This window comes from Desulfonatronum thiosulfatophilum, from assembly GCF_900104215.1.
Taxonomy (GTDB): Bacteria; Desulfobacterota; Desulfovibrionia; order Desulfovibrionales; family Desulfonatronaceae; genus Desulfonatronum; species Desulfonatronum thiosulfatophilum.
In genome coordinates this window covers 115344-173014 of sequence record NZ_FMXO01000001.1, presented here as the reverse complement: position 1 = coordinate 173014, position 57671 = coordinate 115344, and the positions used below count along the sequence as shown (strand labels likewise).

Genomic DNA, 57671 nt, shown 5'->3' with positions numbered 1-57671 from the left:
TGCAATGCTCTGGAATGCCTGCTGGTGCACGAGGCCGAGGCCGAGGCCTTTTTGCCCCGGGTCGCGCAACGGCTGGCCGAGTCAGGCGTGCGATTCAAGTGCTGTTCCCGTAGCCTGCCCTTGATGGGTGTGCATGCCGAAGCCGCTGAAGAAGAGGACTGGGGCCGCGAATTTCTGGCCCTGGTGCTGGCGGTTCGAGTGGTCCGGGACATGGATCAGGCCCTGGAACACATCGCGGCGTACGGATCCAACCATACCGAAGCCATTCTGACCCGGGATCATGACCGGGCAATGCGCTTTTTGCGCGAAGCCGACGCATCCCTGGTTCTGGTGAATGCCTCCACCCGGTTCAACGACGGCGGACAGATCGGTCTGGGCGCGGAAATCGGCATCAGTACCTCCAAGCTGCACGCCTACGGCCCCATGGGCGTGCGGGAATTGACCGGGCTCAAGTTCATCGGTCTCGGACAGGGACAGGTCAGGGAATGAACGGCTGGCTTTCACGGAATAATCCTGTCTTCCGAAACTGATAATTTTGTTGACCGTGACGGACATGTCCACCCGACAGAAGCGAATCGGCGTCCTGGGGGGGTCGTTCAATCCCATCCACAACGGGCACCTGCGTCTGGCCATCGAGGCGTTGGAAATACTGGGGCTGGACAGGGTGGAGCTGATTCCTTCGGCGGTTCCGCCGCACAAGGAACCGGGGGGGCTATTGCCGTTCGGTCTGCGCTGTCGATGGGTCCGCGAAGCCATCAACGGTCATCCCGGACTGCATTGCAATGTGATGGAGGGCAGGAGAAAAGGTCCATCTTATACATTGGACACGCTTGAAGAGCTGGTACGTTCCTTGTCGGGCGGCCGGCTCTTTTTTTTGCTCGGCGTGCCGGATCTGTTGACTTTGCCGACCTGGAAAGGCGGGCTGGAACTGTTTCACAAGGCGGATGTCGTGGCTGTGGCCCGCCAGGATATGGCATTGGAGAGCACCCGGAATTTCATTCAGGAACACTGGCTCCACGCTGCAAAACCGGAGCGGCGCGAATCGCCTTATGGTGTGGTGTGGCAATGGAATCTTGAACAAAACAGTGCTCGAATGCTGCTCATCCATCCCCCGTTCCTGGACATCAGTTCGACAATGATCCGGAACTATTGGCGCATGGGTCGGAATATGAAATATCTCGTTCCTGATCCGGTACTTGAGGAGATGAAACGCCAGGACTCATTGCTGGGACGATTCTGGAAATGATGGAACAGAGCTTTGTGATTCATGAACAAATGCCGCCCTGCTCAGGATAGAGTCAATGTTGCTTTGACGTCGCTTGCCAGGCATCAAAATTTCAATGTCACTTCAAACTTGGTTTTTTTGTAAATTCGGCGTACTGCAAATGTGAAAGCAAGCCGTATTCGGTTAGGATGGGCCTGCAGCTCTCATGCAAAGGAGTGGTAGATGGCAATGAATAATCAGAACATGTTTCGTGCCCTACTTGCAGGCTTGGGGCTTCTTGCGTTGGGATTGTTCGCCGCGGCGCAGTGGACGGATTTCTGGTGGCTGTTCTTTCCGGGAGCCATGGCTTTGGCGCTGATGGTGTTATGGACTGCAAACAGCTGCGCAGGACCTTCCGTTTCGGCTCTGCAGGCCGCTGATGATGTTTTGGCGGGCAAAGCCGTTGATTTTCAGGTTCTTGAAATCGTGGACGTCAACGATCAAAAAATTGTCGAACTGGCCCGTCTGGCACAGCACGGGCAGCAGGAAGTCGCGTTTTTCCGCCAGGGGATGAGCGAATTGAAGACGCCGTTGCTGAAGTGCAATCCCCAGGGTGAGGTTCAATTTTCAAATACCGGTTTCCATGGGGCCTTGCGCAAATCCCGGGACAAGATCGACGGCAAATCAGTTTCCGAGGTCCTTTTCGGACGTCCGGCTGGATCTGCCCTGGAAAAAGCCATGGCTGAGGGGCGGGCGCTGGATGAGGAGATTGCCCTGACGCTTTGGGACGGCAGAGTCTGGAATGTGCGGTGCCTGCTGGCTCCGGTACGGGGGGAGAAAGGACATCTCGACGGTTTCCTTCTGATCTTTTTCGACTTGCAGGGCGTCAAGGAGAGTCAGGAACGTCTGGAAGAACAGGATAGAGTCCGGATGCAGCTGGGGGAGGAGATCAACGAGCTGTCCCAGCGGGTGGCGTCGGCATCGGAAGAGCTTTCCGCCTCAGCCGATGAGCAGGCCCGGGGCGCGAGACAGCAAAAAGAGCAAACCGACTCCGTTGCCACGGCCATGGAACAGATGACCGCCACGGTGTTGGAAGTGGCTAAAAGTTCCTCCACGGCGTCCGAGGCTGCCCACGAAGCCAGGCAAGCCGCCCAGGAAGGTGTGGGCATGGTCGAACAGGCCGTCTCCGGTATCCAGGGCGTGGCCGGGTCGGCTCGCCAACTGGGCCAGGTGCTGACGCAGCTGAATCAACAGGCCGGAGCCATCGGGCAAATCATCAACGTGATCAACGACATCGCGGATCAGACGAACCTGCTGGCCCTGAACGCGGCCATCGAGGCGGCCAGGGCCGGGGATGCGGGCCGCGGCTTTGCCGTGGTGGCTGATGAAGTCCGCAAGCTGGCGGAAAAGACCATGACCGCCACCAAGGAGGTGGAAAGCGCCATCCTGACCATCCAGGGCCGTTCCAAGGATGCCGTGGTTTCCATGGGGCAAACCGAACGTCAGGTCAAGGAAAGCACCGAGCACTCCAACCAGGCCGGCGAGGCGCTGAGGCTGATCATGCAACGGGTGGAGGACGTGGTCTCTCAGGTCACCCAGATCGCCACGGCAGCCGAGGAACAGTCCTCCGCCACCGAGGAGATCAACCGCAGCGTCGAGGATATTGCCCATATTGCCCGGGAAGCGGATGAAGGCGCGGACCAGGCCGCCGCGGCAACCCGGGACCTGGCGCAACTGGCCCAGGAACTGCTTTCAGCGGCCCAGGCGTTCAGCGGAAGCACGGACATGAGCAGATTAAAATCTTCCAAAGGGGAGATGAAAGGGATTCTGCCGAAGTTGATGCAGGAGTATGTCAAGGAAAATTTCGGCCGTGAGGTGTTCGACAAGCTGCAACGAGAACTTGGGAATCCGGTCTTTCTGCCAACAGCAAGCTACCCTGACCAGGTAATCCGGCAAATGGCGGACATTATCGCGGGAATCACAAAAAAGAGCAGTCGGGAAGTGCTGCTGGGCCTGGGCATGTACACGGTGCCCCAGTTCCACAAGATGTACCGCCGGCACTTCAATGCCCGGGATCTCAAGCAATTTTATCTGAAGATGAACGATGTCCACGCCAGGTTGACCAATGAGCACCCGGGCATCAAACCTCCCACCTTCACCTATGAGGATAAAGGAGACGTCCTGTTCATGAATTATCGATCTCAACGGGGCTTGTTCGACTACTTTGAGGGCATCCTCAAGGGCGCGGCTCGGTTTATGAAGGAAAGGGCGGACATAGCGGTCAAGCCTCTTGATGATACCACGGCCAGAGCGGAAATTCGTTTTTTCAAGAGTTGATCATGGTTGAAAGCATGACTCATACTACCGTTGATCCGGATCGGTTTTTGATCTCGATCCGGCAATGGGGAAGCGTTCTGGAGCGGCTTGACCAGGAACTGTCCCAGGTCATTCCCGCCAGGGAGGAGGATTTTCTTGCTCTGGGCGCGAACATCCAGGCGTATACTTCCAAGTCCAGGAAAATGGCCAGGGAGGCCGCCGACCTGACCACCCTGACCGGCGGGGAAGAGATTTCCCAGATCGTAGAGACACTGGGTTACGAGCTCAATCAGATCAATGAGGTATGCGGCTTTACGAGCCGGGAGACGGATCTGCGTCGGCTGGAAAAGGTCGTGCGGTTGATCAGCTCCCTGGAAACGCGGACGGGCAGTTTCCGCAAGATCGTACGCACCTTGCAGATGCTCGGCGTGACGACCCGGATCGAAAGCGCCCGACTGGGGGAGAAGGGCAGGGGGTTCATGAATCTGGCCGGCCAGGTGGACAGTCTTGGCCAGAACATCATCGATCACTGGAACAAGATCGTTAACGATACCAAAATCTTGCACGAACACGTCACATCCGCGCTCCACCGGACCGGAGCCCTGGTCCGGGAACAGCGCTCCGTCACCGAGGAAGCCCTGAGCAGCGGACACAAAAATCTGGAAACCCTGGTCCGGTTGACGGATCAGTCCGGCGCTGCATCGCAAACTCTCTCCAGCCGTACGAGCGAGATCAGCAGTCATGTGGGATCCATCGTCTCCTCACTGCAGTTCCACGACATTGCACGGCAGCAGGTGGAACATGTTTGCGAGGCCGTTGAGGACATGACCCAGATGCTGCTTGTGGGCGTGGACGGAGAAGGCGAGGACGCCGAGACAAAAATGCAGGACCTGGCCTGCTGGATCGCCGATGTCTGCTCCCTGCAGGTCTCCCAGTTGCGACAATGCGGCGTCGCCTTTGAGCAAGCCATTGAGACCCTGACCGGTAACTTGTCCAGCATAACGGACACGGTGGCGGCCATGGACAGGGATCTGCGGGCCATACTCGGGGCCGAGGACAATTCCAGCCATAACGCCCTGGACCAGATCGAGGCCAACGTGCATCTGCTGATCGACTTCATGCAGGGGTATTCCGCCAAAAGCGAGGAGCTGGCGGACATCATGCGCACGGTGGGCGACATGGTATCCCAAATGGCCGCCTATGTTGCCAATATCGAGGAGGTCGGCGCGGAGATCGAACTCATCGCCCTCAATGCCAGCGTCCAGGCGGCCCATACCGGCGAGGAAGGTCTGGCCCTGGGAGTGCTGGCCGGAGCCATCCAGCGTCTGTCCATGGATGCCCGGACCCTGACGGACGTGGTCGCGGATGAGTTGCGCGATATATCGGAGCATGCCCATGAATTGCTGAAGCTGGCCGATATTTCCGTGAATACGCAGAAGCTGGGGCAACAGGTGGGACGGCTGGAGGAAATGATCAGCAGTCTGCGGACCTTGAATCAACAAACTGTCCAGACGTTCAGCGAAGTGCGCGCCATGGGCGCGGAATTGAAGCGGGACCTTCTTGACCAGATCGAGGCGATCACCTTTCACCATCCGATGCTCGCGGAACTGCGGCAGGCCGGAGACGCGTTCATGGAGCTTGCCAACCAGGCCCTGGAACATTCCTCCCGCGACTGCGACCCGGCTGATCGTCCGGAACGATTGAAGGTGCTGCTTTCCCGGTACACCATGGAAGCTGAGCGCATGGTTCACCTCGGACTCGATCAGGATGAGGCGGATGCCGCACAGGATGACAGTGGAGTCGATCTCTTTGGCGATGACGACGGGGTTGAACTCTTTGGAGACGATTCGAACGTGGAACTGTTCGATGATGATTCGCGGACTTCGAAAAAGCCCGAGCAACGTGAGGAAGATCTCGGGGACAATGTGGAGTTGTTCTGAGGGGAACCAGTGCGGAACAGGGGAAGATGACATGGCCCAGTGGGAAATTTTGAATAATGACGCCACCACCCGAGTGTTCAAGCTTTCCGGGAGATGGGGAGTCGAGAGCGCGGAGGAACTCCACCAGGCGTTCCTGCAGGCAGTGGACGGCTCCGTTTTGTTGCAGGTGGACATGGAGGCGGTGGAGGATGTTGATCTGTCCTTTTTTCAGATCATTTGCGGCGCATTCAAGACAATGGAGGAAGGGAGGATGCAGTTTGTGAAAATCCCGGAGCACATTATCAGCAAGGCGGACAGGATGGGTTTTCTCCCAAGACATTCTTCGGGAATTTTCGGTAAAGGAGTTCAGGAATGAGCAAGCGCATCATGACTGTTGACGATTCCAGCAGCGTCCGTCAGATGGTCGGGTTCACGCTCAAGGATGCGGGATACGAGGTGATCGAGGCTGTTGACGGCAAGGATGCCCTGGGCAAGCTGTCCGGAACGGTGGACATGATCATCACGGATTTGAACATGCCGAACATGGACGGCATCGAGTTGATCCGCCAGGTTCGAGCTTTGCCCGCGTACAAGTTCGTGCCTATCGTCATGCTGACCACGGAATCCCAGGCAGAAAAGAAGCAGGTGGGCAAGGACGCCGGGGCTACGGGTTGGATCGTCAAGCCCTTCAAGCCGGAGCAACTGCTGGCCGTTGTGAAGAAGGTCGTTCGCTAGCCACGGGTATTTCCCGGTGAACAGGGAGTTATGTCATGAGCGGTGATCATCTGATGCAGGCCAGGAATGCCTACCTGGAAGAGGCTCAAGAGCTGTTGAGCGATCTGGAAGAATCCTTGCTTGAGCTGGAAGCCAGCCCTGAAGACCAGGAATTGATCAATCGCGTTTTCCGTTCCATGCACACCATCAAGGGGTCAGGGGCAATGTTCGGGTTCGACGACATCGCCATGTTCACCCATGAGCTGGAAACGGTTTTCGATCAGGTGCGCAATGCGGAATTGCCCGTCACCTCGGAACTTCTCGACCTGACGCTGCAATCCAGGGACCTGATTCTCGAAATGCTTCTTCAGGACGGGGGCGACAGTACGATAAGCCGAACCAAGTCTGAACAGATCGTCACCGAGTTGCGAAAAATTGGCAGCGGCGGTGCTCCCGCCCCTGTCCCGGATGGTGCTCAATCCGCATCAGCAGTTCAGGTTACCCCACACGACGACGTGACCACCGTCTTTCGGATATGCTTCAAACCCAATGCGCGGATCTTCTTGTCCGGTACCAATCCTTTTTCGCTTCTGGAGGAGCTTTCCGACCTGGGCAACTGCAGGATCGTGGCTCGGACCGATGCCGTTCCCGGCCTGGAAGAACTGGACCCCCTGGTCTGTTACACGTGGTGGGACATGATTCTGGCCACTGTCCGCGGCGAGGAGGCCATTCGGGATGTTTTCATCTTTGTGGAGGATGACTGCGAGCTGATTATCCAGAAGATTGAGACCATTACTCAGGAGGATGCCGTCGTCGTCGGTCGGAAGCTCGGAGAGATTCTTGTGGAGCGCGGCGACGTGAGCGCTCAGGATCTGCAGGGGGTTCTCAAGCAGCAACGGCCGCTGGGTGAATTGCTGACGACCGCAGGGCTGGTCAGCCCTCAGGGGTTGGAGTCGGCCTTGACCGAGCAGGACCTCGTACGGGAGGTACGCAGCTCTCGGGTTGAGCCGAAGGAAGCGGTGACCAGCATTCGGGTGGAAGCCTCCAAGCTGGACAAGCTCGGTGATCTTGTGGGGGAGCTGGTGATTGTCCAGGCAAGGTTGAGTCAGCTCGTCAGTTCGCATCATGATCCGGAATTGATAAGCTTGGCCGAAGAACTGGAGCGACTCAGCGACGAACTTCGCGACAATACCCTGGGTATTCGAATGCTGCCCATCGGCAGCACCTTCAACAAATTCTTGCGGCTGGTCCGGGATTTATCACGCGATTTGGGAAAAGAGATCGATCTGGTCACCCAGGGCGGGGAAACCGAGCTGGACAAGAACGTGATCGAGAAGCTCAATGATCCGCTGGTGCATTTAATGCGCAATTGTATCGACCACGGAATCGAGCTTCCGGATGTGCGACAGGCCAATGGAAAACCGCGCTTAGGCCGAATCGTATTGTCCGCGGAACACTCCGGGGGCGAAGTTTTGATCCGGATATTCGACGACGGGGCGGGAATCGATCCAGCCAGGGTTCAGGCCAAGGCGGTGGCGAAAGGGTTGATCACTCCGGATGCAGTGCTTTCCCAGGAGGAGATACTGCAACTTGTCTTTCTGCCGGGTTTTTCCACCGCGGAGCAGGTGAGCAGCGTATCCGGACGGGGCGTGGGCATGGATGTGGTCAAGCGCGGGATCGACTCTTTGCGCGGTGTGATTAAACTGGAAAGCACGCCGGACAAGGGCACCACGGTGTTGATCAAACTGCCCCTGACCCTGGCGATCATCGATGGTTTGCAGGTGGAGGTGGAACGGCAGCAGTACGTCATCCCCTTGTCGGCCGTGGAGGAATGCGTCGAGCTGGACCGGTTCCGCACGAATTTCGGAGAGAACGGAGAAATGATCAACCTGCGCGGCGAGGCTGTTCCGTTTATTCGCTTGCGCAACTGGTTCACCCTGAACGGGACGTTGCCGACCATCGAGCAGATCGTGATCGTCAACGTCCTGGAGCAGCGGATCGGGCTGGTCGTGGACAAGGTCATCGGACAGCATCAGACCGTGATCAAGAGTTTGGGACGGGTTTACCGAGAGCTGGAGGGCATATCAGGAGCGACAATCAACGGCGACGGCAGCATGGCCTTGATCCTCGACGTGCAGGCCATGGTTCGGGCGGTAATGCGTCATGCCCTGAAATCGGAAATGTATGCGGCGAATTGAGGCCGTGATTCTCATATCACCTATACAACCATGACGATTGCCGACAGTGCGTCATGTTCAGGTGCAGGCTTATGAACACCGAAAATCTCTGGGCCAAAATGGCAAAGTTGGAGCAGGAGCTGGAACAGGCCCGCCAGGAGGCGTTGGAGAAATCAAAACACCGGGATGTCTTCGTGAGCCGGATCAGCCATGAACTGCGCACCCCGCTCAATGCGATCATGGGACTGACGGAACTGCTGCAGGGCACCGGCCTGAATCCCACCCAGGCCAACTACCTGTCCATGATCAATCAATCCACGTCCCAACTGCTTAGACTGGTCTATGAGATCCTGGACTTTTCCCAGATGCCCATGGGGCCGCTCCAACAGCAGGAAAGCATGGATTTTACGCTGCTTGAAGACATTGTTCCCCGTTTGCGGCTTTTGGAAACGCAGGCCCGGGAAAAGGGGCTCAATTTTTTCATCCACATCGATCCTGTTGCTTCGGGAACGATGCACGGCGTTCCGGCTTCTATCGCCCAGATCTCGCTTGCCCTGGCCGACAATGCCGTCAAGTTCACGGATTACGGAGAAATTCTCATCCAATTCTCCATGACCAGAAATGAAGCAGGGGAGACCGCCCTGTGCATCGGAGTCACGGATACGGGCATTGGAGTGCCCAAGGAAAGCCAGGAGGCTATTTTCAACAAGTTCGTCACCGGTCCGCACTCGGAGCGGTTCGGCGGAATCGGCATGGGCTTGACCCTGGCGAAAAAGCTTGTCGATAAAATGCAAGGCAGGATCTGGGTGGACAGCGAACTGTATCTGGGCAGCTCCTTTTATGTCTCCCTGCCGATGTCCAAGAGTACGGCAGTTGCCCCTTCAGAGAGCGAGTTGCAGGGGCCGTTCACGGTTCTGCTGGTCGAAGACGAACCGGTCAATCAATTCATGACCTTGCAGTTGTTGTCCAAGCATGGGCACCAGGTTACCGCCGTGAGCAACGGACAGCAGGCTTTGGATGCCCTGGCGGAAGGGAAGTACGACTTGATTTTGATGGATATCACCATGCCGGTGATGGACGGCCTGGTGGCGACCAGGATCATTCGTTCCAGCGGCGTTGCCGGAGTTGATTCCAATATTCCCATTGTCGCCCTGACAGCCATGGTCATGCCCACGGATCGCCAGCGATGCCTGGCCGCGGGGATGAACGCCTTTGTGACCAAACCCGTGGAAACCGCAAAGCTCGAAGAAGTCATGCGGGCCGTTCTGTCCGAGAAACAGCAGAGGCAGTCTTAAAAGATCTGTAACTACTCAGTTGAGGTCCGGCTTGCCTTGATTTTTCAGCCTCGCATCGAAAGGAATCACCTTCTTCCTTCGTCTTGCGACTTACCGCTCAGACTTGCCGAAATTCCGATCCGAATTTCTTCCAATGCTGTAAATGCCATCCCGCGCCAGCTTCCATGCATCTTTGACATGCATGGAAGCCGGCGCGGGATGATGAATCCTGGCTCAGCCGGACAAACCATGCCGCGAAATCAATCAAGCCGGATCAGTTCCTGTCTTAGAACTTGCTGAACAGACCCATGCGCTTCTGGAAAGATTATTTTTGGGAGTCGGGAAAGGGCTGGGCAAGTCCTTATCCCGTCAGTGTGCTGCTGGTGGTCTTGCTGGTGGGAATGCTGTTCACCTGGTCTTCCATCCAGCAAGCCGACAGGCTGATGCGTGAAGAGTTGCTGCGCAAAACCCGGTTGGTGGCCCAGACGATGAACCCGGAACGGATACGTGTGCTCAGCGGAACGGAAGCAGACCTGGCCACGCCGGAATATGACCGACTCAAGCAGCAGATGTATCTGGCCAAGCAGGTCGATGTACGGTGGGAATGGCTCTATCTCATCGGCCGGACAGATGAGAGGGACGTTTTTTTCTTTCTGGATTCCGAGCCGGACGATGACGATTTGCCGTCACCCCCCGGTCAGATCTATGAAGAAGCAACGCCGTTGATGCACCAGGTTTTCGACGCGCGACAAGCCGTCGTGGAAGGCCCGGACGTGGATCGCTGGGGCGTCTGGGTCAGTGCGCTGGTTCCGCTGCTGGATCCTGAAACGGATAGATTGCTCGGGGTCGTGGGCATTGATGTCGAAGCCGGAGACTGGTCCCGGGAAACATGGCGGGCCGGACTGATCCCTTCGCTCTTCACGCTGGTCCTGCTTGCCGTTTTGATTGTCGGTCGGGTCCTGGTGGTCAAGAACCGGATTGCGCGCCGAAACGGGAACCGTGCGCCGTCCCGTTTCTTCGAAGCGGTCTTGATCATGATCGTTGGTGTAATCCTGTCGCTGGCCGTGGCCTGGACGCTGCATTCGGTCGAGACGCGCAACAGATTCAAGACATTTGCCATTCTGGCCAATGCCAAGACAATGCACATCTTGGAAAAACTGCGCGATATTTCGGATGCCGAACTCGCGGGACTTGTCGCCTACCTCCAGGGCAATCCTACCCCAACGCAAGCAGACTATCTGAATCACACGCGGTATCTGACCAGGAATCTTGCCGTGCAGGCCTGGCAGTGGATACCCGGTGTTCCTTCCGAAGGCCGGACGGATTTCGAGCGACACATCAGCCAGGTCGGAGATCCCGATTTTTCAATCTGGGAATATGACGACGCGGGACAGCGGATACCCGCCATGATGCGGGACATGCATTTTCCCATGGTTTTTTCGGCTCCAGTGAGGGCAAACCAGGATTTGTCGGGTTTTGATCTCGGCTCGAGACCTGAACTGGAATCAGCCATCCAAGAAGCCTTGGGCAGTGGGCTGATCACGGCCGGTGACTCCCTGGCCTTGGCTCTGAGCCCTGATGACGAAGATTCCAAAGCCGTTGTTGTTTTTCAGCCGCTGCCGGGCTTGCGGCTCGGTGATCCACTCGTCGATCCCGCACTGGATCATGGAGTGGCCGCAGCGGTCCTGCTGCCGGAGGTGTTGATCCGCAATATTCTGGATGCGGATTTCGGTGTCGGGGAGGCTGCCTTGACCATGATCCATCTGTACCAGCTCCATGCCGAAACGCCACCGGAACTGCTGGCGTCCTCCGCCGCCGACGTGACAGACGATTTCCATAAAAATTCGGGACTGATGATCACCAGCCCCCTCTTTGCCTTCGGCCGAGCCTATGCCCTGGTGATCCGACCGACTCCGGCTTTTGCCGCCCTCAACCCCGTTGTCGCCGGCTGGATGGCCTTTTTCTCCGGCCTGGTCGTCACCGCGGCCGTGGCTCTGGTGGTCGGGGTTCTGGCCAGCCGTCGGGAGCAACTGGAGCACCTGGTGGATCAACGCACCGCCGCCTTGCTCGAACACAAGGAACTGCTCAAGGCCACGTTACACTCCATTGGCGACGGAGTGATCTGTACGGATGCGCAAGGACGGATCACGGACATGAATCCCGTGGCGGCGGATCTGACCGGGTGGTCTCTGGCGGAGGCTTCGGGCCGCCCACTGTCCGAGATCTTCCGGATTGTTCACGCCGTCAGCCGGCAGCCGTCGCAAAACCCAGTGGATCTTGTGCTGTCTCGGGGGATGAAGGCCGAACTGGCCGGCGATACTTCGTTGATCGACCGCAACGAAAACGAATGTCAGATTGCGGACAGCGCCGCGCCTATTTTCGCACCGGATGGAAGCATCATCGGCGTTGTTCTGGTTTTCCGGGATGTCACCGAGGAATATCGCATCCGCGCTCAACAGCGTCGCCAGCTTGCCTTTCAGCAGCTCGTGGCGCAGATCTCGGCCGACTTTGTGGGAGCCGGCGAGGATTGCTTCGATGACGTACTGGAGAGTTCCCTGCATCGTTTAGGGGAATTTTTCGCGGTGGATCGCAGTTATCTGTTCAGTTGTTCCAGCGATCTGGCCCTGTTGCATAATACCCATGAATGGTGCGCGCAGGGAGTTGTTTCGGTCAAGGATCAACTGCGGAACATTCAATTGGCGGAGTTTGCCTGGTGGCGGAAGCAACTGGAGCAGCGCAAGCCTCTGCACATTCCGGACATATCCCATATGCCGCCGGAAGCCGATCTGGAAATGCGCCTGTTGTCGGAGCAGGGCGTTCAATCCCTGATCTGCCTGCCCATGCTGGACGAACAGCGGGCCGTGATTGGATTCATGGGGTTTGATGCTGTTCGGCGGACGTTTGCCTGGCCGGACGAGCAGATCACCATGCTCCAGGTGGTGGCGGAGATTATTGCCGGCGCCTTGAGCAAGCGTCGGGCCAACCTGGCTCTGGAAGAAAGCAGGAATCAGTTCCAGTCGCTTGTGACGAACATTCCCGGGGCCACATATCGTTGCGGTGTCGGACCCCGCAGGCGCATGCATTATCTGAGCGACCATATCGAGTCCATCACCGGCTATGCCGCGGCAAATTTTCTCGGCAGCGACCCCGTGCACGCCTTGGGAGACTTGATCCATGAAAAGGATGCGGAGCATGTTGCCCGGCACATTGCCGCGGCCATTGCCGAGGGCGTGCCCTGGGAAGTGGAATACCGGATCGTGCACCGCAACGGGGCGATTCGGTGGGTTTATGAGAAGGGGAGCAGGGTCCGTAATCCAGATGGCGAGAATGCTTTTCTGGACGGGTTTATCCTGAACATCACGGACCGCAAGCAGGCCGAGGAGAAATTGCTGGACTCCGCCCGGCTCCTGGCGCAGAAGAATCGCGACCTGGACGCTGCTCTGTTCCAGGCCGAAACGGCGACTCGGGCCAAGAGCGAATTTCTGGCCAATATGAGCCATGAAATCCGCACCCCGTTGAATGCGATCATCGGCATGACCGAGCTGGGATTGGAAGGCGAATTTCAGGCCAATCACGGGGAGGCTTTTGCAATTATCTCCCGGGAGGCGGGTTCATTGCTGGCCATCGTCAATGACGTCCTGGACTTTTCCAAGATCGAGGCCGGTCTGTTCGTGTTGGACGAGGTGGAATTCGACGTGCGGATGATTTTCAGCCAATTGGCGGAAGGAATGGCCTTTCAGGCGCAGCGGAAGGGGTTGCGGTATGCCTCGCGCATTTCTCCGAACCTGCCGTCCCGTCTGCTTGGCGATCCGGTGAGACTACGCCAGGTGCTGCTGAATCTTGTCGGCAATGCCCTCAAGTTTACCCATGCCGGCGAGATCACCGTTGCGGCGGATCTTGCTGAGGAGTCGGCGGATTCGGTGAACATCCGTTTTTCCGTGCGCGATACGGGCATCGGAATCCCGGAGCATATGCAGGGTGCGGTTTTCGAGAGCTTCACCCAGGTTGACGGATCGACCACCCGGGACTACGGCGGAACGGGGCTGGGACTGGCCATCAGCAAAAAATTCGTGGAACTGATGGGAAGCGACATTGCTGTGGAGAGCCAATTGGGCCGGGGCAGCACCTTCCATTTCAGTCTGGTGTTGCGCAAGCTGTCGGCGGCTGAAAACTCCAGTGACATTTCGGGCCAGATTCGCGAAATCAGCCGAGTTGAAGCGGATGGCATTCAGGAGAAGGACCTGCCTGGGCGCATCCTGCTGGTGGAGGATTACCCGACCAACCGGCAGCTGGCCATGCGCTATTTGCGAAAAGCAGGATACGAGGTCGACGAGGCGGTGAACGGGGCCCAGGCCGTGGAGGCGTTTCAACGTCAGGCCTATGACCTGATCCTGATGGACGTGCAAATGCCGGTGATGGACGGATACGAGGCAACACAAAGGATCAGGAAGCTGGAATCGGAGCACTCACGACTCCCGGACAGCGACGAGCACTGGCCGGCGGCGATCGGGGAAACAACTCACCCCGGCTTTTCGACTAAGAGCCATGACGACTTGAAAAAGGGGCCTGTGCCCATCATTGCGATGACGGCTCATGCCATCAGTGGATATCGGGAAAAATGCCTCGCCGCGGGAATGGACGATTACATGACCAAGCCCATGCGCCGAGCCGACCTGCTGGCCATGGTGGCCAGATGGATGCGGCACTACGATGTGAGCGGTGAGATTGAGCTTGATGTGGAAAAACGAGTTTCCGAACCTTTGCTGAATGATGAAGGTCACTCGTTCAATCCGCCCATAAACTATGGTCAAGCCCTCTCGGAATTCGAGAACGACGCGCAATTCCTCCACGACGTCCTGCATGGGTTTTTGACGAATGTGCAGCGCCAAATCCAGGTCATGGCCGAGGCCTTGGGCCGTGAGGACGCTCCCGCCATTGTCGATCAGGCCCATTCCATCAAGGGCGGCGCGGCGAATCTGGTTGCCGTCGAACTGGCTCGGGCAGCAGGAGAATTGGAGGATGTCGCGCGGAAGAAACAGCTCAGCGAAGGACATGCTCTCCTGAAGCGCTTGCGCGACGCACATCAGCAGCTTTGGGATTATGTTCAGAAGGAAGGCATATGAGAAGTCTTGTCGTGGACGACGAACTGGTCAGCAGAAGCAAGCTGCAAAAGATCATGGAATCTTTCGGACATTGCGATGTAGTGGACAATGGCGACAAGGCCGTGCTGGCGGTGATCAGGGCTCTGAATCTGGATCAGCCCTATGACTTGATTCTGATGGACATCATGATGCCGGTCATGGATGGGCACGAAGCCTTGCAGCGCATCCGCAAAGTGGAAAAGGAACGCGGCGTCGCTCCGGGAGATGAGGCGCGGGTACTCGTCATATCCAGTCTGGAAGACCAGAAAAATGTCTGCCGGGCCTTTTTTCGAGGTCTGGCCAGCGGTTATCTGACCAAACCTGTCAACAGGGAATCAATCCTCAAGGCAATGCAGGAAATCAGCTTTTAGCGGCACAACGTGTGTAACGTCTTATAATATTGCAGAAATGCAAATGAGGGGTGTGGACATGGAAAACGTGTCGTCGCTGCATGACAAGAGCGCAATGAGCCGACAACTTCTCGGGATCGTGGCGATTTGCTGGATCGGACTGCTGTTGCTTGCGGGTTGCGGAGAGCAAGGGGACCATCGGGTTGTGGCGCAAACAGTTGAGGTGGAAAAGCCCCGATTGGTGCTTTACAATTGGGAAGAGTACATGGGCGAGGAAACGCTGTGGAAATTCGAGCAGGCTACGGGGATCGAGGTTGAAGAGCGGACATATGAAGACGAAGAAGAGGTGCTGGGCGCGTTGCAGTCCGGCTCGCTGAATGCAGATCTGATCATCCTCAGCAGCAGCACTGCAAGGGAAATGGCCGGGGCGCGGCTGTTGAGCCCCTTGGACATGGACCTTCTGCCCAATCTTCGTCATCTCGACCCGCAGGCCCTGGTTCAGGATAAGCCCATGAACCAAAGATACCATGTTCCGTACCTCATGGGCTATACCGGAGTGGCGGTGGATACCCGTCATTATCATGAACCGCCTGATTCATGGCGGGTGCTCTGGGATTCCCGGCTCAAGGGGAAGATGGCCATGCTGAACAATCCTTTCGAGGTCATCGGCGCGGCGAGCATGATGCTCGGCTATCCGCTCAATCCCGAGATGGAGCACATGGAGGCGATTCGGGAGGCCCTGCTGGAACAAAAGCCTCTGCTGGTCGATTATCTGCATGATACGGCCATCATGCACCAACTGGGTTCGGGAGATCTTTGGGCCGCGCAAAGTTACAGCAGCGACGCGTTGCGGGCCATGGAGGAGAATCCTTATCTGCAATTCGGTTTCCCCGAGGAGGGCTGTACGGCCTGGGTCGACGTCTTCGTTCTCCCGCTCATGAGTCGAAATCCCGAGGCGGCTCATGCTTTTATCGATTTTGTTCATACCCCTGAAATCATGGCCGAGATCGCCAGTGAACTCTGGTCGGCCACGCCGAATCTTGCGGCGCGGGAATTCATGGATCCGGAAGTACTCAATTCGCCCGTTGTTCACCCTCCGGCGAATATTATGGATAAATGCTACTATTTCGGAAATTTGGGAGATCCGGAGACAGTAGGGCTGCGGATGAAACTCTGGGCGGAACTCCTGGCGGGGATGTGATATCGGCATGAGTCTGCGCATTAAGTTCCTGCTTCTCTTCTTGTTCGTCGGCCTGATGCCACTCGGCCTGGTGGGCGGCTATTCATTGGTTCGTGTAGGCGATGCGGTGCGTTCCTCGACGCACCAAAACCTTGAATCCCTGGGCATGGAAGTGGGGCGGGAAATTCAGCGGGTTGTAAATGAAGCCTACAACGCCATTCACCTGCTGGCCCAGAATCAGGTGCTGCTTTCTGATGCCGGGATGGCCGAACTCTCGGCGGAATTGGCCAGGACTGATCGCTTCTATCCGATTATCAAGGACTTGACCCTTCTTGATCTGTCCGGAGAAGTCCGGGCATCGGTGCACCATTTCTTTCGCGGAAATTGGACGTCCACATCCTGGTATCGCCAGGCACGCAGCGGAGAAAGCCTGCTTTCCAATGTCCATGCCCTGCTGCATCCCTATCAGGTGGTGATGACAGTTGCCGTTCCCGTGCGCGGAGCGGATAACGGCGCGGTTCGCAATGTACTTATTGGTCAGATCGCCATGGAACGGGTCTGGGACATCATTCATGAAGTTTCTCTCGGCCCCGGCGGACAAGCGCGAATCGTGGATAATCGCGGACTGGTGGTGGCTTCCAGCGCTTCGGATGAAGAAATCCTGCGGCCACTGGCTTTTCCGCAACTCGCCGAATCGATCATCTCCGAAGGCGCCGGTGTAACACAGATCACGGTGGGAACGAAGCGGGTGGCGGCGTATTTGCCGGTGGACCAATCGCAGGACTTGATCCGGACAAATTGGCACATCGTTCTGACGCAACCTGTCGCCGAAGCCTATTCCGTCATGGATCGCCTGCGCGAGGGGCTGCTTTGGAACGCCCTGCTGTCCTTGTTGACCGTGTTACTGTTGGCCGCGTTGATCAGCCAGCACATCAGCCGCAGGATTTTTGCGCTTGTCCAGGGGACCCAGCGCCTCGGCGATGGGGACTTCGACACGCACCTGGACGATCTGGGCAAAGATGAAATCGGCGATTTGGGACGGGCGTTGAATCGGACTGCGGACGCCCTGACGGCTTATGACCGGGAAATCAGACATTATCAGCAGAATCTGCAGGAACTGGTGGATAGCCGGACCGCTGATCTGCAGGCCATGAATCTCTTGCTGAAGCAGGAAGTCGAGGAGCGACGACGGGTCGAAAATGAACGGGGCCTGCTGGGGGAACAGTTGCGTCAGTCTCAGAAAATGGAGGCCGTGGGGACTCTTGCCGGTGGCATTGCTCATGACTTCAACAATATGCTTCAGGCCATCGCCAGCCATGTTCAACTGCTCCAGAAACATCATCGTACAAGCGGCTCGGAGTCGGTCATCTTGGATCCATTGGTCAAGATAGATACAACCGTGTCCAAGGCCAAGGAACTGGTTGATCGCCTGCTCACCTTCAGCCGGCGGGGCGACTCGCGGCAGATGCGGATCAATTTGAACAAGGAGGTCCGGGATGTTGTGGCCCTGCTGCAGCATACCCTGCCGCGGGTGGTCCAGATCGAGGTTCGTCTGGAGCCGGAATTGGCGGATGTGCAAGCTGATCCCGTTCAGATGGAGCAGGTGCTGGTCAATCTGGCCAATAATGCCAGAGATGCCATGCCTAAAGGCGGGACCTTGCTTCTGCAAACCGAAAATGTCGTCTTGAACGCGGAAGATGCCCGTTACCTGGGGCTGGCCCCGGGGCGGCACGTCCGGTTGACCGTCGCGGATACGGGAAACGGCATGGATGAAGAAACCAGACAACATATATTCGAGCCGTTTTTCACCACCAAGGATATCGGCAAGGGAACCGGTCTCGGACTGTCCATGGTCTACGGCATAGTGCAGGACCACAAGGGAGCCGTAACCTGTTCCAGCAAACCTGGAGAAGGAGCCACGTTCATGATTTTGCTGGCAGCGCTTGCGGCTGACACTCCCGCAGATTTCGATTCAGGCGCTTCGGCCTCGAAATGCAACGGGAAACCGGTTGATCTGAGCGGGACGGAAGTCATCCTGGTGGTGGACGACGAAGAGATGATCCGGGAAGCGACCAGCGAGCTGTTGACCGGGTATGGCTATACCGTCATCCAATCCGGCGACGGGCGCCAGGCCCTGGAGCGGTATACCCGGGATCAGGAGCGCATAGCCCTGGTCATCACGGATGTGGGCATGCCCGGCATGGGCGGAGAGGCGCTCCTGGCGGAACTGCGAAAGTTGAACCCGCGGGCCAAGGTGATCATCTCCAGCGGATATGCCGGCATCCGCGACAATCAGGCGTTCCAGGCAGCTTCCGGGATGATCTCCAAACCCTTTGCCCTGAATGATCTATTGCGCCTTGTCCGCCAGGTTCTGGACCACCCCAATCCCGACACGTAATAAAATGAATACCTGTCAAAATCCTTATCGCAATCGCAATCGCAAACGAATTCAATCCTAACCAGATCTCCCCGCAACATAATTCTCATAATTCAGGGAGCTTGACCGATGAAGATTCTTGTCGTGGACGACGAACTGGTCAGCAGAAAGAAAATGCAGGTGATCATGGAAAATTTCGGCGAATGCATGGCCGTGGAAAGCGGACCGATGGGGCTGGATGCCTTCGCCGATGCGATCAGCAAGGGCAAACCTTATGATCTGGTAACCCTGGACGTGGCCATGCCGGATATGGACGGAACGGAAGTGCTGTTTTTCATTCGGGAGCTGGAAAAGGAACACGGCATTCGCAGGAAGAAGGGAGTCAAGGCGATCATGGTCACGGCACTTGCGGATAAAAACACCGTAATCACCAGCATTCAGGCCGGATGCGACGCCTATGTCGTCAAACCCTTCGACAAGTACACGATCCTGGAAAAAATGAAACAGCTGCAACTGTTGAATGCCTGATTGATGTCCTGCTCATGGGCTCACTTGATTATACGATACGGAAGGTCCTGCCGGTGCTGCATTGGAGGCGAAGGAGGTGAATCTTGCGGACATTCAGCGGATTGGGGATGAAACCAATGTTGCCGTGCTTTGGGATAATCGTTCCGGAACATGGCGGGTGTTCCGCAAGCCAGTCCATGTCGTGTCCGCCTCCAAAGATTCTGAGGTCGGCTCCTGTCTGGCCCGGATCGAAGGCCGGGTTGGACGTCATGGCCTGCATGCCGCCGGGTTTTTGAGCTATGAGGCATCCGCGGCATTTGACCCGGCTTTTCGGGTCCGGCCTGATGGTGATGGTTTCCCGCTGCTCTGGTTCGGGTTGTATGCCCGGGTTGAAACGGTTTCGAGTTGGCCCTGCCGGTCAATGCCGTCCCTTCCGGACTGGAAACCATCCATCACCGAACAGCAGTATCACGGTTCCCTGGGGGCAATCCGAGAGCATCTGCGGGTCGGCAACACGTATCAGGTGAATTTCACCTTTCGACTGCTCACCAATTTTCCGCATCATCCTTGGGATTTTTTTTTGTCGGTCTGTCAGGCTCGTCCCGCGGCGTATGCCGCATATGTCTGTCTGGAGGACTGGGCAATTTGCTGTTTTTCTCCGGAGCAGTTTTTTGTCCTGGATGGAGAGAAGATCGTCTCTTCGCCGATGAAGGGCACCCGGGGCCGCGGCCTGACTTCGCGGCAGGACCAGGATCTGGCCGAGGAACTGCGCTCTTCGGCCAAGGACCGCGCGGAAAACGTCATGATCACGGACATGGTCCGCAACGATTTGGGGCGGATCGCGGTTCCGGGCAGCGTTGTGGTCAAGGACCTGTTTGCCGTGGAAAAGCACGCCACGGTCTGGCAGATGGTCTCCCGGGTCCATGCCCAAACCCACGAACCTTTGTCGCGGATCTTCAGCGCGTTGTTTCCTCCGGCGTCCATCACCGGCGCACCAAAGGCCGCAAGCATGGAGATCATCACGGAACTCGAGGACAGCCCAAGGCGCATCTATACCGGGTGCATCGGACACATCAGTCATTCCCCCGAGGCGGGCCTTCAGGCGGCGTTCAACGTGGCCATCAGAACTGTGCTCGTGGACAGACGCCGGAAACAGGCTGAATACGGCGTGGGTGGGGGTATTGTCTGGGATTCGGACGAAGAGGGCGAATATGCGGAATGCCGCATCAAGGCCGAAGTGCTGCATCAACGCATGCCGGAGTTCGAGCTGCTGGAAACCATGCTCTGGATGCCGGACCAGGGGTATGTGCTTCTGGAGCGCCACCTGTCCAGGCTAGAGGCCTCCGCCGAGTACTTCGAGTTTTCTCTGGACCTTTCGGCTGTGCGGGAAGCCTTGCATGGTTTGGCCGAAAAATTTGTCCGGGAGCCGCGGATGGTTCGGCTGCTGGTGGACAGGTCTGGGCGGCTGAAGCTCGAGGATTTGCCGCCTCCGCCGATGCCTGGGAAAACACCGCGGCTGACTTTGGCCAAAATCCCCGTGAATTCCAAGGATCTTTTTCTCTATCACAAAACCACGCACCGTGCGGTGTACGAGCAGGCTCTGGGCGCGAGTCCGGAGGTCGACGACGTGCTCCTGTTCAATGAACATGGGCAAGTGACTGAATCCACCCGGGCCAACGTGCTGGCAAAGCTGGAAGGTGTGCTGTACACCCCGCCCATATCCTGCGGTCTTTTGGCCGGAACCCTGCGGGGGCACCTGCTGGATCAGGGCCAAATCGTCGAGCGGATCCTGATGCCGGCCGATCTGGGCCGGGCGGAACAGCTATACCTGATCAACTCCGTTCGCGGGATGTACAGGATCGATTTGATGCAGGCAGTGCTTACGTCGTGACAGGGGCTTGAATATTTGCTTGAACGTGTCGCTTTTTTTCTGATGAGCCGGTAAATACTCGTGGCAAGCATGACCTGATTCCCGCCTTCGCGGGAATGACTTTTTTTCAAATGCCGTCTCCTGGTCAGTCATACCCGCGAAGGCGGGTATCCAGACCGCTTTTACTCGGATAAGCTGAGTAGTTACGGCATCTTCCAAGCATTCGTAACCTGGAGTCCTCATGCACCGATTTTTCTTGTGGAAGTCTCTTGTTTCACTCCTGTTTTTTGTTGTCTTTCTGATCACGGGGTGTGCGTCCAAAGTCTTGACTCCCGGCCAGGTGCACGATCTGCGTGTCTTGCCCCAGGAACCGGGGTATTTTATTTCCGCCGATCTTGATGGCCAGTTGCTGATTCCCGCGGAACGGCAGCAGCGTCTGGCCGAAGAGTTTCTGGGACGGCATTTTGCTCCCTGGAACCCTGGTTTTTCTGATCTGACGGACGACAGTGATCCTTTTTGGGGATTGAAGCGGTACCAGGGCAGGGAGGCGTACGGCGAGAATCTGTTGCCTTTGCCAGCGACCTGGCTGGAGACAATGGAGCGGCAGAGCGTACCGGATTTGTATCCGTCCCTGGTTCAGCCCGCGGTGACCGTTGTCTCCACATCGCTGCGCGTGCTGCCCACCCACAGGCCGGTCTTTTCCAATCCCTCCAATCCCGGAGAAGGGTTCCCCTTCGATTATCTCCAGAATTCCCTGGCTCCCGCCGGCACGCCCGTTCTCGTGGTCCATGCTTCCCTGAACGGGGACTGGTACCTGGTAAAGACGCCCCATGTTTCGGGCTGGGTACGGCCCTGGGAAGTGGCCTGGGTGGATCAGGACTTCATGGATGCATTTCGATCTTCGGACATGATCGCCGTCCTCAGCGACAACGCCGTCGTACGTACGGAGCAGGGCATGTTCGCGCTGCCTGGACGGGCCGGCATGCTCCTGCCGCGTTCTCCCGAACCGTCTCCGCCGGGAGCGGTGGGCGTCCTTGCTCCGCAACGCGGGGCTGACGGATGGGCTGAACTGAAAAGCGCTCTGGTTCAGGAATCCGTTGCCGCGCCTTGGCCTCTGGCCCCAACGAGCAGGAACTATCTTCAGGTGCTGGACGGACTGATGGGCCAGGCCTACGGGTGGGGCGGGATGTTCGAAAACCGGGACTGTTCGGCCCTGATCCAGGATGTCCAAGCCCTGTTCGGTATTGCCATGCCAAGAAATTCTCGTGCCCAGGCCAGGGCCGGGCGGGTGGTCGATCTGGAGGGGCTGAGCGGCGCGGAGAAGGAAAGGCTGATTCTGGAGCAGGGGGTTCCGCTGCTGTCCATCGTGAACATGCCGGGCCATGTGATGCTGTATCTCGGCCCGGATCCGGCAACGGGACGGCCGGTGGTGCTTCATTCCATGTGGGGAGTGCGGACAAAGCCGCCGGGATTTCTGGACAGACATACCCATCTGCCGGGGCGCTGGGTTCTGGGGCGGACCGTGATCACCACGCTGACTCCGGGGGCCGAACTGTCCAATCTGATCAAACCCACGGGCCTGCTGGTGGAACGGGTCTCCAGCCTCACGGTGCTGGGAGAGTGAACCCCGCGGAGCAGTTGCGGCGGGTTGAAGATCTGGCAACTGCTCATGCAGCTGTTGCGTGAATTCTCATCGTGAGCCCGGAAATCGTGAGGCTGCGATGAGAATTCGCGTTAAACCGGACTATCGCTGATTCGTTACGCTCTGATTCATTCCGCAATGGTATGTACGTTGTATGACGTCATGGCCATGAAGATATCTCGGATGGCCCGGTCCACCTCCCGGCCGATCAGATCCAGCCGGGCCACTTCCATGACTCGCGGCATGACCTGCGGCAGTTCATGCTCCTCAAAGAGCGTGTCGATCATGCCGCAGGCGTGTACCAGGCCGATCAAAACGGCCTCGCGGGCATCCGGTATTTCTTTGTTGAAGATCAGCTCCCGCAGCCGGGCTCGGACTTCCTTGACCTCCCGGTCATCAATAAGGGGATATCGGCGCTGGGCAAAGACCCAGAGAATCTTGCGGTCCTCCACCTTCAGCACGCCCCTGTCCACCAGGCGCTGCAGCACCCGTGGGCGCAGATTTTCGGTTTGCCAGGCAATCTCGTTCAGCCAGTAGGCCGCATTTTGCCTGTCCTGAACGGCCCGCAGGCGGCCAAGGGTTTCGTCCAGCAGGGGATCGCCAACGGGGTCGGTGTTGATCACAAAGAGGTGTTGCAAGTCCGTATCAATGCGATCGGCCATCGCCAGGTCCATAAGCAGCGCCCCGGCCAGGGCCGTACGCATGGCTTGTTCGTGCAGAGGCCGGAAGTCGCCTTTCTTGTCGTCCAGCGTCAACAGCAGAATTTCCTCGGCAAAGGTCAGCATCGTCATCTCCTCGCATTGGGTAATCATATCTCTTCTTCATCAAATCGAAATCGCAATCGCAATCGCAATCGAAATCGCAATCGAAATCGCAATCCAAATCGTACCCCATCCTCAAACCCCCTACCCACGCATCACAATTCCCCCTCCGATCCGTACAGCCTCTTGAGCTTCTTGCGCAAGCCTTCCCGGCTGATTCCCAGCAGCCGAGCCGCCTGACTTTTGTTGCCCCGAGCCGCCTTCAGGGCGTTTTCGATGAGTTTTTTTTCGGAGTCGGCCAAAGTCACGGCTGGAATTACCTTGCGAAGCTTTTCCCGGTCAGCACTGGCTTCTACCGTGTCCGGCTCCGCAGCCGGCCCGGAATCCGGGCTTTGCTCGCCCATGGCCGATGCAGGAATCTCCATGATCTTTCCACTTGAAATGCGGCTTGAAAGGTCTTCAAGACGGATGTTCTTGTCATAGGATAGGGCCACCAGTCGTTCGACTTCGTTTTCCAGTTCTCGGACATTGCCCGGCCACTCGAAGTTCATCAGAGCGTTCAAGGCATTCTTGTCAATTCGGAGCATGGGGCGATTCATCTTGCCGCAGTGAATCTCCAAAAAACGCTGCAGGAGCAGCGGTATGTCTTCAGGTCGGTTGCGCAGCGGCGGCAATGCGAGGGAAACGACATTCAGGCGGAAGTACAGATCCTGTCGGAAACGATCGGCATGCATTTCGTTTTGCAGATCCTTGTTGGTCGCGGCAACAATTCGCACATCCAGGGGGATGGGCCTGACGCCGCCGACCCGGGTCAGTTCCCGTTCTTCCAGAACGCGCAAGATCTTTGCCTGGGAGGTCAGCGGCATATCGCCGATCTCGTCCAGAAGCAGGGTTCCCCCCTGTGCCAGCTCCATCAGCCCCTGCCGCATCTGCACGCCCGTGGCCACGCCTTTTTCAATGCCGAACAGTTCGCTCTCAAACAAACTTTCCGGAACAGCCGAACAGTTCACTGCAATGAACGGCTTGCTTTTGCGCAAGGAGTTGTAATGCAGAGCCTTGGCAATGAGTTCCTTTCCGGTTCCGGTTTCTCCGCTGATCAACACGTTGACCGATGTGTCCGCGATCCGCGCCACCTGTTGCAGGACGGCCTGCATGCACGGGCTTTGACCAATGATGCGCCTGGAGGAAAAACGATCCATCAGGCCGTTTTTCAGGTTCTCGTTTTCCTTAAGCAACTGCCGCCGGGCCAGTTCCAACTCATCGCTGCTCCGCCGCAGATCGGCGAGCATCCCCTCCATCCGGTACTCGCGGGCTTCAACCTTGATCAACATCATACCGAAGGATTCGGCTAGATTGGCAATACGCCTCGGGAAGTCGGGATTGCCGGTCAGATCGAAAAGTTCCTCGACCCGGTCATACCGGCCCCAGGCCAGTTCGTGGCAGACACGTTCCATGGTTTCCAGGAGGCGGTCGATTTCCGGGTGATCAATTTTTTCCATGTATTGCCTCAAGAATTTTGTTCAGCTGATGTTCCGGCTTACCTTAGAGGTTGCGGAAGACATGTGGGCACACGCACGTGTACTTCCAGGAATTTGCGATGTCTACAGACTCTGCGTAAGAAAGCGGTTTGGAAAGGTGGAGGATGAAAACCAGAGATCAAACGCCAGATATCATAAAGCAGAAGTTGGAAGCAGGTTGGGAAATCCTCCGTCGAAACCTCGATCGCTGCCAGAAGGAAAAACATATGCGCTACGTTATTTATGGGAAAATCTTCGTTGCAGTATGCATGCTTCAGCTTTTTTCGGCGCCACTTGCCGCGGATTCCGGGGGTATTCAGATTCGCGAACTGGTGAGGACTGAACGAAGCTGGGACGGCAATCTTCTTCCGGCGTATCCGGAAGGACAGCCGGAAATTCGCGTTTTGAGCATCGTCATTGCTCCAGGAGAAAAACTGCCGATACATCGGCATCCCGTGATCAATGCCGGGTATCTCCTGAGCGGACATCTGCGGGTGCACACCCTGGACGGCAGGGTTCTGGACCTTCAAGCCGGGGAAACCGTCGTGGAGGTTGTGGATGTTTGGCACTGGGGCGAAAGTCTCGGAGAAGATCCCGCGCATATCATTGTTTTCTATGCCGGAAGGGCGGATGTGCCGATAACGACGCTTCGGGAGTGAATGCCGGGTGGGCTATTATAATGGACTTCAGGTGGTTGCCCACCCCCTAGGACCGCCGCACCCTGGTGCGGCAAGTATTTGCGCTAAAAAGAAGGCGCCGTCTGGGGTCACCGGTCCCAGGGTAAGAGGGCCGCACTGGAGTGCGGCGATCCCAGGGTATGAGAGGGTGAACTCGTGGGAGCGCAAAATCAAAGGGACGTAATGCGGTTATAATGCTGAAAGATTCCAAGTTCTACGACGTCATTGTTCTTGGAGCCGGTGCTTCGGGATTGGTGTGCGCGGCTGAGTGCGCTCGTCGCGGGCGGCGAGTGGTGGTCGTGGATCATGCCGCTGAACCGGGTCGCAAGGTGCGGATTTCCGGAGGGGGACGGTGCAATGTCACCAATCGCCGGGTCCAGGCCGTGGATTATGTCTGCGCAAATCCCCATTTCGTGAAATCAGCCTTGTCCCAGTACCCGCCGGAGCGGTTCCTGGCCTTCATGGCCGGAAACCGACTTGACGTCCAGGAGGCCGATCACGGCCGTCTGTTCTGTATGCAAGGCGCGGCAGCCGTTGTGGATGCTCTGCGAGAGACGGCCGCCCAGTCCGGAGTGCACTGGTCCCTGGGAGAAGAGATCGGCGAGGTGATCAGAACCGGAGATCGGTTTCATGTCCACTGCCGAAGCAGTATGTTTTCCTCCAGTTCCCTTGTGGTGGCTACCGGCGGTCCGGCCTGGCCGCAAATCGGAGCAACGGATCTCGGCCATCGGTTGGCCCGAGTTTTCGGAATGAAGGTCACGGACTTGCGGCCCGGCTTGGTTCCCCTGCGCGCGTCCGGGGAGCAACTGACCTTTTGTCGCGAGCTCTCCGGAATTTCTTTGCCGGTACGGATTCGCGTGCAGCATGCCGTTCTCCCCGGAGACATCGATGACGCCCTGCTCTTTACCCATCGGGGCATGTCAGGGCCGGCGATTCTTGATGCGTCTCTGTTCGGGCAGCCAGGGCGATTGCCCGTTCTGGAAATTGATTTTCTGCCCGAAGTGGATCTGGACAACATTTTGCAATCCGCCTCCCGCAGGGAGATTCGTAACGCGCTGGCCACGGTCCTTCCCGCGCGACTGGCGGAGATGCTTTGCGTCATGCACGGCTGGAACGGACAGGCGGGGAATCTTTTCCAGAAGACCCGGATGGCCATGTCTCATCAGATTCACAGCTTTCCATTCATCCCGGCGGGAACCGAAGGCTTCGCCAAAGCTGAAGCCACCCTGGGCGGTGTCGACACGGAATTTATTTCATCCAAGACAATGGAATCAAAAGTCATCCCCGGACTCTACTTCACCGGAGAGGTCCTGGACGTCACCGGCCGTCTCGGCGGATACAACCTGCAATGGGCCTGGTCCTCCGGCTTTGTCGCTGGACAGTGGGCCTGATGTGCACCCGGAAACAAACCAGAATCATCACACTCACCTTATCGCAATCGCAATCGCAATCGAAATCGAAATCGAGACTATGACGTGCATGACTCATGACTCATGATGGGTGCGGCAGTGCGTCGAACTGGCGGTTTGCTTTGGAATGTTGGAGCGGCAGGTATTGATGACGTTTCTATTCGATTTCGATTACGATTTCGATTTCGATTAAAATTTTCATTATTTCTCGGGTGGGGGAAGTGGCAAGGGTTGGGGAAGTCGATGCTGCTGTTGTTCGTGATTTGGATGGCTGAGTTTAAAAAGTTATATTAATTTGAAAAAGGTATACAGTGCTCCGGCTTTTTCAATTAGGGGTTGACTGAAAGATGGTCGTCCGGCATAGGTTCATTTAAGATTTGGCTGAGGTTTTAGCGTTCCTGTTTGTCGTATGGACAGGAAATTCATTAACCTTTTTTAACGTATTGGAGAAGGTATGCCTAGTACCCTCCTGTTTATCCTTGTCGTGATTCCGTTTATCGCGGCATTGGGAGTTTACGCGCTAAGGGTCGATTCCTTGCGCACGGCTATGGTTTTGGCCACCGCGGTTCTCCTGACAGGAGCGTCGCTGGCCTTGTTCTCCTACGATACGGTTGCCTTTTCAACAACGTTGTTGGGCGCCAATCCAGGCCCGTTGATCGTACTCCTGGACTTCGTAGTGCTGTTCATCATTCTTGCCGTAGGTCTCAGCGCGAAACATCGGCTGATCATCTACCTTGCCGGGGCGCAGATCGTGCTGCTGGCCGTGTTCAAACTGATGTCGCCCGTCGAGGGCACCGGCCAGGCTCTGTTCATGGTCGATCCACTTTCAAAACTGATGATTGCCGTGGTCAGCATCGTCGGTTCGATTATCGTGATTCATGGTCTGCCGTACATGAAAAAGCACGAGGCTCACCTGCATCTGACCACATCGCGACAGCCTCAGTTCTTCGCGGTCATGCTGTTGTTTCTTGGGGCAATGAACGGGTTGGTATTGACCAACGATCTCTCGAATTTTTATTTCTTTTTCGAGCTGACCACCCTGTGTTCATTCCTGCTCATTCGTCACGACTTGACGGACGAATCCAAACGCAACGCATTGCGAGCGCTGTGGATCAACAGTCTTGGCGGTCTTGCCCTGTTGATCGGACTGTTTTGGATTGCCCTGGACCTCGGTACGGTGAACATTCAGCAGATTCTGGTTCTGTCCCCTGAAGCAGTATTCCTGCTGGTGCCCATTGGACTGTTGTGTCTGGGCGGGCTGACGAAAGCCGCTCAGCTGCCGTTCCAAAGCTGGCTGCTCGGCGCCATGGTCGCCCCGACGCCGGTTTCCGCCTTGCTGCACTCCGCAACCATGGTCAAGGCCGGCATCTATGTGTTCATGCGGTTTTCGCCCGCCTACTCCGGGACGTTCTTCTCCGTCACTGTGGCCCTGGTCGGCGCGTTCACCTTTCTTGCCGCCGCGCTTCTGGCCATCAGTCAGTCCAACGGGAAAAAGATCCTGGCCTACTCCACCGTCAGCAATCTTGGACTGATCATTGCCTGCGCCGGCGTGGGAACCCCGGCTGCCATCGCAGCGGGCATGTTTCTGATCCTGTTTCACGCGGTGAGCAAGGCTCTTCTGTTCCTGTGCGTGGGCACCATCGAGCAGCGGATCGCCAGCCGCGACATCGAGGACATGCGCGGACTGTACGCGATCATGCCCGTCACCGCGATCATTGCAGTATTGGCTGCGCTGACCATGATCCTGCCGCCCTTCGGCATGCTCATGGGCAAATGGATGGCCATTGAATCCTCGGCACACAATGTGCTTCTTGTGATCATCCTGGCTCTGGGAAGCGCGGTAACCGTGCTCTACTGGGCACGCTGGGCCGGTCTGTTCATGACCTACCCAATCAAGGACAGGATCCGCGCGGAAGAGCAGCCCATGCTGACCCGCCTGCCTCTGGTCGGACTCATCTGCGGAGCCGTGCTGCTGTCTTTCTACGCACCCTGGATCTACAGCTCTCTGATCTATCCGGCCGTTTCCATGCTGCATCTGGGAGTGCCGGACACAGTTCCCGCAACAACCTGGGGCATCCTGGTTACCGATCGCGGTTCCTTCCCCGTGATTCCGCTCTTCTTTGTAGCGGCAATCGGTCTGGCCGCCGGGTACTACTTCTTCAAGGTCGCCGGACGCGTCAAGACTTCCGGTCCCTACCTGTCCGGTGCCCAGTCCATGAAGGACCCCACCGCATACGCCGGTCCTTTGCGCCAATTTATCGTACCCACAACATCCAACTACTACCTGGAGAAGATTTTCGGTGAGAGCCTGATCAGTCCTTGGCTTAATACCGCGGCCTTGTTGCTTATTCTCCTGATGCTCGGAGGGGGGCTCTAAAATGAACACCGCTCAAGTTCTCATGGCATTGATCGCGGCTCTTTTTTTGGCGCCCTTGGCCGTCGGTGTGCTCACCGGCGTGGACAGGCGGATTACGGCGCGACTGCAGTCCCGTATCGGGCCTCCCATTCTCCAACCTTTTTATGACATCGGTAAACTGCTGGGCAAGGAAACCGTCCTTGCCAGTCACTGGCTGGCCTTCTGCTCACTGCTGTATCTGGCCGGCGCGGTAACCTCCGTAGTATTGTTCTTTCTGCAGGCCGACCTGCTGCTGATATTTTTCGTGCAGGCCGTCGGCTCCGTGTTCCTGGTTCTCGGAGCACTTTCGGTGCCTTCCCCGTACAGTCAGATCGGCGCGCATCGTGAGCTGTTGCAGATTATCGCCTACGAGCCTCTGTTGATCCTGGTCATCGTCGGCTTCTTCATGGCCACCGGCAGCTTCAAGATCGACGCCATTTACGCCATGGATCAGCCGTTGCTGCTGCAGATGCCCTTGCTGTTCCTCGTATTGGGCATTGCCCTGACCATCAAGTTGCGCAAGTCGCCCTTTGACATTTCCGGCTCGCACCACGCGCACCAGGAAATCGTCCGCGGCGTGTACACCGAGTACTCCGGCCCGTACTATGCGGTGGTCGAGATTGCCCACCTGTTTGAAATCGTCCTGATTCTCGGTTTGCTTTCCCTGTTCTGGTCTACGAGCGTAGTAGGGATTATCGTGCTTCTGGGCGTTACGTACTTCGTGGAAATACTGATCGACAACACCACATCCCGCATGACCTGGAGATGGATGCTGGGCACGGCTTGGGCAACAGGAATAACGCTCTCGTTGATTAACCTTCTTTGGCTGTACTACAGGTAACCGCTCATGAACATAATATCACAGTTTCTTCAAACCTCACGGATCAAATCGCCCTGGGTTCTGCATTTCGACTGCGGAAGTTGCAACGGGTGCGATATTGAAACGCTGGCCGTGCTTACTCCCGTCTATGACGTGGAGCGTTTCGGAATCATCAACGTGGGCAACCCGAAGCATGCGGATGTATTTCTGGTCACCGGAACGGTGAATCACCGCAACAAGAAGGTGCTGAAAAACCTCTACGATCAGATGCCGCAGCCCCGGGCGGTTATCGCCATCGGCGCCTGCGGATTGTCCGGCGGAGTGTTCCGGGATGCCCCGAACGTCGTCGGCGGCGTGGACAAGGTCATCCCCGTGGACGTGTACGTTCCCGGTTGCCCGCCTAAACCTGAAGCGATCATCGACGGCGTGGTGAAGGCGTTGGAATTGTTCGCCGCTAAGTCGTAAGGAGTTTGGAATATGGCCGAAGTTGAAACCACCGACAAAAATGTCGCCGTGCTTGAAACCGTGGCAGTCGCCATGGATGAGTTGAAGGTCGAGGTCACCCGGCTGAAAGCCGAAGGCTGGCGATTGGTAACCATCACCTGCGTCGACCTGGATGAAGAGAATGTCGACCTGCTCTATACCTTTGACCGTGAGCTCGAAATGGTGCATTTGCGATTAAAGCAACCCAAGACGCAGCCCGTGCCTTCGATCTCGGATATCCTCTTTGCCGCGTTTCTCGTGGAAAATGAGATCCAGGATCAGTTCGGGCTCTGTTTCGCCGGTCTTGTGCTGAACTTCGAGAACTATCTGTATCTTGAAGAAGAAGTTGGGACGACACCGTTCTGCAAATACAGCATCATCCGAAAAAACACCTAATCATCATACTTTCTTGATATTACCGAGGAGCTTTTATGGCCAAGACCATTATTCCTTTCGGTCCGCAGCACCCGGTCCTCCCAGAGCCGATCCATCTGTCTCTGACCGTCGAGGACGAAATCGTCACCCAGGCTGTCCCAGCGTTGGGTTACGTGCACCGTGGGCTGGAAAAACTGTGTGATATCCGTGATTATCACCACATGATTCAGATTGTGGAGCGGGTTTGCGGGATCTGCTCGAAGATCCACGCAATGTGTTACTGTCAGGGCCTTGAAAAAATGATGCAGATCGAGGTCCCTCCCCGGGCCAAGTATCTGCGCACCATCTGGTCGGAGCTGCACAGGGTCCATTCGCATCTGTTATGGCTTGGGCTTTTTGCCGATGCCTTCGGCTTTGAAAGCCTGTTCTATCAGTACTGGAAGATCCGGGAACGGATCATGGACATCAATGAAGCCACCACCGGCAATCGCGTCATCGTGTCGGTGAACGTGATGGGCGGCGTTCGCAAGGATTTGACGCCTGAACAGATCCGCTGGATCCTCACCGAACTGGTTGCGGTGGAAAGTGAACTCAAGGCGCTGGAGGCAACGACGCTGGACGACTACACCGTGAAGGCGCGGACCGTCGGCAAGGGCGTGTTGACCAAGGAACAGGCCTATGAATTGGGAGCCGCCGGACCGACATTGCGCGGCAGCGGCATTGCCCAGGATTGTCGGCAGCTGAACTATGCCGCCTTCCCTGACTTGGATTTCGAGCCCATCGTGGAGTACGGCGGTGATTCCTATTCCCGGAGCAAGGTCCGCTTCCGGGAAACGCTGCAGGCTATTGATCTTGTCCGCCAGGCCCTGCACAAGCTGCCCGAGGGTGAAATCAGCGTGAAGGTCAAAGGCAATCCTTCCGGTGAGGGAGTGGAAAGAGTGGAGCAGCCCCGCGGGGAGTTGTTCTACTACTTCAAGGGTGACGGGACCAAGAATCTGGATCGCCTGCGCATCCGGACCCCCACTTTCGCCAATATTCCTCCTCTGGCGGCCATGCTGCCGGGAATCGAGCTGGCGGACGTACCTGTCGTCGTTCTCTCCATTGACCCCTGCATCAGCTGCACGGAACGCTAGGAGTAAAAAATATGTTCAACATTGCTCCAATGACCGGGAATGTCATCAAAAACCTGCTCACCAAGAAGTCCACGCGACAGTACCCCTTTGTCGTACGTGAGCCCTTTGAAATCTCCCGCGGCGAACTCTACAACGACATCGACAACTGCATTTTCTGCTCCACCTGCGCCCGGAAATGTCCGGCGCAGTGCATCACCGTGGACAAGAAAACCGGTATCTGGACCTGCGATCCTTTTGCCTGCGTCTTTTGCGGTACTTGCGTGGATACCTGCCCCACGAACTGCCTGCACCACAAGAGAACCTGGCGTGCGGTAACCGGGGAACGGGAGATGATCACCATGCAGGGAACTCCGCCGCAGCCCAAGAAAAAAGCCGCGGCCAAAGAGAAGACCGAAGAGTAGTTTTTGATTGATGTCTGATTGAGCTTATCTGGATTTGCTCCGGCAGACAGGGAGTCGAGTTTTTCCCTGAAAGTCGGCTTCTGAACAGACATACGCAACCGTTATAACCAGGGACGACCTCTGCACCACTTCACGTGGAGCAGAGGTCGTCCTTTTTGCATTGTCACGACTGGAATGATTTGCGGTGAAAGATTGCTGTTTGCCGGTTTTGCCAAGGGCTAACGCAGATTGTCGATATTTATCGGCTTGCCACACGCAGGGCATTGCATCAATTTGATCATCTTGGCTCTGGGTTGATACAAATGTTTAATCCCTTTGTCGGTGACCACATACGCGACCGTGACCGGGTGTCCGCATTCACAATAACGCTGCTGCATGATAGGCCTCCTGTTTAATTGACATATGTTAAGTAAGAGAACAAAAAAAAACTTCTCCGGTTCAAACGTACTTCTGAAGAATGAACCGCCCGCTTCGCTTAAGACGCAAAGCGCCAAGAAGAGATTTTTTTCTTCGCAAGAAAAATGCAGAAGAAAAAAAGACTTCTTGTCTCTTGGCGTTTTTGGTCTCGCTAGGGAGGGGCAATCAATCATTTTGAAAGCAGCTTTTCCCTGCTTTCAAAAAATGTTTCCTTGGCGTCCTTCGTGCCTTGAGCGAAGCGGGCGGTTCAACTTGTCAATATTTACGCGTATTCCCGGCTGCTCCACAAAACTCGGCCGATGATGCGCAAGGTTTCGATCTCGTCGCCCTGCAATGTGACGGGAGCGTATCTGGGATTGGCGCTGTACAGGATCACCAAGCCGGGATGGGCCTGAATCCGCTTGACCAGAACGGCGTCTTGCAGGCCGATCACGTAGACGGCATTGCTTTGGACTTCGGAACGGCTTTGGTCCACCAGGATGGTGTCGCCTGCCTCCAACTCCGGAGACATGCTGTCCCCCACCACGTCCATGGCCACCATCCGATTCGGGTTTCCTTTCATGGATATCCAACCCCGGTCAAAAGGAATCTCGCCAACGACATTGTCCATGGTTTCCAGGGAACCCGCTCCGGCGCTGGCCCGGGCTGAAACCTTGGGGATGAACAGCGTCCTGTCCCGGTTGAGCGGACGAATCGGTCCTGTTCCGGTTTTCAACCATTCGGGGTTGAGTCCGAACATCGTGGCCACAATCAAGGCCCAGTTCTTGGGGACGCCGCGCTTTTTGGCCATGGTGATGGCCGAAGGATCAACCCCGAGCAGCGTTGCCAATTCCTTTTGGCTGCTGATGTCGGTCACTCTGGAGAGTCTGTGGAAAAAGTCGTCGAAATTCATAATCCGCGTCCTCGCGGATTCGATAATTGACAAATGTTAACCGATTGTCAAGGGTGATAGGCTATGAGTTATGGGCTGTGGGTTTCAGTTAGGTCAGGAGGCAGGAGTCGGAGTGGTTGTTGGGAGGGAAGGGCGCAGGGGTCGGAATCAGTCTCAATAGGCTGAGGGGATTTCCGAGGTTCATCCTCTGATCTCCTCCCAGCCTTTGCCTCCTGACTTCCGGCTCCTTCTCCTGCCTGATGTCTTACACCGTACGGTTATTTGTCGACGACTTTCTTTACGTCACCGGTCTTTTCCTGCGTTTTCCCTTTGGCTTTGTCCACCTTGCCCTCGGCTTCCATTTCGGCGTTGTTCGTCGCCTTGCCCGTGGCTTCCTTCACCTTGCCTTTCGCCTGATCCCATTTACCTTCCGCTTTGTCCTGAGTACTTGACTTCATGATGTTCTCCTTGTGTTGTGAGTGCTAAATGCGTCCCATCACCATCAGAATGATCAGAATCAACAGGATCAGGCCGATTCCGCCGCTGGGATACGGTCCCCATGCTCTGCTGTAGTTCCATGTGGGGAGGGTGGCTACGAGCAGGATGACGAGTATGATCAAAAGGATCGGCATGTTGATTTCTCCTTTTCCGAATGTTGAGGTGTCATCGGATTACCGTCACGGTCACGTGACCCTTCTTCCCTGGAGCAATTGGATCACGATGACGATGACCGCGATGACCAGCAGGAGATGAATGAATCCGCCGACAGTGTATCCGGATACCAATCCCAACAGCCACATGACCAACAGAATAACGAAAATTGTCCAAAGCATGTTTACCTCCACAGGATATGGTTGAATAAATCAAAGCACTCTCTTCGATCCGATATTCTGAATCTGGATCATCGAAACCCTTTATCGGGCTCGTTCGCGAAACAGACTCGGAACGTTTGCGATCACCGAAAATATTTTTGAAATTCACTGAATTGGGATTGCCTGGTGGAAGCGCCCAGCAGATATCCCAGCCCCATCCCGATGGCCAAACCGACGAGCAGCGATTTTCCCGGGTTTTTGCCGCCATAGCTCATGGCCTGTTTGTACTTTTCTCCGACCATTTTTTCCGTCTTTTCATACGCATCACCCACGGCGGATTCCGCCTTGCCGTAGAGTTCGCCGCCACGTTCGCTCATGCGCTGTCCCGTGCCGGAGTCACCTGTTTCTCCCAGTCCCGGCGTCTTCGGCATTTCTGTCGAGCTTTTTTCGATATTCATTGGATGCCTCCAAAGGTCTTAAAGGTTCTCCCATGGCTTGACAGGCAATCGCCATGATCCTGTCGCGTGTCTCCGCTCGCTGAGGTCGATCGATGCAGGTAGTCGAACAGAGGCACGTCCATCCGACATTCCATTCATCATCGGCATGGTTCATCATGAGCTGATTCGTGTTCGCAATGCGCTTCCATGCGCAACCGATACGTTTTTCGTCACCAATCAGAATATGGCCAAATGGTATCGTGTCCCGGTCGACAGCGTGAGTAGGGATTCGCTTCATTTTCAGCAGCGAAAACCATATCTGGCGGGATACTTTTACATGTAGGAGTCGAGGAATTGGAGCGGAGTGGGGTGTCAAGCCGGAAGCGTCTTGCCCACGGCGCGGGACGTTTGATTACGAAATGAGGCGCCGTAATCGTACGCATCGAAGGATACTGGTCAGGTTGGGAGAAGAAGCCGGCGTGCGGAGGCGGAGCGAATAGGGGGGGCTTTGGGGAGGATTGCGGTAAGCGCGGATCAGGCGTCAATCAAGACGCACCACCGGCAACTCCCGCCAGTTCGTCGTGTACCTCGGGCTCAGGTGGGCCTGACGCATCACCCAACGCTTTCCCGTGCCCTCCGCCCCCAGGCGCATGGTCATGGCCCCCCATTTGGCGTTGATCCGGTCCATGGTTTCCATCACGGCCTTGCTTCGCGCCCGTTCTTCCGGAGAAGGCTCGAACAGGTGCAGCCGGCGGCCTTGCTCTTTTTCGATCCCGAAGAGCATCACCCCGGCCTTGCGGTACTCGTAGCCGGGCTTGAAAATCTGATCCAGGACCTTTCGAGCCGCCCGGATCAGGTCCGGCGTGCGGCTTGTGGGCGCGACCAGGGACGAGACTGCGGCGTTGCTGTACTGCGGCCTGTCCAGGCGGAAGCGGTCCGTGAGCATGAACACCTGGAGGTGTCCGGCCACGCAGCCTTGGGCGCGAAGCCGTTCCCCGGTCCGAGCCGCGTAGCCCGAAATTATTTCCGCCAGCTTGTCCTTGTCCGTGAGCGATCCGGCAAAGGTGCGCGAGCAGACGATGCTCTTGGGCGTGGCCACGGTCTGCTCCAGCGGGAGGCAGGGAACGCCCTGCAGTTCCAGCAGGGTGTGCATTCCGTTCACGGTCATCCGCTTCCGGACCCAATCCTTGTCCAGTCTGCTGAACTGCAAGGCGTTGCGGATGCCGAACTCGCGCAACTTTTTGCCGTACTGCCGCCCGATGCCCCAGACGTCCTCAATCTCAATATCCGTCAGGATCCGGTCCCGGTCCGGATGGTCCTCAAGGCTGAAGGCGCCGCCGTGCTCCGGATGCTTCTTGGCCACCCGGTTGGCGACCTTGGCCAGGGTCTTGGTCGGGCCGATGCCGATGGACACGGGGATGCCCGTCCATTGCTGGATGGTGGCCCTGATCCGGCGGGCCACATCCAGGGGCCGGTCATGCATCCGGTCCAGACGCAGGAAGGCCTCGTCTATGGAATAGATTTCCATGTCCGGCGTGAACCGTGCCGCGGTGTCCATGACCCGCCGGGACATGTCGCCGTACAGGGCGAAGTTGGAGGAAAAGACCGCCACGCCGTGTTTTCTGAACAGAGGCTGGAACTTGAAGGCCGGTGCGCCCATGGGAATGCCCAAGGCCTTGGCTTCGGCGGAGCGGGCAATCACGCAGCCGTCGTTGTTGGAAAGGACAACGATGGGCCTCTTGCGCAGCTTGGGATTGAACGCCCGTTCGCAGGAGGCGTAGAAGTTGTTGCAGTCCAGCAGGGCGAAAATCGTCGCGGGCGGCTTGGTCATCCTTTTGAATTCATCCTTTTGGAGTCGAACGCAACAAGCGATGTGTCTGATCGAATCAGAGGTCAGAACCAGGGGTCAGGGTCAGATGAGGGAAGTCGGCCTACGGGATGAATGCGCGGGGCAATTGATCCGGTTCGGATCCGGATTGCAGACGTGAACTGCACAACGGCCTTGCGCAACAGGTCATGTCGGGATCGTGTGGAGTATGCATTTGCGTAAATCGTTACATTGATCAAGGTTGATGGCAAGCGCGGAACGTGGAGTCAAAACCATGAGCGACCTCCGCAGACAAGTCGGGCAATAGTTGCCGCGGCAATGAAAGAAATGCTGGACAATTAATTTTGAGCGAGTTAATTGTTTTCCCAAATGTCTGACAAGGGCAAAGCACTCCGAAAGGATGCGACGCAAAGCCACCGGCCTACGTTTTGCCAAGGCAGAATAAGGTAGCGGGGACGCCGGACACGAAGGTTCGAAAAGAATCCTTCCCGTTTATGATTTACTCCTGCCTTTGCCGGTCCGGCAACTCTTCCCCCTTTGGCATTTATCTTGCCTTGGCGCCCTGTCTGGTTGGGAACTGCTCTATCGCTACTCAGTCTTCCGTGTACGGATGATAAGCCCAGAACAGTCTTCCATGCGCTGGTGGTTATCATGATCAATGAATTTTTGGTATTGTTTCGATAATGAAAGAGCAGAGCTTCAATAATCAGCCTTCCGGCCTGACCTTTATCGAAGTCCTGGTCGCCATTGCAATCGCTTTGATCCTGATGGCAGTCGCTACGCCGTATGTGATGGGGATGTTGCGCAATGCCGGGGTTTCGACAGTGGCTCATGAGTTTTTGACAGCATTGAACTATGCCCGCAGCGAAGCCATCAAACGCAATCATCGGATAACCATATGCAAGAGTTCAAACGGAACTGAATGTACCGTCAACGGCGGCTGGGAACAAGGTTGGATCATTTTTACGGATGCGACAAACACCGGCACGGTGGAGGATCCAAGTCAAATTCTTAAAATACGGCGCCCGTTGGGAAGCGGATTTACTCTCTCCGGGAATATGCCTGTACGAAATTACATCTCCTATGTAAGCAACGGCTCAACTCAATATCTCAGTGGTGCTTTCCAGGCCGGAACGCTCACGTTGTGTCGTCAAAGCCGCGGAGTGAAGTTCGTCCTGGCAAGGGCAGGGCGGGTGCGAACGGAAAGCCATGAATGCGGTTCTCTATGACCTTCCAACAAACTTATGGGCAGTCTCGTGGTATGCCAAAAATAATATTTAATCAGACCCAGATCCGAGGTTTTTCCATAATTGAAGTCCTGGTAGTGGTTGCCATAGTCGCCATCTTGACTGGCATAGCGATCCCGGCGTTCAACGTGTTTATCGGCAATACGCGGACGAACACCCTGGCCAATGAATTCGTTTCGGCGCTCAATCTGGCTCGGAGCGAGGCCATGAAGCGAGGGATGGAAGTTTATGTCTGCAGGAGCTCGGATGGCCTTACTTGTGCGACAAGCGGAGCATGGGGACAAGGGTGGCTTGTCGCCGATCAGAATAGTGCTCGAATCAGGGCGCGTGGTGCCTTAAAGGAGCAGCTGTCTTTTGACGGAATCGGCAAATTTTACGACTCCAATTTCAGAGCCACTTTCCGCGGAGATGGAACTATTAAGGAAATTATTAATGAAGCAAATGACTACTTCCAGGTCAAGCACATGGATCGCGTAATGTGCATCAAGGTGAACCAGTCCGGAAGAGTGAGGTCACAACGAGAACCATGTTGAAGTGTATCGCAGTACTTTCTCCGACAAATGTTACACTTGATAAAAGGCCTGCAGCCGGCTTCACCCTTCTTGAAGTTCTGGTCGGGCTGATCATTCTGGCCATCGGGCTGCTGGGTCTGGCCGGAATGCAGATGGTGTCCCTGCGGCAGAATAATGATGCATATCTACGTTCACAGGCGACGTTGCAGGCCTACGATATTCTGGATCGGATGCGGGCCAACCGGACCTATGCGCTCAACGGACGTTATGTGGTCGATTTCGAGGAAGAACCTGCAGCAAATCTGCCTTCTGCCGTCAAATTTGATCTGGAACAATGGAAAGAAACCCTGGCCGTTTTTCCCGGCCCCGGAGACGGTGCTATTGAAATGATCGACGATACGGTGGTCCTGATCACGATTAAGTGGAGAGAGTCCAGGGAGGATGACGCGCAGTGGCAGGAATTCTGGACACAGTCCGAACTATGAAGGTTAGAAGCATGCGAAGCGTTAATCAAAGCCAGTCTGGCCTGTCCATTGTCGAGGCCCTGGTAACCATGGTCATTCTGATGATCGTCCTCGGCGGTGTCTATCAGATATTTCTGAGCAATTCCCTGACTTATCGCATGCAGGAAGGAGTGTCGCGTCTTCAGGAAAATGGCAGGTTTGCAATGGATTTTCTAATTCGTGACATACGAATGGCAGGATATATTGGGTGCGTATCTGACGTACAACAGATCAAGAATGTTTTGAAAGATAAAGAAAGCTATATGTATAATTTTAAAGAGTCACTTTATGGTTACGATGCTGATGATAGTTTGCAATATCCAGTTGAAATTAGAGAAGGAACATGGTCCAATGACTCAAACTCTGCAATTCCCAAGCTGGATGTAATAAATAAAATTAAGGTGAACAATATTCTTGCTGGAAGTGATATTCTCACCATACGGACAGCATATGATGATGGCGTTTCGGTAACTAAAGATCCAAGTAAAAAACATACTGCAGCAACAATACATACTGTACAAAATCATCCTTTTAAAGTTGCTGATATTATACTTGTTTCAGATTGTGAAGCAGCGGCTATTTTTCAAGTTTCAAGTAATCCGCAATCCCACTCAATTACCCATAATACTGGGACTATTAACACAAGCTACGGAAAAGCTGATCCTGAAAATGAAACAAGTAATCTTGGTAAAAGTTTTAATTCAGGATCTTTTTATTGGATCGCAACATTTACATATTTTATTAATTTAAATTCATCTGGGACTTCAAGTCTCTATAGGAAAAGAGGAAGTGAACCGGCTCAAGAATTGGTGGAAGGAGTTGAATCCATGCAGGTATTGTATGGAATAGATTATAACGGAAATTTCAATATAGATAATTATGTTACAGCTTCAGACGTTGGGGATTGGAATAGCGTTCGAAGTGTCCAAATTGGTCTATTGATGAGTACTGTTGATGAAATACGTGGTGTGGATTCTGACACAGCTGTATATAACGTACTTGGTACAATGATTGGGCCCGCAAATGACATGCGTTTAAGACGTGTTTTCACGACAACGATTGGGCTTCGTAACAGGTTGAAATAGATAGAGAATATGTGTAATTCGTTAATCCCTCACAATCAAGAAATTGATTCTCAGACCGGCTCCGCTCTGGTTATTTCTCTAGTCATGCTTCTGGTTCTAACCCTTATGGCTGTAGCTGGAATGCAGACGACTTCGTTACAGGAAAGAATGGCGGGCAATATGCGCGACAAAGATCTTGCATTTCAGGCCGCAGAGGCTGCCTTGCGGGAAGCTGAATCCTATCTCCAAGGCGCTGTTCTTGATCCATTTGACGGGACAAACGGCCTGTACAAGCCAAACATATCCTTATGGACTGATCCAGTTGTCTGGGCTCCAGGTAGCTCTTTTTCATGGGAGTACGAATTTTTGATCGACAACGTGAAGCAACTTCCGCGCTATATAATTGAAGAGTTACCCCCTGTGGCCCAGCCTCTCGGAAGCCTGGCGGCGGATGAACCAATCCCTGAAGCCGGTATTTACCGCATTACCTCCTTTGCCGTTGGCGGCTCTTCTAATGCGGAAGTCATTCTGCAGGTAACGTATAAACGTTAGTCTCACAGGCACTGTCCAAAATGTTTCAGGTGAAGGTAGATCGCCTTTGAGGAGAAAGAATATGATAACTCACTTCTTCAATTTCATCACCAAGCTCAAACTGTATCTCATTCTGAATCTGCTTTTTAGCATTCTCTTGGTGTCCTCGCCTGGGCATGCCTTGAATATCTCTCAAGTACCTCTTTTTGTTAGCCAGGCAGTGATCCCGCAGGTTATGCTGACGATGTCCAACGATCACCAGCTCTACTTCGAGGCTTATCCTGACTATGCAGATTTGACAGGAAATGGAGCAGCGGAAAGAACATACAATCATGCAATAGATTATTACGGTTATTTTGATTCAAAGAAATGTTATGATTACGATGCCACACAAGGTATGTTCCAGCCGAAATCCATCACGGCAGATAAATACTGTGCCGGAAATTGGAGTGGAAATTTCTTAAACTATATATCCATGGCTCGTATCGACGTAATCCGCAAGATCCTCTATGGCGGATCCCGCTCCACGGACACCGTCACGACTACCGTTCTTGAACGAACATATCTTCCCAATGACGCGCACAGCTGGGTACGGTATTATGACGGATTCGACCTCCCACAGCTGACGCCGTTCTCGTCTTCTTCGTACACAACCACGACAAGTGTGACATCTATTACCATCCCTGCTGGTTCTCGTAACGATACAACGGATCGCAGAACTTTTGCTACGGGATGGAACAATTCTTCACAGGTTCAAATCGGCGACCAATTGATCATCGAGAGCCAAGCTCTTCCGCAGTCTGCTCGAATGCTCGGCGTAGTACGTTCCTTTAACTCCGGTCTGGTTGAGGTTCAGATAACAAGTAGTGACGGTACTGGAGTTACACGAAGCGATTGGCAGCTAACGAACAACTCGCGCAGGGGATACAGCTTTTGCAACACTTCTGTGGCGCCTGACGGAACTTTTTCCCAGATCGTAACCACTCCTCCGCTGATTCGTATTTCTCAAGGTAATTATTCGCTCTGGACTGCTAACGAACGGCATCAATGCCGCTGGCAAGGAGAGGTGACCCGCAGCGGTCACAGCGAAATGCAGATTGGCGGTCTTCGGTTCAGTAACGGCAATGATGTCAGTAGCACAGGCATATTTGCAAATTCAGACAACCCACCCTGGAACGTAACTGGAATTCAGACTCTGGAACTCAATGCACTCGTTCAAGTTTGTGTCGCAGGTTTGGTGGGAACTGAAAAGTGCAAGCAGTATCCGCAGGGTAACCTGAAACCCATTGGCCTCCTGCAGCAGTATGGAGAGGATGAAATCTTGCATTTTGGGCTGCTGACAGGCAGCTACATGCGCAACAAGTCTGGAGGAGTACTCCGCAGAAGCCTTGGCAATATCAGTAATGAAATCAATATAACGACAGATGGAACGTTCAAAAGCGCGCCAAGTGGCGGTGGGATCATCAGAACCCTGAACAGTTTTCGCATCTACGGATATCGTCACCATACCGGTACAGGAAACAATGATGCAACTTATAATGCCGGCACATCTGATGGAGGCGACAACTGTCCTTGGGGACTGAATACTTTTAATGACGGGCGCTGCACCAACTGGGGAAATCCCCAGTCGGAGATTTTCCTGGAGACCTTGCGTTACCTGGCTGGAAAACAGCCCCATGGCGATTATGTCGTCTCAGGCACCGATCGTCTTTCTGGTCTACCGGCCCTGACCGCATGGCAGGATCCCCTTTCAAACAGCAATTGGTGTGCTGATCTGAGCATTGTCAGCTTCAACAGCTCGGCCTCCTCGTACGATGCGGATCAGCTCAGCGGCGTGAGTGGACTCGGTGCCTCGTCCGCTGCTTCCCTGACGGGTATCGTCGGCCAGGGAGAAAACATCCATGACGGATCATGGTTCGTCGGGCAGGCCGGGTCTGCAAATGACCAATTGTGTACATCAAAGACTGTCGGATCTCTTGGCGACGTGCTTGGTATTTGTCCCGAAGCGCCCCGACTGCAAGGTTCCTATCATATAGCAGGACTTGCGCATTATGCTTATACGGAAAGTATACGCGGAGATCTTGTTGATTCACAGGGTAATGCAGCGGCGATCCAGACCAAGACATACGGTGTGTCACTGGCTCCTGCCGTGCCCCGGCTAGAGATTCCCAGGCCTGGTCAATCTACCCCCGCGGTGACTCTTTTGCCGGCTTGCCGTAACACAACCATTAGCGGCAATTGCGCCATTGTTGATTTTAAGGTCATTGAGCAGGATTTGGAAGCCGGTTTGGGCTCTTTCCTCGTTCAATGGGAAGACAGCGAGCAGGGTGGCGATTACGACATGGACCTGAACGGTGTGATCCGATACCAAATCACCGATGACAAGATTACCATCACCACAAACGTTTTTAGTCAGTCCACCACTAATGCTATGGGCTTCGGATATGTGATCAGCGGAACGACCTTAGACGGCTTCCAGGTGCATTCCGGGATCAATGGTTACAATCGCAGTTCAGGCAGCGATGTCCCGGGTTGCTCTCATTGCCAATATAACGATCCAGCCACATCCTATACCTACACTTTGGGGCCCTCCACCGCGCAATCTCTGAGAGAGCCGTTGTATTATGCCGCAAAATGGGGCGGTTATAACAAATCTAAAAATTTCCCCACCGATCCGACATCCTGGGACTCGACTGGAGATGGTTTGCCGGACAACTACTATTACGCCATCGATCCCTCCAAACTGGCAGATGATTTGGAAAACATCTTCAAGGAAGTTGTGGAAACTACCGGTTCCGCAGCCTCAGTCGTTGCCAACTCCGTTCGCCTTGATACAGGCACCTATGTTTATCAGGCCCGCTTCCGGACATCGGACTGGTCCGGCGAATTGATTTCCTTCCCAGTGCTTATGGATGGCAGCACTAGTGGTATGGATTGGGAGGCAGGAAATATGCTGCCTCAGCACACTCAACGCAATATCTATACATATAACCCTGAATCCACGCCAAAGGGTGTGAAGTTTCAATGGAACAATCTTAACGTTACGCAGCAGAGTTTTCTCATGGGCGACGGCGGCACAACTCATGGACAGGCGGTACTCAACTATCTTCGGGGCGATAAAAGCAATGAACTACCGAATGGAATCTTCCGAGCTAGAACTCGTTTGCTAGGCGACATTATCAATTCAGATCCGGTTTTCGTCGGTGCTGCCAACTTTGGCTATAATGTTTCCACAATAGCTGAGGGTTTTACCGGAGATGAGTTGATTGAGGGAGCCTACAATCAATTCCTCAATGCCACCAAGGACCGCACTAAGATGATCTACCTCGGTGCCAACGACGGCATGCTCCACGGCTTTCGGGCCGACGACGGAGTGGAGATGATGGCCTATATACCTAATGAAGTGTTTCCTCATTTGCGCAAGCTGACAGACCCTGAGTACGAACATAGGTATTTTGTTGATGGCCCACCGAGGGTGGGTGATGCTTTTATTAATGGAGAATGGAGAACGATTTTGGTAGGCAGTACAGGAGCTGGAGGTAGGTCTGTATTTGCCTTAGATGTAACAGATCCTGATAATTTTACAGCCGCAAATGTGCTATGGGAGTTCACGGATCCAGAACTTGGTTATTCCATTGGACAGCCGACAATTGCGCGTTTAAAAAACGGTCAGTGGGTGGCAATCTTTGGCAATGGCTACGGCAGCAATAATCATCTGGCCAAACTCTTTATCGTCAATCTGACAACCGGTGCTCGGTTGGGGGCAATAGATACACAAACAGGAACAGAAGCAGCACCAAACGGATTGTCAACCCCTATTCCTGTGGACATTAACAATGATAGAATTACCGATTATGCTTATGCAGGGGATTTGCTAGGAAATCTGTGGAAGTTTGATTTGACGAGCAGCAATATAAATAATCCAGGCTGGGGTGTTGCTTATAAAGATGGTAATACGCTGAAGCCACTTTTTACCGCACGAGATCGAAATGGTAATGTTCAACCAATTACAGCACGGCCGGTGGTGGGTTCTCATCCTAATGGTGGAAAAATGGTATATTTCGGCACGGGCAAATTTTTTGAAACAGGCGACAACGTCGTAAATAATATTACAAAGCATCAGACGTTTTATGGGATTCGAGACACCGGTTTCATCCCGCAAACTGACCGCAGCATATTGAAGAAACAGCATATTCTTTTTGAGGGCGTCCATTATGACATGCCCGTAAGAGTTACTTCAAATTACCTAGTAAATTACACGGATACATCAGATTCAACGGACCCTATCAGACGCGGCTGGTACCTGGACTTGATTAAACCGACGAACATTCTGCAAGGGGAGCGGGTCGTCAGTCCTGCTCTGCTACGTAATGGACGAATAATTTTAACGACAATGATTCCTTCGGAGCATCCTTGCGACTTCGGCGGATCTAGTTGGCTGATGGAGTTGGACGCTTTGAGCGGCGGTAGGCTCGATTTCTCGTTTTTTGACTTCAATGGAGACATGTTCTTCAATGTTGAAGACTTCGTTACGGTAACGATTGTCAATGAGGACGACACAACGGAGGAGGTTGCTGTTCCCGTAAGCGGAGTAAAGCTGGATGTAGGCATTGCCAAGACTCCGGCGGTCATTTCCGCCGGCGAAGTGGAGTACAAATACTTCAGCGGCTCCAGTGGAGACATGCAGGTCGTCTTGGAAAATCCTGGCGATGCCGCGACAACGGGTAGACAGTCCTGGCGTCAACTCAGATAGAATGGTTGCTGTAATTATGTAGGCTGAAAATGAGGAAATATTGCATATGAAGCGAATAAAAGGCTTCACGATTATTGAAGTGCTCATCGTCGTCGCCATTCTGGGAGTACTCGCGGCAATCGCAATTCCGGCGGTCACCAAGTACACCACGAATGCTCGGCGTGCGGACGGAAAAACCGCCCTTGTCGCCGCGGCTCAAGCCATGGAGCGATATTACACGAACAACTATACCTATGGCGAGATGAACGCCGGAACGTATGACGGTGCGAGCATTCCGGTAAAATCTGATCAAAGCTACTACAACATTACCGTGACCCATGCCAATGCCACGGCATTCACCATTCAGGGACAGGCAGATCCTCAGGGGAGGCAGGCAAATGATACCATTTGTCTGACCATGACCATCAACCAACTGGGACAAAAAACACCTGCGGACTGCTGGAAATAGTCCTGCAGCCCGTTGGTGCCGCTTCAGTCCTCACATTCATCATGTGCTTTACCGCAAAAATGACGACGTTCACACTCTCTACAACGTAAAATTCTTCAACAAAACCCCGGCAGCCCTCGGATTTCGGACATTGTAGGTGGCGTGGGAGAGGTCGGAGCCGACGCGGATGGTTACTGCATGGTCCGGCAGGGTCTTGAACATTTCCTCGTCGCTTTCCGCGTCCCCCAGGGCCAGAATGAAATCCCATTCCTGCTTGGAGGCGAAGTGCATGGCCGCGACGGCCTTGCTGATCCCGGCGCTGCGCACCTCGACCACCATGGGGCTCTGCAGGACCTGGATTCCGACGTTGGATGCCAGAACGCGTAACGTTTCCGCCAGTTCTCGGGCGCGCTGGGCCCCGAGGTTCCGGTCGGCCTGTCGGTAATGCCAGGCCATGGAAAAGTCCTTGTCCTCGGTGAAGGTGCCCGGTACCCGGGAACTGTACCGATCCAGGATGGGGCGAATCTGGTCTTTCCAGTCGTTGAGCAGGGGGCGGATCATCTGCCATTCTCCTCCGATTTCCCGGATCCAGACCCCGTGCTCCGCCACCAGGGCCACGGGAGGATCAGCCAGGCAGTGTTCCAGGTTGTGCTTGTTGCGGCCGCTGAGGATGACCACTTCCGTATTCGGCATGGAGGTCAAGGCGGACAGGATTTTCCGGATTTCATCGGAGGGGCAGGCCATGGATGGCGCGTCATGGAACGGTACCAGCGTGCCGTCGTAATCCAGGAGCAGCAGTCTGCGATCAGCGGCCTTGAAGCGTCGAACTACGTCCTGGGCTGCATCCGTGTTGATGAAGGTGGATTCCATCCGTTCCTGCTCGGACTTGATCAGAAGCATTGAATTCATGAAGTCTTCGGCCCAGTGGTTGACGTCGAAGCGTTCCATACGATCCTTAAGCAGGACCATGACCCGGGCCTGTTCCTCGTCCGGCGTTTCCAGGGCCCGAAGAATAGTCTCGGCGATGTCCAGAACGCTGTTCGCGTTGACGATCAGTGTTTCTCCCATTTCGATGGCCGCTCCGGCGGTCTCGCTGAGAACAAGAACTCCTTTGTTCTCAGTCTTGGCGGCGATGTACTCCTTGGCGATCAGGTTCATCCCGTCCCGCAACGGCGTGACCAGGGCCACGTCGCTGATATCGTAGAGCATGGTCAGTTCGCGCAGCGGATAGGTGGTGTACTGGTAGATGATCGGAGTCCAGTTCAGCTTTCCGAAGCGGCCGTTGATCGCGCCCACCAGCTCATCGATCTGTTTTTTCATTTCCTGATACTTGCCGACTCCCGTTCGGGAGGGCACGACCACGAGCATCAAAATCACCCGATCATGCCACTGGGGATACAACTCCAGGAATTTCTCATAGCCCTGCAACCGGTTGGCTATGCCTTTGCTGTAGTCCAGACGGTCGATGGAGAGCATGATCTTGGCCGAACCGAAGGATTGTCGCAGTTCCTCTTTCTCGGTCTGGGTGCGCTCGTCCTTGGCCGCCTGGGCGTACTTATTGTAGTCGATGCCCATGGGAAAGGTATCCACTTTGGCCAAGCGGTCTCCGACCATGATTTTTCCCAAATTGTGCTCCAGGCCGAGGATGGCGGAAACGCTGCGCAAAAAATGCTGGGAGTAGTCATAGGTGTGGAAACCGATCAGATCCGACCCGAGCAGGCCCTGCAGGAGACGGGTTCGCCAAATGCTGGGGAGAAGACGGAATATTTCATAAGACGGGAAAGGTATGTGCAGGAAGTAGCCGATGGACACGTCCGGTCGATTCCGCCGGATCATCTCCGGCAGAAGCATGATCTGGTAGTCATGCACCCAGACCACGTCGTCCGGCTGCAGGACGGATTCGACAACCTGGCGAAAGATGTCGTTCACCTCCACGTAGCTGTCCCAGGAACTCTCATCAAATTCCACATAAGACGGAAAGTAGTGAAACAAGGGCCACAAGGTGGAGTTGCAGAATCCGAGATAGAAACTGTCCATCTGGGCGTCGGTCAGGTTGACCGGGCAGATTCGAAACTTGCCCATGATCCGCGAGGAGAAATCGAACCGATCCGGATCGTCCAGGTACATGCCGGGCCATCCGATCCACAAGGGATCCTCGTTAAACTGGGAATCCTGGTCCAATGAATCCAGGTAGGAATTTAATCCCGTGGCCAGACCACCAACGGACTCCTTGGCGACGATTTTGCCGTCCTGCTCCTCAAGGCTGATGGGCAATCTATTGGAAACTATAACCAAACGCATAAAATGCTCCTTCGCTGCTTTTCACTGCTCTGGGGGGGCGAATGTTTGGATGGCGTCGGTGCGATGTATGAATCGAATCTTGTTTGTCAGATTGACTTAGGAATGAGGTGGATGTCAAATTTGGGTGATGGGTGATGGGTGATGGGTGATGGGTGATGGGTGATGGGTGATGGGTGATGGGTGATGGGTGATGGGTGATGGGTGATGGGTGATGGGTGATGGGACAAGCTGTTTGTGGATCATCTTTTTTGGGAGGTATATGAAATGCAGAAGACCGTTATTTTCGGCAAGCAGGGGTGACCCTACACGAATCGCGCCCGTGAGGCGCATCCTGGACATGTGTATCATGACGTGAAGGCGGATGCTTCGCGGATGGATGAAATGCTCATTCTCAGCAAGGGCCAGCGCAAGGTGCCGGTCATTGTTGCCGACGGAAAGGTCGAGGTGGGGTTTGGAGGGAGCTGAGGCGTTTAGGTTTCGGCGGTCGCCGAAAATCATTTGTGTTTCGAAGCCTGATTACACGGGGTCAGGTATCTGATGGATTCTCAGGGCCTGCATGATGCGTTCGATCCGATGGTCGTATGTGTGTGCGTCACGGATCAGGTTTTTCCAGGCGTGTCGTAGGTGGTCCGAGAGGGGAGGGTCCGCCTCCAGGCGGTTGAGGAGGGCAGTCAGGTCTTCGGGGGAGTTGAATGAGATTTCCCGGGTCAGTTCCTGATCGAAAATTGACAGGCCCGGTGTTGCGTCGGAAAGCAGGAATCCGCCGGCGGCCCAGACGTCGAAGTGACGCTGGGTCAGGCCATGGGGGAGGAGCAGGCTGGTCAGGTTCAGGGTGCAGCGGGCCTGACGGTAAATCCGGGGCAACGGTCCATAGTAATCCACTTCCGGACGGATGTCCTTCAGACCGGGAAGCAGCGTGGGCCAGTCCTGGTCTCCGAAGACCGTCAGTTGTCCCCCCAGGTTCGCGGCCTGGAGATGCAGGATGCGATGCATCTGACTGCATTCTTCCGCGGCATATCCCACATTTCGCACTTCCCGCCCCGGCCAGAGAGGCGAATTTCGCATGCGATCCCACCACCATGAGAAGTCCGGCCTGCTGCCCCGGGAGATATCGGCCAGGGCCCGTTGCCGCAGGGCGGGGGCAATCGTGCATCCTGCAAAAAAAGCATTTTTTCCAGGAAACGAGGAGCGGCCGACAAAAACCGTCCGGTTTGCGAGGTGCTCGTCCGGTTGTAACAAAAAATCATCCATGCCGGGTGCATCCTGTACGGTACGGGATGCCGTGCCCAAAGGGGGGATGTCGACGGCAGGTTCAAAAAAATGCGGCGCCGCGGCAAGGGGGAGATGGACGACATGTTGTGCGCCCAACCCCAGAAGCCGGGGGATGAACCAGTCGTCGGTCACGAAGAGGATGCATTTGCGCCAGAAACCTGACTGGATCCCGGTCAACAGGTGGAAGGGGTTGTCCACGCACCACACGGCAACCGGTACTTTGCGGGTCGCCAGGAACTCGTAATTCTGCCCGTACGGGTCCAGTCCGCGAAAGTTGACGCTGAAAAACAGCTCCGGAGATGTTTGCCGCAATTCGGCCTCCAGGTCGGTGGGAAGCAGCTTTTCCGGCAATGCCCGGACCCGCAGGCCCGCATTCGCAAATCCAAGGGGCAACTCCCGGGCCATCAGGCTGTGTTCCGAGGTCGGCATCCAGATCGTGTCCCGTTCCCGGAGGCTGGGACAGGCAGCGCCGGGCCCCAGCTTCAAAGATGCCAGAACAGGCGCCCAAAAATCCGGAAAAAGGTGGAGATTCGGCTGATAGAAAAGAATGGTGCGGTCGCGAAATATCCGATCCGAAAGCGCTTCAGAGTTGATCGGTTGCCAATGGCTCGGGATTTCGGATTGGCGCGATGACGGAAGCTGGCAAAGCAATTCCGGTGCTTCCAGGTAGAGGACGTCATCAGTCCGGTTGGCGATGATTTGAGCTGGAATGCGGGGATCGGGTCCCAGGCCGAGCAGAAGCACGCTGTTTTTCTCGCCACAATCGAGCAGCCGGTATTGTTCCGGTCCGTCGGGAAGGGACTTCATCCGTCCCAACTGGTCGGTTATCCGGAGCCGCTCAGGGCGATTATTTTGAATGGGCGTCACTGCTTGGCCTTATGCCTGCTTTCGGGTAGGGTGTTACGCCGCCGCGAGGGGACTATTCGGTTTTGTTGCATGTTTCAAGCCCCTGACTCTCAACTCACTGCCAACGCTCAATTCGCGATTATTTTTCTTGTGATGAAAATATACAGAGATCACTACTTTCAAAAGGCCAAGCAGGACAACTATCCGGCTCGTTCGGTGTACAAGCTGAAGGAGGCGGACAATCGTTTCAAGTTGCTGCGACCCGGGCAAAAGGTTCTGGATCTAGGCGCGTCTCCGGGCTCGTGGTCCTTGTATGCGGCCCAGAAGGTCGGGCCGGACGGCAGGCTGCTGGCCCTGGATCTGAAGCCATTGGGGATTGAGTTGCCGGCGCAAGCCCTTTTTATGCAGGGCGATATTTTTGACGAATCCGGGGAAGGCTATCGGTTGATTATGGACACGGCTCCCTTTGACGTCATTCTCAGCGACATGGCCCCGCAAACCACCGGCATCCGGTTCACGGACCAGGCCCGGTCTCTGGATTTGGCCCACCAGGCTCTTGCACTATGTCGAGAATGCTTGATAAAGGGCGGTTCTTTCGTGGTCAAGTTTTTCGAAGCCCAGGAAGCCAAGCAGCTCCTGGACGAAATGCGCAAGTCATTTGCCAAGGTTCAGGGTTTCAAACCCAAAAGTTCTCGAGCGGAAAGCAAGGAAATGTTCTATATTGCCATGGGCAAGAAGTAGGTTCTGGTTCACGGCGCGGTTGTCGTCCAAAAACACAAGGAATAACAATGGCCGGACATAGTAAATGGAAGAATATTCAGGCCCGCAAATCCGTTCAGGACAAGAAAAAGGGCAAAGTTTTCACCAAGGTGACCAAGGAGATCATGCTCGCGGCAAAGCAGGGCGGCGGTGATCCGGATATCAACGCCCGGCTGCGTTCAGCCATCGCCGCGGCCAAAGCCGTGAACCTGCCCAAGGACAAAATCGACACGGCTCTTAAAAAGGGAACCGGCGAACTGGGCGGAGAAGCCCTGGATGAAATCACCTACGAGGGCTATGGCCCGGGCGGAGTGGCCATTCTGGTGGACGCGGCCACGGACAACCGAAACCGGACCGTGGCGGACATCCGGCACATCTTTTCCAAGAACGGTGGAAACCTGGGCGAATCGGGCTGTGTCGCCTGGATGTTCGACAAAAAGGGGCTGATCTCTTTTGACAAGGCCTCGTACACCGAAGAACAGCTTCTGGAAGCCGGATTGGAAGCCGGAGTCGAGGATATCCGTGATGACGGCGAGATGTGGGAAGTCAGCACCACGCAGGAAAATTTTCAGGCCGTTCTGGATGCCTATGCCGCGGCCGGATTTTCCGCCCAGAACGAAGAGGTGACCATGGTCCCGCAGACTCTGGTTCCCGTTGATGAAGAGGCCGGAAGGAAGATCATTCGGCTGATGGAAGCCCTGGAAGATTATGATGATGTGCAAGACGTCTATGTCAATTGCGATTTTCCGGAAGAGCTGATGCAGGATGAATAACTGCGTCGCGGTCTTTGGCCGGATGCCGGGAAGGCCCCTCTGATCGTTCTGGGAATTGATCCGGGGTCCCGCGTCACCGGTTTTGGCCTGATTCGTGAGATGTCGGGTTCGCTCTCTCTGGTGGAAGCCGGCGTCATCCGGACCGGAACGGATGCGGACATGGACGTCCGGTTGGGTGAAATTTTTCTTCGGCTCAGCGAAATCATCGCCCTGCACCGGCCCGCGCAAAGCGCAATAGAAAGCATCTTTCAGGCTCTCAATCCATCCTCCGCCCTCAAACTTGGCCAAGCTCGCGGAGTGGCCATTGCCGCATGCGCCCAAGGCCGGGTGCCGGTGTTCAGTTACGCGCCGACCATGGTCAAGAAGAGCATTGTCGGCGTGGGCCGGGCAGAAAAAACGCAAGTGGCGTTCATGACGGCCCGGTTGCTGGGCGTGAAAAAACCGGATTGGGCCCTGGACGCAAGCGATGCCTTGGCCGTAGCCATCTGCCACGTCAACCAACAACGTTTCCTCCGGCTGGCAAATTGCTCCCGGACGGGCTCCTGATCACTGGCTCTTCCCTGTCATCCTGATGCACGCAATGAGACATATTTTTCCCTCTCGAAATCGAAATCGCAATCGCAATCCAAATCGAGAGCGTATGGCCACCCAGGCGCTGGATGCCCGACTTCACGAGTATGACTGATTCTTGAACGGCATGGAAAAACAAGTCATTCCCGCGAAGGCGGGAATCCAATGCCGGTATGAGGCTTTACCCAGGATTTGCTGAATAGTTACGATGGATTTTTGATCGATTTCGATTCGATTTCGATTCGATTTCGACTGAAGATTGTAGAGTTGAAATTTTTAGAGAACACCCATGATCGGATATCTGCAAGGCAAAATTTTTCACAAAACACCCAAGGGCTGTATCCTGATGACTCCTGGGGGCGTGGGGTATTCCCTGGTTTTGCCGGTAAGGGAGATTCAAAATATGGGCGGAACCGGGGCTGATGCGGCGTATTTCGTGTACACTCTGGTGCGTGAGGATGCGTTGGAACTCTATGGTTTCGCGAGCTGGGAGGAGCGGTCGGCATTTGAGGTCATGCTGGGAATATCCAAGCTCGGACCGAAGACGGCCCTGGCCATCTTGTCGCACTTTGACTTGACCTCGCTGCGCGACACCGTGGCCAAGCAGGACAGTTACAGCTTTTCCAAGGTTCCGGGGATTGGTCAGAAAACCGCGCAGCGCATTCTTCTGGAACTGCAGGACAAGCTGAAGGTCCTGCCCGTGAGTTCAACGCCGGGAGAACCGGCGCAAGGCTCTTCATGGGTTCGGAGTGACATCCTGGCCGGTCTGACCAACCTCGGCTATAGCGAAGCCGAAGTCGCTCCGCTGATGGATGAAGCGTTGCGCGAGGAACCGGACTTGGCTCCCGGCGAGGTGATCCGTGTTGTACTCAAACGGATTGCGGCGAAAAAACAGCGGGAAAAGTAGTTCTGATGAATCTTTGCATTCAGAGACAACAATGACCCAGGAACAATCTTTGCCCATCGAAGAGACCATCCGGCCGAAACGGCTGGAGGATTTCATCGGTCAGGACGATCTGCGGGACAATCTGCGGGTTTTTCTGCAGGCGGCACGGGAACGCGGTCAGGCTCTGGATCATACGCTGTTCTACGGCCCGCCTGGTCTGGGCAAGACAACCCTGGCCCAGATCATGGCCAATGAAATGGGCGTGAATCTGGTGACCACCTCCGGGCCGGTGCTGGAACGCAGCGGTGATCTGGCCGCCATTGTCACCAATCTCGGCCGCCATGACCTCCTGTTCATCGACGAGATCCATCGCATGCCGCCCAGCGTCGAGGAAATTCTTTACCCGGCCATGGAGGATTTCAAGCTGGATCTGATCATCGGCCAGGGACCCGGCGCCAGGACCGTGAAGATCGACCTGGAACCGTTCACCCTGGTCGGCGCCACGACCAGGATCGGTCTGCTGACGTCTCCGCTGCGGGATCGTTTCGGCGTGATATGCCGCTTAAATTACTATAATGATACCGAGCTGGCGACCATCATCCGCCGGGCGGCCGTACTGCTGAACGCCCCGATCACGGGCGAGGGCGCCCTGGAAATTGGTCGCCGAGCCCGGGGAACGCCCAGGATTGCCAATCGCCTTTTGCGCCGGGTACGCGATTTTGCCGCGGTCCAGGGCGGACAGCGCATTGATGCCGAACTGGCTCATAACGCCCTGGCGCGCATGGATGTGGATGCCCATGGCCTGGATCAGATGGATCGCCGGATACTGACGACGCTGATCAACCACTTTCAGGGCGGTCCGGTGGGCGTGAAAACCCTGGCCGTGGCCTGCTCCGAGGAAGTTCGGACCATCGAGGACATCTACGAGCCGTACCTGATCCAATGCGGATTCCTGAAACGCACGGCCCGAGGCAGAGTCGCCACGCCCCGCGCCTTCGCCCATCTCAAACTCCGCATCCCGCCATCATTCGCCGCCCAGGAACAACTCCCCCTGGATCTGGACTAGCACTCAACGACGATACTGCAACAGTTTAATCGTAATCGTAATCGCAATCGAAATCGCAATCGAAAAATCAGCCAACATCAATAACCCCAACCCCACCCCAAAATCATGTCCCAAGCCCAGCTTCAAGTTCGCCTCCTGGCCGTGACGCCGGATGCCTTGTCCCTGATCTACGCCGCGTTTCGGCAGTGCTACAGCCCTGGTTACGCCGGCGACCTGTGGCCCAAACTGTTGAACGGGGAACTGCCCGCACAGGAACAGGCCGAGTTTGTGTCGAACATCATGGAATCCGGCCATCACAGCCCCATCGAGCATGTCGGCTTCACCTTTGCCGTGGAAGGGGTCTCCCGGGCATTGACCCATCAGTTGGTGCGCCACCGGCTGGCGTCCTACTCCCAGCAGAGCCAGCGCTATGTGAACGAAAGCGGGTTCGAGTACGTTCTGCCTCCCCAGATTGCCAAGATTCCGGAAGCCAGGGAGCTTTTTGAGACCTTCATGGAGCAGACCGCCGAAACCTACGCGCGGTTGCGGGAATTGCTGCAGGAGCATGGCCGCAAGGGCGCCAAGGCCAACGAAGACGCCCGTTTTGTTCTGCCCCAGGCAGCGGAAAGCAAAATCGTCCTGACCATGAACTGCCGCAGCCTGCTCCATTTCTTCGCCTTACGCTGCTGCGAGCGAGCCCAGTGGGAAATCCGGGCCCTGGCCAGGAAGATGCTCGCGATCTGCCGTGAACAGTTGCCCGTCGTCTTCGAGACGGCCGGCGCCCGCTGCGAATCCCTGGGGCACTGCCCTGAAGGAGAGCGATTCACGTGTGGACGATATCCCCGCAAAACAACTGCGACATGAGACGATCCGCGGTTTGCAAAACAGGACGAGCCCGGCCGCGGATGAGGAGCTCCACGGCGAATATTGACCTGTCCTGAAGAAAGGCCTACCGGGTTTTGGTTTGTATCCATACGTTTCGGAGGACAAGGTTATGTTCATGGACGACGAGTGCGACGTCTTTTTCTCAGACTTCAAGCTTGACCCGGATGTTTTTTATTTCCTCTATATCGGGGAGCTGAAAACCGATTGCCTGAATCAGTTCGTCAAGGAGACCCTGACCAAGATTCACGGTCAGCCCTTTGACTTCATCTCCATCCTTCCGGATGTTCTCGAATCCTATCCCCACAAGAACACCTTGGTCATCAATCCCATGGCCAAAGAGTTGATGCGGGCCAGAGGGCGCAAGGTCAGTTTCCGGATCGCCCCGCGTACCTTCGCCTCTCTTGTCTCCGCCTCCTCCACGGTCAACAATCTGATCCAGCAACTGCTGGACAAACAGGGCCACGTCTTCATTCACGTCTTTGAGTCCGTTCCCGAATTGACCTTGGCCTTGATTCCGGGCGTACGCATTCTCGGGCCCAGCGGTCATATTTCCAACATCTGGAACAACAAGCTTTACCAACTCCAGATGCTCAAGGAAACCGCACCATTGATCAACTACCGTGTCTGCACGGATGCCGACCAGATGCTGGAAACGGCCAAAGGGCTGTGGGACGAGTGGACGGACGGTATTTTTGTCAGCCAGCCCTATTCCGCTGCCGGCGTGAACAGTTTCCTCGCCACGAACCAGGAAGAGATCGAGGCCAAGGCCGGGCATCTCAAGGGCAAGTTTTTCATCAGCCGCTACATTCCGCACCAGGACGATCCCACCGTTCTTGGAGTGGTGGCCAACGCTAAGGATGTCTTTATTGCCGCGATTGCGGATCAGGAAATTCAAAACGGCAACATGTTCCGCGGCTCGACGTTTCCGTCCACGCTTGCGGCTCCTCTGCAGCAGGAGTTGCGGGAAATAACACGCCGGGTCGGGCGGGCCATGGGCCGCAGCGGATACCGCGGCATCTTCGGGTGCGATTATGTCGTGGATGCCCAGGGCCGGATTTTTTTCGTGGAAGTCAACGCACGCAAGCAGGGCACCACCATGGAAATGTGCTGCACCCTGGAAAACGCGCTTCCGCCGGAGACGCCGGGATTGCTGGAACTGGAGTATTATGCCGTGATGCAGAACCGTTTTCCGGACAACATGGTGGAGATCTCCGAAGCCTTGGGCAGCCTGTGCTGGCGGACCTACAACTACAAGCTGGACCAGGAAGCGGAGACTTGCCAGATCGTGCCCGTGGACGAGGACGAACGGACCCTGTTTCGTCAGGTGGTGGCGGACGCTCAGGCCCACGGCGTCATCGTGGTCGAGCATGTGGGCAGCAAGCTTTCCGTCCAGCCCGGCACATTTCTCGGGCGGGTGGTAGCCGTGGGTCACAGCCGTGCGCAATTAGAGGAGGATATCCGACAAGGCATTCAGCGCCTCAAGGAATCCATTTTTGATACCATACAGAAAACATCAATACCCGAGGGTGACGGCACATGAACTCAGAAGGTGGACACGCACTGGATCCGTTTACAGAGGAACTCCTGGAAGAACTGTTTGATGCAACGATCGAACCCAATGCTTCGGATGATCTTCGCGCGGAACTTCGCAACAACATGGCCCTTCTCAAGGAACGGGCCCGGACGGAGCAACGCATCGGCGCCGTTGTCGATTTTTTTTCAGCACTGGCCGATGCGCATGCCGATTACGGCCTGACTCCGGATCACCTGGGCGTTGCCAAGGAAGAACTGCTGGAACTGGCGGAAAAACATCGGAAGCTGGACGAACATGGAGTGACCGTGGGCGGACGCGTGGGCAAGGCCCTGCCCATTGTGCGGGAAGCCAAGTCCCGAATCGCCGATTATCTGGAGCGGCATGCTCAGGAAGCGCCCAGCGGCGTTGAGAGCTGGGACCGGATTTTGGAGAACCAAGCTCGGATTAAGAAACAGCTCAACATGAGCGACGAAGACTGGAACTCCTACTCCGGACAGCTTCGCTACGCCATCGAATCCGTGGACGTGCTGGCCGAGATTATCGGGCTTCCGGAAAAGGCCGCCGCGGATGTGCGCCGGATCACGCAGACGTACCGGATGCGCATGACTCCCTACTATGCAAGCCTCATTTTTCCGGGGGAACTCAACGATCCCATTCTGCTTCAGGCCGTGCCCACCGGAGAAATGGTGGACAATGCGGGAATCGAGATTCCTCCGGTGGCCGCGGACCATTCCCCGGCCCGTCTGATCGATCAAT

51 protein-coding genes and 1 riboswitch (2 of these 52 cut by a window edge) are annotated in these 57671 nt (G+C 55.5%); of the genes, 39 read left to right on the top strand and 12 right to left on the bottom strand.

What is annotated here, in order from left to right:
• The 15 genes from BLP93_RS00695 to BLP93_RS00630 all read left to right on the top strand — a co-directional run.
• Positions 1–489 carry the 3' end of a glutamate-5-semialdehyde dehydrogenase gene (locus BLP93_RS00695; protein ID WP_092116199.1) on the top strand. Its footprint begins 777 nt before the window's first position, so 489 of the gene's 1266 nt are visible here — the last part of the coding sequence; its start codon lies off the left edge, out of view; its stop codon occupies positions 487–489.
• A 64-nt stretch (positions 490–553) separates the two neighbouring features.
• Entirely contained in the window at positions 554–1246 is a 693-nt protein-coding gene (nadD, locus tag BLP93_RS00690; RefSeq protein ID WP_139162870.1) for a nicotinate (nicotinamide) nucleotide adenylyltransferase, read from the top strand.
• A 201-nt stretch (positions 1247–1447) separates the two neighbouring features.
• Positions 1448–3541, top strand: a complete 2094-nt coding sequence (locus tag BLP93_RS00685) for a methyl-accepting chemotaxis protein (RefSeq protein WP_244148604.1) — start codon at positions 1448–1450, stop codon at positions 3539–3541.
• A gap of 14 nt (positions 3542–3555) precedes the next feature.
• Positions 3556–5460, top strand: a complete 1905-nt coding sequence (locus tag BLP93_RS16980; protein WP_161946137.1) for a methyl-accepting chemotaxis protein — start codon at positions 3556–3558, stop codon at positions 5458–5460.
• 31 nt (positions 5461–5491) lie between these two features.
• Positions 5492–5815 carry an STAS domain-containing protein gene (locus tag BLP93_RS16975; protein ID WP_161946136.1) on the top strand — a complete coding sequence of 108 codons (324 nt, stop codon included), beginning with the start codon at positions 5492–5494 and terminating at the stop codon, positions 5813–5815.
• Positions 5812–6174: a response regulator gene (locus BLP93_RS00675; protein ID WP_092116193.1), complete on the top strand. Its 363-nt coding sequence runs from the start codon at positions 5812–5814 to the stop codon at positions 6172–6174. Before BLP93_RS16975 ends, BLP93_RS00675 begins: the two co-directional genes overlap by 4 nt.
• Positions 6175–6209: 35 nt before the next feature.
• Positions 6210–8351, top strand: coding sequence for a chemotaxis protein CheA (locus tag BLP93_RS00670; protein ID WP_092116191.1), 2142 nt, complete (start codon positions 6210–6212; stop codon positions 8349–8351).
• 71 nt (positions 8352–8422) lie between these two features.
• Positions 8423–9625 (top strand): response regulator, encoded by a 1203-nt coding sequence (locus tag BLP93_RS00665; protein ID WP_161946135.1) that lies wholly within the window; start codon positions 8423–8425, stop codon positions 9623–9625.
• A 287-nt stretch (positions 9626–9912) separates the two neighbouring features.
• Entirely contained in the window at positions 9913–14727 is a 4815-nt protein-coding gene (locus BLP93_RS00660; protein WP_092116187.1) for an ATP-binding protein, read from the top strand.
• A complete protein-coding gene (locus tag BLP93_RS00655; protein ID WP_092116185.1) occupies positions 14724–15116 on the top strand; it encodes a response regulator in 393 nt (130 codons plus the stop codon). Before BLP93_RS00660 ends, BLP93_RS00655 begins: the two co-directional genes overlap by 4 nt.
• Before the next feature lie 58 nt (positions 15117–15174).
• On the top strand, positions 15175–16296 hold the full coding sequence (locus BLP93_RS00650; RefSeq protein WP_161946134.1) for an ABC transporter substrate-binding protein: 1122 nt from the start codon (positions 15175–15177) through the stop codon (positions 16294–16296).
• Between the two features lie 7 nt (positions 16297–16303).
• Complete coding sequence (locus BLP93_RS00645; protein WP_092116181.1) at positions 16304–18673, top strand: hybrid sensor histidine kinase/response regulator; 2370 nt, start codon at positions 16304–16306, stop codon at positions 18671–18673.
• Between the two features lie 108 nt (positions 18674–18781).
• The gene (locus tag BLP93_RS00640) at positions 18782–19180 is read left to right on the top strand and encodes a response regulator (protein ID WP_092116179.1); all 399 of its coding nucleotides are present in this window, start codon (positions 18782–18784) and stop codon (positions 19178–19180) included.
• A gap of 76 nt (positions 19181–19256) precedes the next feature.
• Complete coding sequence (pabB, locus tag BLP93_RS00635) at positions 19257–21050, top strand: aminodeoxychorismate synthase component I (protein WP_161946133.1); 1794 nt, start codon at positions 19257–19259, stop codon at positions 21048–21050.
• Positions 21051–21270: 220 nt separating this feature from the next.
• Positions 21271–22653 (top strand): SH3 domain-containing protein, encoded by a 1383-nt coding sequence (locus BLP93_RS00630; protein WP_092116175.1) that lies wholly within the window; start codon positions 21271–21273, stop codon positions 22651–22653.
• Between the two features lie 146 nt (positions 22654–22799).
• Here the strand turns inward: BLP93_RS00630 and BLP93_RS00625 are convergent, their stop codons facing one another.
• Together BLP93_RS00625 and BLP93_RS00620 are read right to left on the bottom strand one after the other, a co-directional pair.
• Positions 22800–23483 (bottom strand): GOLPH3/VPS74 family protein, encoded by a 684-nt coding sequence (locus BLP93_RS00625; protein ID WP_092116174.1) that lies wholly within the window; start codon positions 23481–23483, stop codon positions 22800–22802.
• Positions 23484–23587: 104 nt separating this feature from the next.
• Positions 23588–24931 carry a sigma-54 interaction domain-containing protein gene (locus BLP93_RS00620; protein WP_092116172.1) on the bottom strand — a complete coding sequence of 448 codons (1344 nt, stop codon included), beginning with the start codon at positions 24929–24931 and terminating at the stop codon, positions 23588–23590.
• Between the two features lie 287 nt (positions 24932–25218).
• On the opposite strand from BLP93_RS00620, the gene BLP93_RS00615 reads away from it, so the two are divergent.
• From BLP93_RS00615 to BLP93_RS00580, 8 genes are all read left to right on the top strand, one after another.
• Entirely contained in the window at positions 25219–25608 is a 390-nt protein-coding gene (locus BLP93_RS00615) for a cupin domain-containing protein (RefSeq protein ID WP_208596538.1), read from the top strand.
• Positions 25609–25820: 212 nt separating this feature from the next.
• Positions 25821–27017, top strand: a complete 1197-nt coding sequence (locus BLP93_RS00610; protein ID WP_092116170.1) for a BaiN/RdsA family NAD(P)/FAD-dependent oxidoreductase — start codon at positions 25821–25823, stop codon at positions 27015–27017.
• A 472-nt stretch (positions 27018–27489) separates the two neighbouring features.
• Positions 27490–29412, top strand: a complete 1923-nt coding sequence (locus tag BLP93_RS00605) for an NADH-quinone oxidoreductase subunit 5 family protein (RefSeq protein ID WP_092116168.1) — start codon at positions 27490–27492, stop codon at positions 29410–29412.
• 1 nt (position 29413) lies between these two features.
• The gene (locus BLP93_RS00600; protein ID WP_092116166.1) at positions 29414–30271 is read left to right on the top strand and encodes a respiratory chain complex I subunit 1 family protein; all 858 of its coding nucleotides are present in this window, start codon (positions 29414–29416) and stop codon (positions 30269–30271) included.
• Between the two features lie 6 nt (positions 30272–30277).
• A complete protein-coding gene (locus BLP93_RS00595; RefSeq protein WP_092116164.1) occupies positions 30278–30715 on the top strand; it encodes an NADH-quinone oxidoreductase subunit B family protein in 438 nt (145 codons plus the stop codon).
• Positions 30716–30727: 12 nt separating this feature from the next.
• Positions 30728–31129, top strand: a complete 402-nt coding sequence (locus BLP93_RS00590; RefSeq protein WP_244148603.1) for an NADH-quinone oxidoreductase subunit C — start codon at positions 30728–30730, stop codon at positions 31127–31129.
• Positions 31130–31164: 35 nt separating this feature from the next.
• Positions 31165–32241 (top strand): hydrogenase large subunit, encoded by a 1077-nt coding sequence (locus tag BLP93_RS00585; protein ID WP_092116162.1) that lies wholly within the window; start codon positions 31165–31167, stop codon positions 32239–32241.
• Between the two features lie 11 nt (positions 32242–32252).
• Complete coding sequence (locus BLP93_RS00580) at positions 32253–32642, top strand: 4Fe-4S binding protein (RefSeq protein WP_092116160.1); 390 nt, start codon at positions 32253–32255, stop codon at positions 32640–32642.
• Between the two features lie 218 nt (positions 32643–32860).
• Here the strand turns inward: BLP93_RS00580 and BLP93_RS17135 are convergent, their stop codons facing one another.
• The 7 genes from BLP93_RS17135 to BLP93_RS00555 all read right to left on the bottom strand — a co-directional run bounded on the left by BLP93_RS17135 (position 32861) and on the right by BLP93_RS00555 (position 37010).
• On the bottom strand, positions 32861–33019 hold the full coding sequence (locus tag BLP93_RS17135; protein ID WP_208596537.1) for a hypothetical protein: 159 nt from the start codon (positions 33017–33019) through the stop codon (positions 32861–32863).
• 302 nt (positions 33020–33321) lie between these two features.
• A complete protein-coding gene (locus BLP93_RS00575; protein ID WP_092116158.1) occupies positions 33322–33951 on the bottom strand; it encodes a LexA family transcriptional regulator in 630 nt (209 codons plus the stop codon).
• A 257-nt stretch (positions 33952–34208) separates the two neighbouring features.
• Positions 34209–34388: a CsbD family protein gene (locus tag BLP93_RS00570; RefSeq protein WP_092116156.1), complete on the bottom strand. Its 180-nt coding sequence runs from the start codon at positions 34386–34388 to the stop codon at positions 34209–34211.
• Positions 34389–34412: 24 nt separating this feature from the next.
• Positions 34413–34562: a DUF3309 family protein gene (locus BLP93_RS00565; RefSeq protein WP_244148602.1), complete on the bottom strand. Its 150-nt coding sequence runs from the start codon at positions 34560–34562 to the stop codon at positions 34413–34415.
• A gap of 51 nt (positions 34563–34613) precedes the next feature.
• On the bottom strand, positions 34614–34763 hold the full coding sequence (locus tag BLP93_RS16505) for a lmo0937 family membrane protein (RefSeq protein ID WP_139162869.1): 150 nt from the start codon (positions 34761–34763) through the stop codon (positions 34614–34616).
• A gap of 122 nt (positions 34764–34885) precedes the next feature.
• The gene (locus BLP93_RS00560) at positions 34886–35200 is read right to left on the bottom strand and encodes a hypothetical protein (protein WP_092116152.1); all 315 of its coding nucleotides are present in this window, start codon (positions 35198–35200) and stop codon (positions 34886–34888) included.
• A 520-nt stretch (positions 35201–35720) separates the two neighbouring features.
• Complete coding sequence (locus tag BLP93_RS00555) at positions 35721–37010, bottom strand: Y-family DNA polymerase (RefSeq protein WP_092116150.1); 1290 nt, start codon at positions 37008–37010, stop codon at positions 35721–35723.
• A 368-nt stretch (positions 37011–37378) separates the two neighbouring features.
• Positions 37379–37470, top strand: a riboswitch (cyclic di-GMP riboswitch).
• Between the two features lie 220 nt (positions 37471–37690).
• Here BLP93_RS00555 and BLP93_RS00550 point away from each other — a divergent pair.
• The 7 genes from BLP93_RS00550 (at position 37691) to BLP93_RS00520 (ending at position 46065) form a co-directional block, all read left to right on the top strand.
• Positions 37691–38236 carry a GspH/FimT family pseudopilin gene (locus BLP93_RS00550; RefSeq protein ID WP_092116148.1) on the top strand — a complete coding sequence of 182 codons (546 nt, stop codon included), beginning with the start codon at positions 37691–37693 and terminating at the stop codon, positions 38234–38236.
• A complete protein-coding gene (locus BLP93_RS00545; protein ID WP_092116146.1) occupies positions 38221–38787 on the top strand; it encodes a GspH/FimT family pseudopilin in 567 nt (188 codons plus the stop codon). The genes BLP93_RS00550 and BLP93_RS00545 overlap by 16 nt, the downstream gene beginning before the upstream one ends.
• Positions 38781–39251, top strand: coding sequence for a type IV pilus modification protein PilV (gene pilV / locus BLP93_RS00540; RefSeq protein ID WP_092116144.1), 471 nt, complete (start codon positions 38781–38783; stop codon positions 39249–39251). The genes BLP93_RS00545 and pilV overlap by 7 nt, the downstream gene beginning before the upstream one ends.
• Positions 39218–40354 (top strand): PilW family protein, encoded by a 1137-nt coding sequence (locus BLP93_RS00535; protein ID WP_139162868.1) that lies wholly within the window; start codon positions 39218–39220, stop codon positions 40352–40354. Before pilV ends, BLP93_RS00535 begins: the two co-directional genes overlap by 34 nt.
• Before the next feature lie 9 nt (positions 40355–40363).
• Positions 40364–40885 (top strand): pilus assembly PilX family protein, encoded by a 522-nt coding sequence (locus BLP93_RS00530; protein WP_092116140.1) that lies wholly within the window; start codon positions 40364–40366, stop codon positions 40883–40885.
• A gap of 61 nt (positions 40886–40946) precedes the next feature.
• Entirely contained in the window at positions 40947–45617 is a 4671-nt protein-coding gene (locus tag BLP93_RS00525; RefSeq protein ID WP_208596536.1) for a pilus assembly protein, read from the top strand.
• Positions 45618–45663: 46 nt separating this feature from the next.
• Positions 45664–46065 (top strand): type IV pilin protein, encoded by a 402-nt coding sequence (locus tag BLP93_RS00520; RefSeq protein ID WP_092116138.1) that lies wholly within the window; start codon positions 45664–45666, stop codon positions 46063–46065.
• 78 nt (positions 46066–46143) lie between these two features.
• On the opposite strand, the gene BLP93_RS00515 is transcribed toward BLP93_RS00520, so the two are convergent.
• Together BLP93_RS00515 and BLP93_RS17085 are read right to left on the bottom strand one after the other, a co-directional pair.
• A complete protein-coding gene (locus BLP93_RS00515; protein WP_092116136.1) occupies positions 46144–48345 on the bottom strand; it encodes a bifunctional alpha,alpha-trehalose-phosphate synthase (UDP-forming)/trehalose-phosphatase in 2202 nt (733 codons plus the stop codon).
• A gap of 114 nt (positions 48346–48459) precedes the next feature.
• Positions 48460–48684 carry a hypothetical protein gene (locus BLP93_RS17085; protein WP_167353009.1) on the bottom strand — a complete coding sequence of 75 codons (225 nt, stop codon included), beginning with the start codon at positions 48682–48684 and terminating at the stop codon, positions 48460–48462.
• Between BLP93_RS17085 and BLP93_RS17770 the strand changes: the two genes are divergently transcribed.
• Positions 48685–48810, top strand: a complete 126-nt coding sequence (locus tag BLP93_RS17770; protein WP_482156184.1) for a hypothetical protein — start codon at positions 48685–48687, stop codon at positions 48808–48810.
• A 51-nt stretch (positions 48811–48861) separates the two neighbouring features.
• On the opposite strand, the gene BLP93_RS00505 is transcribed toward BLP93_RS17770, so the two are convergent.
• Complete coding sequence (locus tag BLP93_RS00505; protein ID WP_161946132.1) at positions 48862–50484, bottom strand: glycosyltransferase family protein; 1623 nt, start codon at positions 50482–50484, stop codon at positions 48862–48864.
• 132 nt (positions 50485–50616) lie between these two features.
• Here BLP93_RS00505 and BLP93_RS00500 point away from each other — a divergent pair, with 132 nt between their 5' ends.
• The 8 genes from BLP93_RS00500 to BLP93_RS00465 form a co-directional block, all read left to right on the top strand.
• Positions 50617–51204, top strand: a complete 588-nt coding sequence (locus BLP93_RS00500; RefSeq protein WP_092116512.1) for an RlmE family RNA methyltransferase — start codon at positions 50617–50619, stop codon at positions 51202–51204.
• A 47-nt stretch (positions 51205–51251) separates the two neighbouring features.
• The gene (locus tag BLP93_RS00495) at positions 51252–51995 is read left to right on the top strand and encodes a YebC/PmpR family DNA-binding transcriptional regulator (RefSeq protein ID WP_092116130.1); all 744 of its coding nucleotides are present in this window, start codon (positions 51252–51254) and stop codon (positions 51993–51995) included.
• Positions 51996–52541 carry a crossover junction endodeoxyribonuclease RuvC gene (gene ruvC, locus BLP93_RS00490; protein WP_092116128.1) on the top strand — a complete coding sequence of 182 codons (546 nt, stop codon included), beginning with the start codon at positions 51996–51998 and terminating at the stop codon, positions 52539–52541.
• A 313-nt stretch (positions 52542–52854) separates the two neighbouring features.
• Positions 52855–53472 (top strand): Holliday junction branch migration protein RuvA, encoded by a 618-nt coding sequence (gene ruvA / locus BLP93_RS00485; protein ID WP_092116126.1) that lies wholly within the window; start codon positions 52855–52857, stop codon positions 53470–53472.
• A gap of 31 nt (positions 53473–53503) precedes the next feature.
• The gene (ruvB, locus tag BLP93_RS00480; RefSeq protein WP_092116125.1) at positions 53504–54517 is read left to right on the top strand and encodes a Holliday junction branch migration DNA helicase RuvB; all 1014 of its coding nucleotides are present in this window, start codon (positions 53504–53506) and stop codon (positions 54515–54517) included.
• A gap of 105 nt (positions 54518–54622) precedes the next feature.
• The gene (gene thyX / locus BLP93_RS00475; protein ID WP_092116123.1) at positions 54623–55360 is read left to right on the top strand and encodes an FAD-dependent thymidylate synthase; all 738 of its coding nucleotides are present in this window, start codon (positions 54623–54625) and stop codon (positions 55358–55360) included.
• Positions 55361–55490: 130 nt separating this feature from the next.
• Positions 55491–56921: an ATP-grasp domain-containing protein gene (locus BLP93_RS00470; RefSeq protein WP_092116121.1), complete on the top strand. Its 1431-nt coding sequence runs from the start codon at positions 55491–55493 to the stop codon at positions 56919–56921.
• Positions 56918–57671: the 5' end (the start) of a KamA family radical SAM protein gene (locus tag BLP93_RS00465; RefSeq protein ID WP_092116119.1), read on the top strand. Its footprint extends 830 nt past the window's final position; 754 of the gene's 1584 nt are visible here — the first part of the coding sequence; the start codon lies at positions 56918–56920; its stop codon lies beyond the right edge, outside the window. The genes BLP93_RS00470 and BLP93_RS00465 overlap by 4 nt, the downstream gene beginning before the upstream one ends.

Excerpts from the sequence above, each read along its gene's own strand:
- BLP93_RS00530 (WP_092116140.1), top strand. The coding sequence starts at position 40,364 with ATGTGTAATTCGTTAATCCCTCACAATCAAGAAATTGATTCTCAGACC.
- BLP93_RS00545 (WP_092116146.1), top strand. The coding sequence starts at position 38,221 with ATGCGGTTCTCTATGACCTTCCAACAAACTTATGGGCAGTCTCGTGGT.
- BLP93_RS00575 (WP_092116158.1), bottom strand. The coding sequence starts at position 33,951 with ATGAATTTCGACGACTTTTTCCACAGACTCTCCAGAGTGACCGACATC.
- BLP93_RS00525 (WP_208596536.1), top strand. The coding sequence starts at position 40,947 with ATGATAACTCACTTCTTCAATTTCATCACCAAGCTCAAACTGTATCTC.
- BLP93_RS00610 (WP_092116170.1), top strand. The coding sequence starts at position 25,821 with ATGCTGAAAGATTCCAAGTTCTACGACGTCATTGTTCTTGGAGCCGGT.
- BLP93_RS00555 (WP_092116150.1), bottom strand. The coding sequence starts at position 37,010 with ATGACCAAGCCGCCCGCGACGATTTTCGCCCTGCTGGACTGCAACAAC.
- BLP93_RS00565 (WP_244148602.1), bottom strand. The coding sequence starts at position 34,562 with ATGCCGATCCTTTTGATCATACTCGTCATCCTGCTCGTAGCCACCCTC.
- BLP93_RS00665 (WP_161946135.1), top strand. The coding sequence starts at position 8,423 with ATGAACACCGAAAATCTCTGGGCCAAAATGGCAAAGTTGGAGCAGGAG.
- BLP93_RS00495 (WP_092116130.1), top strand. The coding sequence starts at position 51,252 with ATGGCCGGACATAGTAAATGGAAGAATATTCAGGCCCGCAAATCCGTT.
- BLP93_RS00605 (WP_092116168.1), top strand. The coding sequence starts at position 27,490 with ATGCCTAGTACCCTCCTGTTTATCCTTGTCGTGATTCCGTTTATCGCG.
- BLP93_RS00520 (WP_092116138.1), top strand. The coding sequence starts at position 45,664 with ATGAAGCGAATAAAAGGCTTCACGATTATTGAAGTGCTCATCGTCGTC.
- BLP93_RS00645 (WP_092116181.1), top strand. The coding sequence starts at position 16,304 with ATGAGTCTGCGCATTAAGTTCCTGCTTCTCTTCTTGTTCGTCGGCCTG.
- BLP93_RS00670 (WP_092116191.1), top strand. The coding sequence starts at position 6,210 with ATGAGCGGTGATCATCTGATGCAGGCCAGGAATGCCTACCTGGAAGAG.
- BLP93_RS00570 (WP_092116156.1), bottom strand. The coding sequence starts at position 34,388 with ATGAAGTCAAGTACTCAGGACAAAGCGGAAGGTAAATGGGATCAGGCG.
- BLP93_RS00630 (WP_092116175.1), top strand. The coding sequence starts at position 21,271 with ATGCACCGATTTTTCTTGTGGAAGTCTCTTGTTTCACTCCTGTTTTTT.
- nadD (WP_139162870.1), top strand. The coding sequence starts at position 554 with ATGTCCACCCGACAGAAGCGAATCGGCGTCCTGGGGGGGTCGTTCAAT.
- BLP93_RS16505 (WP_139162869.1), bottom strand. The coding sequence starts at position 34,763 with ATGCTTTGGACAATTTTCGTTATTCTGTTGGTCATGTGGCTGTTGGGA.
- BLP93_RS00620 (WP_092116172.1), bottom strand. The coding sequence starts at position 24,931 with ATGGAAAAAATTGATCACCCGGAAATCGACCGCCTCCTGGAAACCATG.
- BLP93_RS16980 (WP_161946137.1), top strand. The coding sequence starts at position 3,556 with ATGACTCATACTACCGTTGATCCGGATCGGTTTTTGATCTCGATCCGG.
- BLP93_RS00515 (WP_092116136.1), bottom strand. The coding sequence starts at position 48,345 with ATGCGTTTGGTTATAGTTTCCAATAGATTGCCCATCAGCCTTGAGGAG.
- BLP93_RS17135 (WP_208596537.1), bottom strand. The coding sequence starts at position 33,019 with ATGCAGCAGCGTTATTGTGAATGCGGACACCCGGTCACGGTCGCGTAT.
- BLP93_RS00585 (WP_092116162.1), top strand. The coding sequence starts at position 31,165 with ATGGCCAAGACCATTATTCCTTTCGGTCCGCAGCACCCGGTCCTCCCA.
- BLP93_RS16975 (WP_161946136.1), top strand. The coding sequence starts at position 5,492 with ATGGCCCAGTGGGAAATTTTGAATAATGACGCCACCACCCGAGTGTTC.
- ruvA (WP_092116126.1), top strand. The coding sequence starts at position 52,855 with ATGATCGGATATCTGCAAGGCAAAATTTTTCACAAAACACCCAAGGGC.
- BLP93_RS00560 (WP_092116152.1), bottom strand. The coding sequence starts at position 35,200 with ATGAATATCGAAAAAAGCTCGACAGAAATGCCGAAGACGCCGGGACTG.
- BLP93_RS00675 (WP_092116193.1), top strand. The coding sequence starts at position 5,812 with ATGAGCAAGCGCATCATGACTGTTGACGATTCCAGCAGCGTCCGTCAG.
- BLP93_RS00580 (WP_092116160.1), top strand. The coding sequence starts at position 32,253 with ATGTTCAACATTGCTCCAATGACCGGGAATGTCATCAAAAACCTGCTC.
- pilV (WP_092116144.1), top strand. The coding sequence starts at position 38,781 with ATGTTGAAGTGTATCGCAGTACTTTCTCCGACAAATGTTACACTTGAT.
- BLP93_RS00615 (WP_208596538.1), top strand. The coding sequence starts at position 25,219 with ATGCTTCAGCTTTTTTCGGCGCCACTTGCCGCGGATTCCGGGGGTATT.
- BLP93_RS00625 (WP_092116174.1), bottom strand. The coding sequence starts at position 23,483 with ATGATTACCCAATGCGAGGAGATGACGATGCTGACCTTTGCCGAGGAA.
- BLP93_RS00660 (WP_092116187.1), top strand. The coding sequence starts at position 9,913 with ATGCGCTTCTGGAAAGATTATTTTTGGGAGTCGGGAAAGGGCTGGGCA.
- BLP93_RS17085 (WP_167353009.1), bottom strand. The coding sequence starts at position 48,684 with ATGTCCAGGATGCGCCTCACGGGCGCGATTCGTGTAGGGTCACCCCTG.
- BLP93_RS00650 (WP_161946134.1), top strand. The coding sequence starts at position 15,175 with ATGGAAAACGTGTCGTCGCTGCATGACAAGAGCGCAATGAGCCGACAA.
- ruvB (WP_092116125.1), top strand. The coding sequence starts at position 53,504 with ATGACCCAGGAACAATCTTTGCCCATCGAAGAGACCATCCGGCCGAAA.
- BLP93_RS00470 (WP_092116121.1), top strand. The coding sequence starts at position 55,491 with ATGTTCATGGACGACGAGTGCGACGTCTTTTTCTCAGACTTCAAGCTT.
- thyX (WP_092116123.1), top strand. The coding sequence starts at position 54,623 with ATGTCCCAAGCCCAGCTTCAAGTTCGCCTCCTGGCCGTGACGCCGGAT.
- BLP93_RS00685 (WP_244148604.1), top strand. The coding sequence starts at position 1,448 with ATGGCAATGAATAATCAGAACATGTTTCGTGCCCTACTTGCAGGCTTG.
- BLP93_RS00595 (WP_092116164.1), top strand. The coding sequence starts at position 30,278 with ATGAACATAATATCACAGTTTCTTCAAACCTCACGGATCAAATCGCCC.
- BLP93_RS00640 (WP_092116179.1), top strand. The coding sequence starts at position 18,782 with ATGAAGATTCTTGTCGTGGACGACGAACTGGTCAGCAGAAAGAAAATG.
- BLP93_RS00600 (WP_092116166.1), top strand. The coding sequence starts at position 29,414 with ATGAACACCGCTCAAGTTCTCATGGCATTGATCGCGGCTCTTTTTTTG.
- BLP93_RS00590 (WP_244148603.1), top strand. The coding sequence starts at position 30,728 with ATGGCCGAAGTTGAAACCACCGACAAAAATGTCGCCGTGCTTGAAACC.
- BLP93_RS00550 (WP_092116148.1), top strand. The coding sequence starts at position 37,691 with ATGAAAGAGCAGAGCTTCAATAATCAGCCTTCCGGCCTGACCTTTATC.
- BLP93_RS00500 (WP_092116512.1), top strand. The coding sequence starts at position 50,617 with ATGAAAATATACAGAGATCACTACTTTCAAAAGGCCAAGCAGGACAAC.
- BLP93_RS00655 (WP_092116185.1), top strand. The coding sequence starts at position 14,724 with ATGAGAAGTCTTGTCGTGGACGACGAACTGGTCAGCAGAAGCAAGCTG.